The sequence below is a fragment of the Halalkalibacter alkalisediminis genome, assembly GCF_028610705.1.
GTDB classification, from domain to species: Bacteria; Bacillota; Bacilli; order Bacillales; family Bacillaceae_D; genus Halalkalibacter; species Halalkalibacter alkalisediminis.
The window spans coordinates 1-43070 of record NZ_JAQQWT010000028.1; the positions used below are offsets into that span (position 1 = coordinate 1).

Genomic DNA, 43070 nt, shown 5'->3' on the forward strand with positions numbered 1-43070 from the left:
CTCTTTCGTCTAATTCAGGTCCATATTGATGAACCCAACGCATAATGGTTGTATGAGCGATAGATAAACCTCGTTCCACCATTATTTCCACCAAATCACGAAAACTTAGGTTGTACCGTAGGTACCATCTTACTGTTAACAAAATAACATCAGGTTGATAATGCTTCCATTTGAATAAACTTTGATTCTCCATACTGAACACCATCCCTTTTTTAGATTGATAGTATCAGTATGTCCAAGTTTGCTAGATTTCTTGCACCAGAACCTTATTTTTTGCATCTTGTGATACAAAGTCATTCTAGAGATACCAGCTTTCTCTGCAGGATCCGTACGACTCATCCCTTGATTCATAAGATATAAGGCAACGAGTTTCTTCAGCGAAATGGAATATAACTAAGTATCTATCCCCCCCTTATTGATTCTTAGAAACTTCCAAAAACAGGAATAGTTAAGGCCTTTGCTATGTTGCACTAGGAAATTCACCCTCAAAATAACTATTTTATTAATTTATATGTTTAAAAGAGTGATAGATTGGTAATCATGTAGATAAGGAATTTAACTAAAGGGGGTAAAATTGTGTCTAGAGAAAGCAAATTAAATTTGTCTGATTTTGTTAATAGGGATCGATTTGAGCTAAATTCATACCTGACTTATTTATTATATCAATTTTATGATAATTTTCCGGAACAATCGGAAGATAGAATGGTAAAACAATAGAACCGTTTGAGATCTTATTCAATACATTGATTAATGATTGGTAACACCCGTTTTATAAGAGAGGTTATGGAAATTGGAAATCATGTGGCGCATTTTCATGTGATCGAATTATTGAAAAGTGTCTCAATATTAAATTATCAAATATATTTCTTAATAAGGGCTACAATTGTAGCAACCGTGGCCCTAGGTGAGTGCCACCCTCCTCAATATTTCTTGCTGCTCCAAAAAAGCGCTTTGGTCCATAAAAGGACACAGGATCTAATCCTCCTGAAAGGGTTCGACCGCTTGGTGGAACACTCAAATTATAAGCTCTTGCCAACCGTGTAATACTATCTACGAGAATAATGACATCTTTTTTGTTTTCTACTAGGCGCATAGCGCTTTCTAATACGAGTTCCGTAATTTTAATATGATTTTTGGGAAGTTCATCAAATGTAGAACTATGTACAGTGGCTTTGACAGAGCGTTTAATATCCGTTACTTCTTCAGGACGTTCATCGATGAGAAGGATCAATAATTCTGCATCAGGATGATTATGAGCAATCCCATTAGCCATGTCTTTTAATAGCGTTGTTTTCCCTACTTTTGGTGGAGCTGCGATAAGTCCACGCTGGCCAAATCCAATGGGCGCAAACATGTCTATGAGGCGGTTTGTTATGCTATGGTTCTTTCCTTCAAGGATTATTTTTTTGTTTGGGTGGATAGGAGTTAACGATTTAAAATGAGGCCTGAGCATCTGAGATTCAGGAGGAGATCCATTAATTTCAGTAATTTTCATTAATCCATAATATTGTTCATTTTGTTTTGATGATCGTGCTTGTCCAGTCACGAGGTCCCCCGTTCTTAAAGCAAACTTTCCAATCTGCGAGATCGAAACATAAGTGTCTTTCCCATCTATCGAAGGATCCCCCGATCTTACAATGCCAAACTCCTTATTATTTGCTATCTCAAGGATTCCACGTACAGGAAATAAAGCTGGAGATATCACGCTCATTTACATCGCACCTTTCTTAAAAGTATCTTATGGAGATTTAAAGTAGGAATAGAAATAAGGTAAAAAGTGATGAGAAATGTCAGAAGGTTTTAATGGGTAACTCATGGAGAATAGTAGATAACTAATTTTTGGATATACTTTAATGTTTTTAGTCAATTGGGAGTAGATTAAGTGGAATAAAGTGAAGGGACAAAATAGAAGTTAATTAAATATTATGACATTTATTGACTAATATCAAGTGGATTTTTTTGTTTAAGAGGTGAGACCATGAAGATGTACAGTGTAGACGAAGCATTTGAACGGTTAAAACATTATAAAATTACGACAAACAGTAAGATTAGACTTAGTTAGTTATGAATTTATAGACGCATTAGATATTGAGAAAAAAGAAGATATTAGATCTATAGGTCGGTTTGGAAGTACCTTTCAGGAAATGACCCATATGCACCAGAAGATAAGGAAGTTCACGAAGATTACGAACGTACAATGATTATAAAAAATCTAAGATAGAAGAGTATGTTGATTATGAAATTATTGAAGATAACGAGAATGAGACTCACTTTTGGGACGGGAAAAGTTATTATGATGAGCAAACATTTGTTTATGAATTAGAAATGATCAATGCACATGGGCAAAAAATAATCTAGCAAGCAAATGTATTGGTAAACATGTGGTCCGATTCAAAAGGTAATGCAGATAAAAAAGCTATGTTTATATCTAAAGTACAGCTAAGGTAACATATAGTTATTATTAGGAAATCAACTTCATAAACTAGAAGGCTCAAGATATGGATGTATCTTGTTTTTTTTTGTGATTTTGAGGATGAACGAGCAATGTAAAATTTTAATTTTTTAGAGGATGGTTAATTAACATGAATTATATGGTAAATTTATTTTAATAAATAAGGAATTGGGGGATACGTTTTGAATAAAGTTTTCTTACACGTTGAGGGGTTTGCGGTTTTAGTATTAAGTCTTTATTTTTACGGTTACAGTCAACTTAGTTGGTTATTGTTTTCTATCTTGTTATTAGTGCCTGACATTTCAATGCTTGGCTACTTACTTAATAAAAAGGTTGGAGCTATACTTTATAATTCATTCCATACATACAGTTTATCTATAGGAATTGTTATCTTTGGAATAATTATATCTAATTCAAATATCTTAGCAATAGGTTTAATATGGTCAGCACATATTGGGATGGATAGAATGCTTGGATATGGTTTAAAGTATCCAAGAGCATTTAAAGATACTCATTTAAACCGTGTTTAATCTAATAATTAATATGAATATGCAGTGCACCAGCCTAGGTTAAATTGTCCATTTATTGCATAGCTTAAGGGACAACAAGCAAAAAGAAAGGGGTAAATCTAAGGTTGTTAAAGAAGTTAACTATGCTATAATATAACCGTTGGTTAGTAACCGATGGTTATATATTTTTTTTTAGGGGGGATGGTAAATGCCATTAGAAGCGCAGGCAAGAGAGAGAATTTTAGTTGCAGCAAAAAAATTATTTGCCCAAAAAGGCTACGAACAAGTGACTGTGAGAGAAATAGCAAGAGAAGCACAGTGCTCTCACACCAGTATTTATGTCTATTTTGAAGATAAAAAACAACTATTAGAAGCCTTGGCTAAAGAACCGCTTGATCGATTACAAAAAAGCATTCAAGGAACACTAACATCTAATAAGTACACATCACAAGAAAAGCTCATTAGACTGTCTAAAATGTATGTTCATTTTGGCTTGAGTTATCGTAATCTATATCAAGCATTTCTTACGCTTGAGGCGATCCGAGTCGATGTAGAAGAAACCATTTGGGAGTTGAATGAAAGACGCATAGATTTGTTTATGCATTTAAAAAAAGCAGTAAACGGAGTATTCCCCAGTGCTGATGACAAAAGGTTATTAGATTTAAGTCGGATGATTTATTTTGTGCTACATGGAATTATTATGACTTATAAAGATGTAGACGAGCGTGTAAATGGAATTATTAAACGTATATTCCCTATCGTCGATAGGTCAGTCACTTATCTTATTCAAGGAGGGGAAGTTGATGAAAGTAATAAAAGTATCACCACACGTGTACAAAATTGAAGCATGGTTTTTATTGAAAATGAGCGCTTGGATTGTGAAAACTAATGATGGAGTGTATATAGTGGATACGGGGATGCCATTTATGGCTAATCGAATTCTAAAAGAGGCGGAGAAATTAGGTGAGCTGAAAGCTGTTTTATTAACTCATGGTCATTCTGATCACGTAGGGGGCTTAAAAAAAATACTAGATAAACATAAATTGCCAGTCTACAGCCATGTTCTAGATATTAAGCATATGGAAGGAAAGGAACCGTTTCCAGGGCGAAAGAAAAAAGAAAATCTCGTTGCTCCCGGAATTGTAACACCCTTACAACAGAGAGATGATGGGACTTTGAAAGCGGTTGGGAATCTAGTACCCTATCATACACCAGGGCATTCTCCGGGACACGTAAGTTATTATCATACAACAGATCGCGTACTCATAGGTGGGGATTTATTTACTTCAAAGAGGGGGAAGCTGAAACAACCTATTAAGATGTTTACAGCTGATATGAGTCAAGCTGTAGAGAGTGCGAACATTGTAAAAGATCTAAAGCCTGCGGTTGTTAGTATTTGTCATGGAGAGGATATTCAACAGCCTCACACTCAAATCAACTCGTATTTAACAATAAAATAAAAAAAAATTAATACCATTTTTACAAATGGTATTTTTTTGAATTTTTATCATTTATTGAAAAAAATATGTTGTAATTCTTTTGTGAGTGTATTAATATAACCATAGGTTACTAACCAAAGGTTATAAGTGAAAAGGGGGTTCTAAATGCAGCTATTTTGCTTTCACTGTGCTGGTGGATCATCAAGTATGTTTAGAAAGTGGCAATTCTCAGGTACAGATGTCATCGGTCTAGATTTACCTGGCAGAGGAAATAGGGTTAATGAGCCACTTTTCGATCAATTTGACTTAGCAGTGGAGGATTTGGTTAATAAGGTAATGAGACTTCGAAAATCTGGACAGGGTTGGGGAGTATTTGGCCACAGTTTGGGTGGACTCCTCGCCTATGAAGTGTCAAGAAGGTTACAAGATCATGAGTTTCAGTGCCGGATTGTAAGTGGGATCAATCCAATACATCAATATCGAGGAGAAGTTAAGTTGTTAAGACAAGATGATCATACGATGATAGGTATGCTTGCCGATCTAGGGGGGCTTCCTGAGAAGTACAAAAATCATCCTATGTTTATCAAATGGTTTGCCCCAATACTTCGAGCAGATCTTACTCTCATAAAGACGTTTCGTTATGCTGCTGACACATCGACGGTACGTACATATGTTGTTAACGGTTTAGAGGATAACCTTACTCGAAAAATGGGAGTGGAACATTGGAAGAATGTTGGTCTTCAAGACTTGACATATCAATGGGTAGAAGGAGGACATTTCAGTATCCTTCAGAAATCCGAAGTTGTTGAAAGATTGTTTAAGTCTTCCACAAAAGCAGGTGTAACCTCATGATGACATTAGAAGAATTAAAGCAATATGCACTATTACATGTAAAAACTCATTCATTTACAGCTATTGATCCGCTCGATGTCTTAAATAGTATAGATGCTCCCTCTTGTGAAGAGTCAACAAAAGGAGCGTGGGATCAGCAGTGGGTTTCAGCAGCAGAAAAGTGTCTGAGAGAAAAGGCAGTAGACGATGCCATTCAATGTTTAAATTTTGCTCGGTTCCCATTTCCTCATACAAAACAACAAGAAAAAGCTAGTAAGCAACTCACCGATGTTTTTGAAGAAACGTACGGTAGGCAAGATGTTCGTAAGTATACGCTTGAAAGAAATGGAAGAACATTCTCTGTTTATACGTCAAATCTTCGATCAAATCTGCCGTGTTTACTAGTGCTAGGTGGGATTGTTTCAGTAAAAGAACAATGGAAAGTTTTTCTAGAAGTTGGAAAGCGCCTAGGCTTTTCTGTGATAATTACGGAATGTCCGGGAGTAGGAGAAAACAGTGGGATCTATGATGCGGCCTCCTACAAAATGCTCGGGCAAATATTAGACTCATTTTCATTAAAAGTGAATGTGAATCATACCTTTATTGTTGGGATGAGCTTTGGCGGACATTTAGCCATCAAGCAAGCGTTAGAGGATGACCGAATAAAAGGAATTACCACCGTTGGCGCACCACTTCATTCTTTCTTTAAAGAGTATTCAGATATTGATGTGCCATTCCTCACGCAAACTACACTTGCTCATGTGATGGGAAAGAATTTAGGGGATGTTGCAGATACCCTTTCTTCGTTTGCTCTATCACAAGCAGAGCTCAGAGCTCTTCATATCCCTTTAACTTATGTATTTAGTAGAAAAGATGAAATTATTCCAGTAAGGGAGAAAGAATTCTTACTAGAAAACGGACAAAATATTAGGTTATATGAATTTGATGACGTACATGGTTCTCCTAATCATTTAGATATGATTCAAAAAATTGTTCCTTTAAGTGTATTGAAGCAAAGTGAAAGTAAAAAATTTATCATTCGATTGGGATTAGCTCTCATGTTAACGTTAAACAAGTGGAAGAAGAGAGGTGGAAAAAGGTGACTTCCTTACAAATTGCAGTTACAGGAATTGGGATTTTGTCAAGTATTGGTAGAAATAAACAAGAAGTCTATGAAAGTATGGAACAGAACAAATCAGGTATTGATCGCATAAAGTCATTTGATCCAGAGCCTTTCATTAGTAAAATCGGAGCAGAACTGAAAATGTTTGATTCAAACGATTATTTTACCTTAGAGAAAGAAAAGAGCTTTGATCGTTGTTCACAATACGCCATCGTCTCTATACAAGAGGCATTAGAGGAAGCACATGTCGATCTAGTTTCCAGTACCATTGGACTGGCATTTGGTACTTGTAATGGTGGATTAAACTCTCTAGAACAGCAAAGATCTTTAGAAGAGCTTGATCCGGATAAAACAAGAAATTATCCTTTCTATCAGCAAGGAGATACGGTTGCAAGTCACTTCCAATTATCTGGACCTGTAATGACATTGAACACAGCGTGCGCAGCAAGTGGTAATGCTATTGGCTATGCGTGTGACATGCTTCGTCATGGTCATGCGGATATAATGATTGCTGGTGGATCGGATTCTATGTCTACATCTGTTTATGCTGGATTTAATTCCTTAAAGGCTTTAAATGATGCACCATGTTCTCCTTATAATGAACAATACGGATTAAGCCTTGGAGAAGGTGCAGCTTTTGTTGTACTAGAGCCATTAGAAAAAGCTTTAGCTCGAGAGGCAAAGATTTACACCATTATTGAAGGTTACGGTCTTAGTAGTGATGCTTATCATGAAACGGCTCCTCAGCCAGATGGACACGGAATTCGAAAAGCTGTAGAAATGGCCGTTTCGCAAGGCAATGTGTCAAAAGAAGACATTCAATACATTAATACACACGGAACCGGAACAAAAGCGAATGACCCTGCAGAGCTTCGTGGACTCCGTTCCTACTTTGAAGATCAATTTGACAACATCTATGTAAGTTCTAGTAAAGCTTATTTCGGTCATAATCTTGGCGCAGCCGCTTCAATTGAATATGTCACTACTCTTTTAGCAGTTGAACAAGGGAAATTGCCTGCTACACTTCATTTTTCAGAGGCAAGAGAAGGATGCGACCATCCCAAATTAGTGACGAATACAATGCACAGGTATTCTCCCAAATATTTTTTATGTAACAATTCAGCATTTGGGGGCCACAATTCTTCTATTCTATCAAAAAATGTCTTTCACCCATTATATTCCTCACCTAAGAATAATACAAACCGTCAAACAAAAGATCGATCAATTGCCATTTGTGGCTACGGTACCATTCATGCCCTTGCCAGTGAAGAGGGTTCACTTCTAACTAATCTACAACAAAATGAAACTTCAACTTTACAACTGGATTTTTCACTCAAAAATTACAATAAAACATTATACGAACGTCGTATGAATCCTCTAACTCAATACAGTATAGGAGCTTGCGATTTAGCGTTAAAAAAAGCGGCGATAGACGAATCTGAATACGAAACTCTTGGACTCGTTTATGGAACGTCACGTGGAAGTTTAAAAAGCGCAGAAAAGTACCTTGGCTCCATCCTTGATCGTGGGGTGGCGAATGCAAGCAGTGTCTATTTTCCAGATATGGTATTGAACTCAACGGCTGGAAAATTAGCAAAAAAATTTAGTATCAAAGGATTTAGCTCTTCTCACAGTTCAGGTGGTGTAGATGGCTTACAAGCAATTCATTACGGCACCACAAGCATTTTGGATGGTAAGCAAACGACGGTTCTTGTAGGTGCAGGGGATGAGCAATCAACCCTATCAACAGAGATAGATAAAGCCATGAATTTAACATCCAGCTCGTACAATATTACTGAAGGAAGCACGTTCCTTATGTTAGCAGACTATGAAACTGTAAAGGAAAAAGGTTTACAACAACTAGCTTCAATTAAAGGATTTGGACAAGCTTTTCATAGTAATACTGACCTTTATGTAACGGTGGAAAAAGCTGTGGTACAGTGTTTGGAAAATGCAAACCTCTCAGAAGATAATATCGATTTTATCTTTTACCATAACAATGATGTAACTGACACCGAAGCTTTTCTCAAGTTAAAAGAAAAGTATGGTCACCTTCCAGTAAATACACTTAATCACCTTTGTGGCTACATGGAGTCTAATGGCTCGTTGTTTCATACCCAGGTAGCTATTGAGCTCCTTTCTCTATCAAAGGAAGATCAACAGTCAATCACTCAATCTCTTGGCTGGACAAAAGAGCAACTGGAAACTGGACTCATTGTGTCAACATCTATAAATGGAAATTCTATGGCAATGGTAATCGAAAAATAAAATATAATTGGAGGAATTTTAACATGAAAACCATTAACGAGATCAAAGAAATTATTAAGGTGAATATTTTGATTGAACGATTAGAATTAGAAGACATTGAAGCGGATGAAATTGAAGATGATGAACCGTTGTTTGGAGAGGGATTAGGTCTTGATTCTGTAGAAGCTCTTGATGTGGTGTCGGGAGTAGAGGCTGAATTTGGTGTGAAAGTACAAGGGTTAGAAGAAGAAGATATTCGTAAAAATTTCTATTCGGTTGCCACTTTATCTGCCTTTGTTGAGGTGAAACTAAAAGAGAAAGTAAGTAGCTAAATTCTGGAGGTATGGAGTGTAACTTGGGTTACACTCCACTCTATCGAAAGTAGGGATTGACTTATGCTATTACATGAAAAGGTGGCCATTGTTACAGGTGCTACTCGTGGAATTGGAAAAGAAATTGTGGAAACGTTTGTCGCCCAAGGAGCCTTTGTTTATGGAATCTACGCATCAAATGATGAGGCTGCTCGATTGATTGAGGAAGAATTAAATCGAGAGCATTTATGCGTAGCTTACGTCAAAGGATCCGTGGAAGATCAAGCTTTTATACATACGCTTTTTAAAGAAATCGTAAAGAAGCACGGGCGAATTGATGTACTTATAAATAACGCAGGAGTTACACGAGATCAATTCCTTTTCCAGATGGATGAGCAGGATTGGCAAGATGTTCTTCAGATTAACTTTGGTGGAACATATACGTGCTGTCTAGCAGCTCTACCTTACATGGAAGCACAACAAACAGGCAAGATCGTTAATATAGTATCTGTTACAGGAGTGGCAGGACGTGAAGCTCAAACGAATTATGGCACGTCTAAAGGGGCAATTATAGGTCTTACTCGACTGTTAGCACGCAAGTATCACGAGAAAGGAATTTGTATTAATTCCATTGCTCCAGGGATGATTCAAACAGAAATGATCGACCAAGTACCCAAGGCAAAATTAGATAACTTTTTACGTTTCACTAATGCCAAAAAGCTTGGATCGACAAAAGAAGTTGCTCAGAGCGTGCTCTTCTTGTCATGCGAGTTAAGTGACTACGTAACTGATACGGTCTTAAAAGTCGATGGAGGCTTTTTACGATAGGAGGAAAAAATGAATATTTTAATTTCACAAGGTGAGCAAAAAGTCAATCAAGCGATTGCCACCCACTTTCATCAAAGGGGAGAAACGCCGGTCCTTTTGTTTACTGATCGTGATAAACACCTTGAGTTTATGCTTGATCAACCAGGTCAAGAAACCGTTTTTTGTGAAAAATATGAAGAAGAGGTGTTAGATGCGGTCATTGTAGAAGTGTTTGGCGATCAAGGTGTTGAAGTACTTATACATGGAAATGAAATGGTAGACGAAGAGAAAAAATTAGAAGAAGATCCCTTCTTGTTAGATGAACTTATAAGAGGTTATCTATATCGTATCTTTCTCTTAAATAAGGTGGTTGTTCGTCAAATGATTAAACCCAAAAAGGGGAAAATTATATTCCCCTTATTCTATGACCCTCTTTACTATGCAGGGTATGCTAGCTCTCCAATTTTAAATCAAGCAAAACTTTCATTAATGAAATGTATGTCTAGGGAGCTTGGTCCGTTTAAATTAAACGTCAATGCGATAACGTTTGGGTATTACAATGATGGATTCGATCGACAGCAGAAGAAGTTTAAAAAAGAAAAAGTCGAAATATTCAGTCTTAAACCGAAACTTCCAGATATTGAGGAGTATGTTCGTACCATCGAATTACTAATCAATCCGTCTGCAAGTTTAATAGGAGGGGAAAATCTTCATGTTGGTGCAGGAATTGAAACAGGAATCTAGAGTCAAGGTTGCTCCTCGAATCATTGGATTCGGAGAATGTTTGCCAGGAAAGCCTGTTACAAACGAACAAATGGAAGACGTTTTATCCATCCGCAAAGAATGGATTGATACGATGATTGGTAATCACTCTAGACATTTTGCCGTAGATTTCTCGAAACGAACTGTAGAGTATAGCCTGACAGATCTGTGTACCGTGGCTGCAGAAGAAGCGATCGAGCAAGCTGGTATTCAACGCAAAGAAATAGATGTGATAGTTCTATCAACCGCAACGCCTGATCATCTAATGCCTGCAACAGTGAACTTAGTGGCTGACCGTTTAGGATTACAAAATATACAAACGTATCAGATTCAAGCGGGGTGTTCAGGAGCTCTTCAAGCATTAGATGTAGCGCGCCACCTTCTAGTGGGAGAACGTCGATATGCACTTGTTATCGGTGGAGATGTGTGCAACAAGTACATGGATTTAACACGTGATTTCACAAAACTAAGATCCTCTGAATTAATTAACTATGCCCTATTTGGAGATGGGGCAGGAGCTATTCTATTAACAAACGAAAATTGTGACGGTTTAGAAATTACTTCGATTGAAAATCGATTTGTAGGAGTTGGAGAAGAACCAGGACAGGTTATGAACTGGTTTGGTACCGTTCCTGAAAACGTTCAAGAGTTGAGTAAACGTGAGCTTCGTAAACAGTTTCAATCGGCAAAAGAAGATTACAAAGCAATTGAAAAACAAGTCCCTCTCATGACGGCTCAAGTACTCAAGACATTACTTGAGGATAGAAATTGGAAAAAAGAAGATGTGACGTATTTTCTTCCACCTCAGCTTGGTTGGAATATGACGAAAAAGATCATCGAGTCGTTAGACCTTTCTCTCGATGTAACGATCAATTGTGTTCAGGAAACAGGAAACAATGGAAATGCCCTTCCATTCCTGCAATTGAAAAAGCTTCATGGGAGGCTCAAACCAAGCAATAAAGTAGTCGGTGTAGCCATTGAATCTTCCAAATGGATAAAAACCGGCATCATACTTGAATACAAGAACGGTGAGACCAATGAATGAGCGTGAACTCTTTAAACAGATTAAATCATGTATTGATCAACAAGCACCTGGAATGTCCCATAAACTAAAACAACTTCTTTTTGACTTAGAGAGTCCAATTCAAAAAAACAAAGTTGGAAAGTTATTGCGTAAATGGAAGCAAGGAAGGGTTCATGCAAAGATAGCAATTGTAGGAAACCATACAACCGATGGCTTAGAGCATGCTCTTACGTTTGATGCTGCTAAAAGAGAAATCAATGTAGAGGTGTTGACTACAGGTTATGGTCAATGGGCAGTTCAAATGCTTCAGTCAGGTAGTGAGCTTGATGAATTTAATGGAGATTTGACAGTCTGTACGCTTGATGAGTCGGTTATTTATCAACACTTACAAACTAATGATTGGTCGGTTGAAACGATTGATAAGGCTTTAAGGACGGCAATTGTTGAAATCAATCATATCATTAAAACTTTCGCTTACCGAAATAAGGGAGCGATTGTTCTTCATACGATTCCATTACCACTAGCTGACTTAAAATCCATTATTGGCTATCGAGAAAAACAAATTGTAGCCTCTTTATGGAAAAAATTTAACTGCCACCTGCTTGAGTTGCACACGACTTTGCCGAATGTCATCACACTTGATTTTGATGTTTTGACACAAGGAGCTGCTCAGACACGAGATGAACGGATGAGGCATTTTGGCTCAATGAGTTACAGCGTGGGGGCTTGGCATTGTCTTTCTACAGAAATAGTCTCCATTGTGGCCGCTCAAAAGGGATTGACAAAAAAAGTGTTAGCCCTTGATCTAGACCAAACCCTTTGGGGGGGAGTTATTGGAGATGATGGAGAAAAAGGTATCGCTCTATCTGATACATTCCCTGGTAACCAATATAAAACATTTCAAAAATACATCTACCGCTTACATGTGCAAGGTGTCCTTCTTACTATTGCTAGTAAAAATGACTGGAATAATGTGAAGAATGTTTTTATCGAAAATGAACACATGATCTTAAAGGAAGAAGATTTTATACAAATTTTTTGTCATTGGAATCCAAAAACAGACAGTCTCCGAAAGATGGCGAATCAGCTCAATTTAGGATTGGATTCCTTTGTGTTTGCAGATGACAACCCATTTGAGAGACAGCTTATGAAGGAGGAGCTTCCGGATGTGACAGTACTTCCAATCGGAAAAGATCCGAGTCATTACGTCATGGAGCTTTTGGATATTGGTTGGTTTCATACAATTGCCTTAACAAATGAGGATCGTAAGCGATCACAGAAATACAAACAGTTAGTGAAACATGAGGAGCTTAAAGAAGCGTCTACATCAATTGAAGAATATCTTGAGCAATTACAAATGGTGCTTCGGTGGAGCCGGTTAGAGGAACATCATATCTCACGAGTTACCCAGCTTTCTCAACGTACAAATCAGTTTAATTTAACGACTGAACGGTTAACAGAAGCAGAAGTTACGAGAACGATGGATATGAGTGTAGCAGAATCCATTTATACGTTTGGTTTGGAAGATCGTTTTGGTGACAACGGATTGGTCGGTTACTTTCACATTTCTGAGGAAGGAAAGCACTGGCGCATTCGAAACGTTGTAATGAGTTGTCGAGTATTCAAACGGCAAGTGGAAGCCCAAGCCCTTCATTTACTTATTGAGCAGGCACGAGCTAAAGGAGTGCAAACTATTTCAGGCACATACCGACAGACCTCGAAAAATGGACTAGTGGCTTCCTTTTATGAAGAGCATGCCTTTTACCGACAAGGGGATGAGTGGATGTATTCATGTAAAGACCCCCTTCCAAAAGTTCCATGGATTAAGCAGCAACTGAGTGACGAAAGGGTGAATGTGTAATGCCAATTACAGTTGAAAAAATAATCTTTGCTATTTTTGCAGACGTGTTAGAAGTTGAGGAAGGTGACGTAACATTAGATTTTTCCAAAGAAGAAGATTCTGAATGGGACTCAGTCAATTCCTTGAGACTCTTTACAAATATTGAAGACGAGTTCAGTATACGGCTTGACATGAATGAATTTATGAACACTTCAACAGTTCGTGGAATTGTCGAATTAGTGGAGGCGGCGAGAATATGACCATTAAGGTTGAATCCTTGCCGCCAGTAAGGCGACATACTTTTCATTTTCTTGAGAAAGCAAAAGAAAGCCATGCGATCTACTTGAGTACGGAAATTGATGCAACAGCCATAATGGCTAGAAAGGCTACATTTAAACAAGCGTCAATGAACATAAGCTATGTGAGCTTTTTTCTTTATACGATTTCTCGAGCCATTGAAGCTTATCCAGAAGTCAATTGTTCAGTTCAAGGACGTCAATACCCGAAACGTTGGCAGTTTTCTTCAATTGATGGAAAAATCACCTTTGATACTCGAGCAAAAGGAGAACGAATAGTCACCTCAAGCGTGCTACAAGCATTAAATCAGAAATCTCTTACAGCTATACAGGATGAAATTAATCAAATAAAGAGTGCTTCATTTGAAAAAGGTGAGCAATTCAAATCAATTCGAAGACTTCAGCAGCTCCCGACTTGGTTAGGGAGGATGATTTACAACAAAATCATGAAAAATCCAGAAACATGGCAGCAAACTCAAGGGAGTTTTACCGTTACTTCCCTTGGGCACGTACCAATAAATTCATTTTTTCCGATGACTTCAAATACAACTTGTTTTGGAATTGGTGCTATTCGTCGCTGCCCTGTTGTTATGGAGGATGATATCGTTATTCGACCAATGCTTACTCTTAGTATGTCTTTTGATCATCGAGCAATTGATGGAGCATTGGCAGCCGATTTTTTACACCATATTAAACATATGATAGAGGATTTGGGGGAAGAGACATGGCCAGAAGACCAAAAAATTCAAGCTACGACGTAATTGTCATTGGAGCAGGGATGGGAGGACTAAGTGCAGCAACATATCTAGCACAAGAAGGCTACTCGGTACTTGTACTTGAGCGCCATTATCGTGCAGGGGGATACGCTCACTCATTCCGTAGAAGAAAGTTTACTTTTGATTCAGCTGTCCGTATTGTAGCTGGAGCGAGGGATGGCGGATTGTTAGAAGAGCTCTTACAAGCAGCAGGGGTTGTTGATGAGGTGGAATTTCTTCGATTGGATGATATCTACACTGCTTATTATCCTGATCGAAAAATTGTTGTCAGTAGAAGCGTAGATGGACTTATTGAGGCCTATTGTCGTGAGTTTCCTCGTGAAAGTAAAAACATACAAGCCCTAGTTAAGGAGATGGAGAAGCTGTATGAAGTGACGTTAATGCTTCTTCATTCTGGCGATCCATTAAAGGTGTTATCTAATCCGCTCATGTTGAAATATCGTGATAAGAGCTTTCATGAATTGACATCCTCATTTTTACAAGACCCACAAGCTATTTATTCATTCTCTGCTTTGTGGGCGTATTACGGTACACCTCCGACTCAAGGTAGCGCAATGTTTTTTGCCTATGCAATCATGAGCTATTTTAAAGAAGACATTTATTATGCGAAAGGGAGCTTCCAAACACTTGCTGATGCGTTAGTAAAACGGATTGAAGCATTGGGAGGAGAAGTTTGTTTGCGAAATGAAGTGGAGCGTGTAGAAGTAGAAGACAAACAGGTGAAAGGAGTTCATCTTCAGACAGGAGAATACGTGGAAGCACCGAAAATCGTTTGTAATGGGGACTTTTTAAAGCTTATGCGTGACCTTGTAGGAGAAGAACATTTTCCGGCACGTTATAAGAGACGAATTGGTAAGCTGAAGCCTTCAATTTCTGCTTTTGAAGTCTTCTTAGGGGTAGACCTCCCGCTTGAGGAGCATGGATTATCACATGAGACGTTTATTTACAACGATTACAATTATGATACGTTTATGGAAAAACATCAGGCTTTAAAAGATTTAGGCCCAAATGGTCTTAGTGGCTTGGCGATTTCCACACCATCCCTTGTGGATCGCGATTTAGCACCTGAAGGGAAGCATACCGCTGTTCTGACAACTTTGGTGCCATATGATATTGGTTCTAATTGGAAGGATGAAAAGGAAGCCTATCAAGAGCAATTGATTACAATGGCCGAGCGAGCAATCCCGAACCTTCGTGATCACATAGTTCATGTTGAGTCAGGTACTCCATTAACTATGGAGCGATATACGAATAATAGTTTTGGTTCAATTTATGGGTGGGAACAAAACAAACAGCAAATGACTGGTCGGCCACAGCATGAAACGCCGATTAAAGGTCTGTATATTTCAGGTCAATGGACCGACCCAGGAGGCGGCGTAGTCTCAGTCATTCTCTCAGGCTATAAATTGTGGAAAAAAATTACGAAAGAAAGCGTGTTGGTATGACCGATGAGCTATGTGCAAACAGAGACTAAAAACAATGTACTCTATGTGACACTTGATTATCCTGAAAAGAAAAATGGAATCGACGCATCTCTTGGAACTGTATTACTTGAAGCTATTCGGAAGGGGAACGAGGATCAGGGTATTCATTCTATTGTATTTGGAAGCAAGCATAGAGCTTATTTTAGCAGTGGACCACGTCCAGAGGATTTAATAACATGTGTAGGTGAAAATGGGAAGGCTAGACTGAGGGAAGTGCTTCATATCTTAAACAAGTGCGTACTTGAAATTTTCACTTCTCCGAAGGCAACCGTTGCTTTATTTAACGGTTATGCTTACGGAGGAGGATTTAATATTATGCTAGCTTGTGACAGGCGTATGGCCTTAAAACGTGCAAAATTTCTTGAAAACTTTCATCAAATGGGTATTTCTCCTGATTTAGGAGCTAGTTACTTACTTCCGAGTATTATTGGCTATGAAAATACCTTTGAGATGCTTATCCAAGGAAAGCTTTATACAGCTGAGGAGGGGCTTGAGCTAGGGTTGCTTCAAGAAGTATGTGAAAATAAGAAAGAGTTGCAAGAGCGTTTAGATGCATATCTGACCAAAGTAAGTGAAGGGTATCTACCTGCGATAGCGGCAACCAAAAAACTATTAAAACGACACGCCGCATCAGAACTTAAAACTCAGCTCGCTCTAGAAGCAGAGGAGCTTGTCCTCTTATTTCAGCAAACAGAAATTAAACGCCGGTTATCGGAGTTAGTCTAAAGGAGAGAGTACTATGGTACCTGTTATAGAAAAAATTGATGTGACTAAGCTTCGTCCAAGAAATATGCTACTTCAGCAGCCCCCCTTTTTATTTGTAGATCGTATTTTGGACTTTGATGAGGAAACGCTAACGTGTAGTAAATATTTATCTCATAATGAACCGTTTTTTGCAGGTCATTTTCCTAAACAACCTGTCATGCCTGGAGTACTAATTATTGAATTTGCGGCTCAAGCGAGTCTTCTTTTAACGATGCTCCAACAACATGCTACACAACCTCTTATGGGGTATCTTGTGAAAACAAAGGATTTTACGTTTTATTCCGTCGCTGAACCAGGAATTGAACTGGAAGCAAAAGTGAAAATGGTAGAAAAAATGGGGTCTTATTACACCACACAAGCGACGATTAAAAGAGTAGACAGCCGAAAAAAAGTAGCAAAAGGGGAATTGGTCTTTTATCTCACAGAAGAAGGGAAGGAATCATCATGAACAAAGAGGTTGTAATTGTCGGAGGTGGACCAGCGGGAATGTTAATGGGTTTACTTCTTGCAAAAGAGAATGTAAATGTTACGGTTCTTGAAAAAAACAAAAGCCTCAGTCGTGATTTCCGGGGGGAGACAATTGCTCCAGGATCGGTGTACCTTTTAAAGAAATTAGGTGTCTTTCCAGCGTTGGAAGAGCATGGCTTTATAAAGGTAAGAAAGATTAAAATGTATGATCGAGAAGATAAACTGTTCAGTGTAAATTTTGATGAATTAGATCACCCCCAAAAATATGGAATTGATATGCCACAACCTGTGGTGTTAGAAGCATTAAAAGAAAAAGCACTTGACTACCCAAATTTTCAATATATCGAAGGGGCAACCTTCACAGATTTAATTAAAGAAGATAGGAAGGTTGTAGGGGTTCGGTACAAGGAAAGCGGGCATGAGCTAGAAGTAAGGACTAAGCTCGTAATTGGTGCTGAAGGGAGGTATAGCCGATTACAGACGCTGGGGAATTTCCAAGTGAAAAAGAAAGAATTTAGTCGAGATTTAATTTGGTTCAAAGTTCCGAAACCGGCGGATTGGGAGGAAGGGAACCTTATTAAAGTGCATAAGCATGATCATGTTATTATCCTACCCACTTATCCAGACTTTTTGCGAGTTGGGACGTACATCTCCTTAGGAGGAAATCGAGAAACCAAGAAAAAAGGTATCTCCACCTTTATTGATAAAGTATGTGCAATTGAGCCTAAACTTCGTATACCTATGGAGGAGCATATTACATCATGGGATGATACAACTTTGTTAAAAATCTTTACTGCGCATGTAGATGATTGGGCTAACGATGGCTTAATCCTAATTGGAGATTCGGCACATACGTTGTCCCCTATTTTGGGACAAGGGGTGAACATTGCCATGCAGGATGCCTTTGAACTTCTCCCTTATGTGACTAACGGATTAAAAACACACTCAGAAGCTCTTCCTGCCAATCTCTTTCACCGTTTTATTGAAGAACGTAAAAAGCAAGTATCCTTTGTTTCTAATTTTCAAGCTCGCCAAGAGCAAAATCTATCCGCTTCTTCACCCCTTCAATGTACCATCCGAAAGGTAAAGATGAAGCTGCTTGATAAGGCACCCTTTAAAAACAAAGTCATGAAAAAGCTACAATATGGGGTTGTAGCAAATGAAACAATGGAGGTATGACAAATGAAAAGAAAAGCTCTTCTTTCTGCTAGTTTTCTACTCATGACCCTGTCTTTATTTTCAAAGAAGAAGAAATATGTATCAATCAAGCCTCGTTAAACAACTTCAACAGCCAATGGTGGTTACAGGAACGATTACCTCATTGGAGAAACGAAAGTCAGAACTTTTCTCTTATGTAACGACTGTTGAACACGAACGGGCAATAAAATTAAAGAGGAAGCAGCAAAGAGAGGTGTTCTTGCTCATACGTGGTTATCTCCGCTTTCTTCTTTCGAACGTTTTGCACAGAGAACCACAAAGCATATGTATTGCCTATGGATCCTATGGTAAGCCTTACCTAGATGAAGAAGATTCCTATCATTTTAATGTCTCACACTCTATGGATCGTTATTTAATTGGGATACGAGCTTCCGGCCTGATTGGAGTAGATGTAGAGTGTTCGCGATCGCTTCCTAGCATTCACCCGATGTTTTTCCATCCCGAGGAAATTGCGTACCTTTCCAGGGGGACAAAACATAAAAGAGTAGAGCGCTGGCTGTGGGTTTGGACACGTAAAGAGGCTTTCGGCAAAGCAATTGGTGAAGGTTTAAGCGAAAGGACCGTAAGTTTTTCAGTACTCGGAGATTTAGTAGAGTTTAAAGGAAAGAATTATGCTCTTACGACGGACCAGCATCCAAACTTTACACAATCAATTTGTGTAGAAATAGAATAAAGATAACACTCATGGGAAAAGGCAGCTTTATTTAATCTAGCGCATTTAGGTGAGTTTCAATCACGGCGCTTTTAGACTAATTCAAACCCAAACTCGTTATAAATGAGTTTTGGGTTTTTAGTTAGGGGCAGGGAAAGGTCATACTTACACAGCTGAATTGTTAATCTTTTGATGAGAAATGTTCATTCTTTATTAAAGAAGAACTTTCACTACGACTAGCTAAAAAAGGAGGTAACAAGCCTTTTTGTTCAAAATGTTGGAACGCTAATTTTAAATTATAGGATTTCACATGGTGAATAAAATTTCTTCGAAAATAAAAAAATTAATAATCAAGCGCGTGAATGCTTGTGAAGGATTACACTTTAAAGTAACTGGTGCTTTTCTTCAATAAGACAGGATTAATGATCTTCAACAATCGGGCGCGATTCTTCAATAAAGAAGGTCGCTTTTTTTCTGTGAAAATAAAATCTAGGGTATCCTCTAAAATAAGAGGTAGAAGGATTTTTTTAAAATGTTTTTAGGGTTTTTTCCAAAAAAGACAATAAGAAATAGAGGGTGTGCTACCTATTTTTTAAAAACACAACCTTTGAGAGTATTGAGTACAAAAACTTAACCTGCTAAACGGGTTTCAACGAAATGGTGCTTATTAATTAATAGTGTATAAATAATTCTTAAAACTTTATGTGCTATAGCCTGTAAAGCTTTTTTCTTTCCTCTTCTTGCAGAAAGAGACCAAAAAGTGTTGGACATTGAAGTATTCTTCGACCTTGATATAGCCCAAGCTACTTCACAAAGAGCTGCTTTTATATGTGGGTTTCCCTGAACGCTCTTGGAACTTTTTTTTTACCAGCACTTTCGTTATTTCCAGGAGACACTCCAGCCCACGATGCTAAATGTCTGGAAGAAGGGAATTGACTCATATCTGTACCTATTTCTGCAATGATACAAGCCGTTGTATGTTCCTTTATTCCTGGGATAGATAAAAGTATTTCCTTTTCTTCTTGATAGGAATGAAGCAGAGTATCGATCCTTTCTTCAAGTTCTTGAATGGAATTTTCCAAGAACTCTATATGGTTCCAAGAGCTTTTAATCATAAACATTTGATGCTCATCCAATGTTCCGAAAAGAGATTCAGAAATAGTATGAGCCTTCTTGCGAAGAGAATGATGGATATTGGCATCGACATCATTTTTATCAAGAAAACCTTTCTCAACTAATTGATTTAAAAGTTTGCGTCCTGAAACACCAAAAATATCGGAAATAACTGATCCAAGCTTTATATTAGAACACTCAAGAACCTTTGAGATTCTGTTTTTTTCAGCAGTTAAGTTGCCAATCCATTTCTTTCGTAATCGTGTTAAATCGCGTAGTTCGCGAAGATCCTGAGAGGGGACAAAGCTTTTTTTAATCAATCCATGACGGAGAAGCTTGGCAATCCATTCCGCATCGGAAACATCAGTTTTGCGCCCAGGAACGTTTTTAATACGCTGGGCATTGGCCACAGTAATATCGAAGTATCCTTCTAAGATATTGTATACCGGCTTCCAATAGATTCCGGTACTTTCCATTGCAATGTGGGTAACTTTCTTTTCCTCTAACCATTTCAATAACTCAAATAGGCTTTTGGTAAGCGTGGAAAAAGTTTTGATTTCTTTTTGAACGATTTCATCATTCGTACCCGTTAAGGCACAAACTACAATTTCTTTTTGATGAACATCCATACCGGCACAATGGGTTAACAAAATGTCCAAGTAAAATAACCTCCAAAGTAGTGTCTATGGAAAGTGGAATAAGCTTGGTCAAACAGCATTTTTCTGTACGTGATCATCTTCAAAAAGGTGAAGAGTCGACATAGGGGTGTACACAAGGCAAATTCCAAACAGTTTCTTATACAGGGTATAACCACCACAAAAGAGCTCGTAAAGATTACTCTCCATAGCATTAATCATTATAGGTAAATGGACAAAATGAAAAACCCGGGGGAAAATAAATTTTCATGCCGGGGTGTGAGTGTTAAATCATGTGTGTTTCTTATTCATGTAACAAAGTAGGTTAGAAGAAGGAATTCGTATCAATATTATCGGTAATGGACACAAAGTGGACATCCATATCACTAAACACTTCGCTTAGTTCTATCAAGTGTTTAGTGGAACGGGAAATACGATCCAATTTATATACGACCACTTTATCTCCACTCCGCAATACTTTCAGTAATTCCTCGAGCTGCGGCCGATCTCTTCATTAGTCTAGGAATCTACAAAAGCGAAGACAAACATTTATTTGAACTAACCCTCACAGATATTGAACAAATTTACGCATCCCAAAAAAAGAGCAAATCATCATACAACTAAGCATAAAAAGGATTCTATATCAACAACAACGAAGCTATATTCAAATAGGTACAAATGATAGAGGTGTAATTCATGATCGTAGTAAGCTCCTGCTTAGCTGGTTTAAAAGTAAGGTATAACGGTACGCATTATTTAGATGAAAAGATCAGTCAATTGGTTGATGAGAAAAAAGCAGTAACGGTCTGTCCTGAATTGCTTGGTGGGTTTTCAACCCCGAGAGAAACTGCTGAAATAGCAGGCGGAGATGGCTATGATGTGTTGGATGGGAAGGCGAAAGTGGTCGATCAATCAGGAAATGACGTAACAGAGTTTTATCTAAAAGGGGCGTATACTGCATTCAAAACAGCAAAAGACCTGAACGCAACTCTTGTTGTTCTAAAAGAAAATAGTCCCTCTTGTGGAAGCTCGATGATTTATGATGGCCAATTTAGCGGGACGAAGGTTTCTGGGGATGGAGTCACTTCTGCTCTTCTGAGAAGAAACGGGATACAAGTCATTTCAGAAGTGCAATTTGTTGAAAAAACTGATAAGTTCTTGTAATAAAGCTAATAGAATAGACCCAATAGCCGAAAAAAAGACCTAAACATGAACCTTCCTAATACAGTTATGAATGGTTTTCGCTATGGAAACAACGTTAATAAAGAATAATATCGATAAGATACTTTCCTCCAACATCGTTCATTTCCTTAGCGAGTATCCTTCTAAAAATAACATCTTAAAATAGTAAACATGTATGTTGATACCAGTTTTTCTTCTGATACAAGACCCCCATTTACATTTTGTCCCGTATAGGTGGATAGACTCAGCAAAAGCATAATCATTCCCTTTACGAAATAAGTGGTACCATAAAAATTTTTAAAAGTGGTACTAATACAAATGATAATAGCATGCTACAGTGTTACCAGATATCCAAATTAAACCAATTATGGTAGATCTAAAGCTGTTTGATCCATTTCTATGATTCTAGAAAAAATCGTGTAAGTCCTTTCAATCCGTATGGTAAAGGAGTGGATGAATTGATAAAAGAGGCGATTAAAAAAGTCGTTCACAACCAGTCGCTTACGCTCGAGGAAGCAGCCGAGTGTATGAGAAGTCTGCTTGCCCAAAACGTACCGCCAGCTCAGATTGGCGCCTTCCTCAGCAGTTTGGCTGCAAAGGGTGAGTCGAAGGAAGAGGTACTCGGATTTCTTCAGGCTTTACGTGAGCAGATGGTACATATGGATCGTGTAGAGGGTGCCGTTGATACGTGCGGGACTGGTGGTGACATGATAGGATCGTTCAACACATCGACCGCAGCGGCTCTTTTGGCAAGTGCAGCCGGAGCTAAAGTAGCGAAGTGTGGAAATCGTTCATCAAGCAGTTTGTGCGGAAGCGCAGATTTGCTGGAGGAAGCAGGAATACATATAGAGCTGTCGCCTGGTGAGGCAACAAATTGGGTGAAAGAGAGCGGGTTTGCGTTTTTGTTTACCCCTAATTATCATCGATCTTTGCGGGCGTTAGCACCGCTTAGAAAAGAGCTGGGCATTCCAACAGCCCTTAATTTGCTTGGTCCGCTTGGCAATCCTATGTGCCCAAGACACCAAGTGCTAGGGGTAGCTAAAAGTCAACTTGCCCGATTTTATGCAGAGATTTTGCTCGAGCTTGGGGCTAAGCACTCATTTGTTGTCCGTGGTCTAGATGGAATGGACGAGATATCACTAAGTGCTCCAACAGAAGTTTATGAAATTCGTAACGGTAAGATTGAATTCTTCTTACTAGAACCAGCTTCTCTCGGGCTTGATTATGTTACTCATGACGAGATTCGCGGGGGAGATGCCAAAAAGAACCGTAAGATTTTATTAGATTTGTTTGATGGCAAAAAAAATGCTGTCCGAGAAATGACTTGTGTAAATGCAGGGGCAGCTTTAGTCCTTGCTGGACTTGCTGAAAATATACGCGAAGGGTTTTTGTTAGCGGAACAGGCGATTGATTCAGGTGCAGCGAAAGACAAGCTTACTGAATTAGTTCGCCGTTCCGAACAAATAAAAGGAGTGAACGATAAACATGTTCATGCTCGATGACATTTTAAAAAACAAAGCACAGGAAGTAGAGGCGAAAAAAAGTCGCTGCGGACTGGAGGAAGTCCAAGCGAAACTAAGAGCTGCTCGAAAACCACGTAATTTTTACCGTGCATTGAAGCAACCGGGTATTTCCTTAATTGCTGAAATTAAGCGTAAATCTCCTTCCAAAGGAGAATTCAGAGCCGACTTTGATCCACATATGTTAGCGAAGGTGTATTCAGAGAACGGGGCCCGCGCCATTTCTGTATTAGCCGATGAATCCTTCTTCGGCGGAGGTACTCATGTAGTGGAGGCTGTTGCGAACGATCCAGACGTGCACTTGCCGGTGATGTATAAAGAATTCATCATCGACCCTTATCAGATTTATGAAGCTCGTTCGGTTGGAGCGGATGCGGTGTTGTTCATTGTCCGTGCCATTGATCCGTATCGATTGCCGGAGATGATTGCCTTGGTTCATGAACTAGGGATAGAAGCTCTTGTCGAGTGCTTTAGTGCAGAAGAAGCGTCTTTGGCAGTTGAAGCAGGAGCGAAAATTATCGGTGTAAACAATCGTGACTTACAAACGTTTCAAGTCGATTTGCAGCGTTCAGAAGAAATCCGGTCGGTGCTGCCGGGTTCAGTCGTTACCGTTAGCGAAAGCGGCCTCCATTCTCGCACAGATGCTGAAAAAGCGGAAGCGATCGGGTTTGATGCGATGCTCGTCGGTGAAGCACTGCTTAAGTCAAAAGATGTTGGGAGCCGAGTACGTGAGTTTGTTGGTCTTACTTTACGGGCAGAGGATAAACGATAGAGAGGAGGCGGCTAAGGTGGATGGTTTTTTTGGACAATTTGGCGGAGCTTTCGTCGCAGAAACGCTGATTGCTAATTTAGAAGAGTTAGAATGTGAGTATAACAAGGTAAAGCATGATGTACAGTTCAAAGGGGAATTATCCAAACTTTTACATGAGTTTGTCGGACGTCCTACTCCACTGACCCCCCTAAAGCGGATCAGTAGAGAGACAGGTGGAGCTAAGATTTATTTAAAACGAGAGGATTTGACGCATACGGGAGCTCATAAGATCAACAATGCACTCGGGCAGGCGCTGCTTGCAAAACGGATGGGCAAAAAACGAATTGTTGCGGAAACGGGCGCCGGTCAGCATGGGGTGGCGGTCGCTACGGCTGCCAGTTTGTTAGGGCTTGAGTGCGTCGTTTATATGGGTGCCGTTGATGCGAAGCGTCAAGCACCAAATGTTCAGCGTATGAAGCTGTTAGGGGCGGATTTACGTCTTGTAAATATTGGTCAAAAGACGTTGAAGGACGCTATTAGCGAAGCGATCCGTGACTGGATTACCAATGTTGGTGATACGCATTATTTGCTTGGGTCGGCTGTAGGTCCTCATCCTTTTCCGACGATTGTACGTGATTTTCAAGCGGTGATCGGCGAGGAGACGAGAAAGCAAATTGTTGAAGCGGAAGGACGTCTTCCAGACTACGTCATCGCTTGTGTAGGCGGCGGTAGTAATGCAATCGGGATGTTTCAAGCTTTTTTGGATGACAAAGAGGTGAAGCTGATCGGTGTGCAAGCAGCAGGGAAAGGAATTGACACAGATGCACATGCAGCACCGCTTATTAAAGGTACGCTCGGGATTGTGCAAGGCGTACATACGTATATGTTACAAGATGAAGACGGTCAGATTATAGAGACCTATTCGATTGCTCCAGGCCTTGACTATCCAGGAGCTGGCCCCGAGCACAGTTACTTAAAAGACAGCGGGCGTGTTGAATACACACATATTAACGATGGCGAGGCGTTGAACGCATTTGAATATCTTTGCCAAGCAGAAGGTATTCTGCCGGCACTTGAGTCGTCTCATGCCGTGGCACATGCTTTAAAAGTAGCCAAGACAATGAGGGAAGATGAAATTATGGTCGTGAATTTGTCAGGCCGTGGTGACAAAGACTTGTCTCAGGCAATCAGCGCGTTGGAGCACTTGAAAGAAACGGAGGGATCTATGGTATGAGCCGCATTCAAGAAACGTTTGCTCGTCTAAGAAAGAAAAAAGAAGGTGCTCTTATTCCATATATACCGGTTGGGTACCCTACAGCTGAATCATCGGAGCGCCTCATTCGGACGATCTGCGAATCTGGTGCCGATCTTTTGGAACTTGGTGTCCCTTATGCGGATCCGCTTGCTGACGGACCGACAATTCAAGAAGCAGGGGCACAGGCACTAGCAAATGGAACGAATCTCGGAAGCTGCATTGAAATGGTCGCTCGTTTACGGGCTTCAGGTTTAGAAACGCCCATTGTTCTAATGGGTTATTGCAATTCGTTTCTTGCCTACGGACTAGAGAGTCTGGCTCAGGATACGGCAAAAGCAGGTGTTGATGGGCTGATCATTCCTGACCTTCCATCAACGATGGCTGATCCATGGGCCGAGGTGTTTCGTCCATTCGGCCTTGATTTGATCTTCTTTCTCGCTCCAACTACGAGTGAAACACGTCTTGCTTCTGTTGTACAAAAAAGTACAGGCTTTCTTTATTGCATATCAGTGACAGGGGTAACGGGTGAAAGGGATAGCCTTCCAGAACAGCTTCCGGCCTTTTTAAAACAAGTACGTACGGTAACAGATCTGCCGCTTTGTGTCGGCTTTGGTATTTCTCGTTTTCAACATGTTAGTGATATCATTCCATATGTAGATGGTGTCATCGTAGGTAGCGCATTGATTAACGTCATAAAGGAAGCAGACCCAGACGAGGTTGAAGAAAAGGTCAGAGCTTATATCAACACGATGAAAGAAGCGACTCGTACGGTCGTAAGCCAGTCGTAATGGAGGATTTAACATGGTACGAATTAAGTTTTGCGGATTAACAGACAAGTATTCGGCAATGGCAGCAGTGGAAGCCGGAGCTGATTCCATTGGATGTGTGTTTGCAGCTAGCAAACGCAAGGTTACACCAGAACAAGCGAAGGAGATCATCGAGTCGCTGCCACCGTATGTATCGACAGTGGGAGTGTTTGTTGACGAAACACTTGATCGGATCAATGAAATCGCCGAGTACTGCCAATTGGACTTGCTTCAGTTACATGGGTCTGAAACTCCTGAATATTGCCGTCAGATCAAAAGGCCGGTCGTGAAAACAATTAAGGTTCGAAAAGCAAGTGATTTAGATCAGGCGGCTGCTTACAAGCAAGTGGTTAGAGGCTTCCTCCTTGATGCTTATGTAGAGGGGGCATCTGGTGGAACGGGTCATACGTTTCCATGGGAACACGTTGCTAAAGCCCAAGGAATGAGTCCGATTATTCTTGCTGGCGGACTACGTGCAGATAATGTAAAGGAAGCAATTTTCAAAACTCGCCCGTATGCCGTTGATGTGAGCAGTGGAATTGAAACTGACGGCTTTAAAGATCCAAGAAAAATGATCGAATTTGTACAACGTGTTCGAAACGTAAGCTTTTTTGCTCAGTCTTAAATATCAAAGAAAGAGGTAGTCATGATGCAGCAATCCTTAATTGTCGGATTTGGCAGAGCAGGACGTGATCTTCATTTACGTTGTCTCGAAAAAGCATATGCTGATAACATCGATGCTAATCTTTTCGATCAGCGCGTAGGAGTCGTGGACCCGTATCTTTCTCCGTCTGACATAAAAAATGAGAATTTATTCTTTTTTTCAACTCTTAGTGAAGTAACTGGATTTGATCCAGCGTCAACCGTTGTCCATATTTGTACGCCGCCCGATTTACATACTGAAACGCTAAAACAAGTGGCAGAACTCGGTTTTACGAAATGTTTAATCGAAAAGCCGTTGGCTACAACGAGAGCGGAATTGAAAACGATTCACGAAATTCAACATCAATTTGGCATCGATCTGATCGTTGTCGCCAATTGGTTAGCGAGTTCACTGACAACGAAGTTAATTGAAATTATCAAAAAGAAGGAATATGGTCCACTTCTTCACATTACAGCAGAGCAAAATAAGGCAAGATTATCGAGGACACTCGCCAATCCTAATCATGGAAATGCCTTCGATGTGGAAATTCCCCATCTAGTTGCCCTTGCTCTTTGTTTAGGGGGATCAGATGTTAACGTTCTGACAGGCGAGACGGCTCATATGCTGATCGGCAATCGGATTTTTCCTCACATGGGGAAGGCGCGTATTACGTTATTACATAAAAGTGGTGTCACGTCGGACTTGATTTCAAATTTGGAGACCCCTGTTCGACAACGCTGCATCAAGCTTTATTTTAAAGAACACCAGGTGTTTGGTTATTATCCTTGCAGCCAAGATGACAGCTACTCGTGGCTAAATATTTATACCACTTGCGGCCGCTTTCTCAGCCAGCAAGTCATGTATGATGATCCGTTATCGAACGCTTTTACTGAATATTATAAATATTTTGATGGTTTAATAAAAAAGCCGGTCAGCGATTTAGAATTTAACGCTCGAGTGGTAACCGCTATCTGTGAGGCTAAGTCAAAGAGCGGATTGATACTGGATGAAGAAGATATTGAACATGAGGTGATCGTATGAGTGTTCCATTTTTCAGTAATGCAGAGTCTTTTAAGAGGCAAAGTCCCCTCCTTTTGGGAAAATTGGACGAGATAATCGACCAAGGACTGTTTACAAACGGCCCTGTTGTCAGGGAGTTAGAGAAGGAACTCGAAGTTTTCACTGGTGCGAAGCATGCGATCGCCATTGGGAATGCGACCGAAGCGTTAATGATCATGCTAAAGGCAGTAGGCATTGGGCCGGGCGATGAAGTCATTGTGCCAAGCTTTACGTTTTTTGCTTCGGCATCGAGTGTTGCTCATGTCGGTGCTGTTCCGGTGTTTTGTGATATTGATCCGATTACGTATGGTTTGAAGACAGATGAGCTCGAAAGCAAAATTAGTGATCGGACTAAAGCGATAATGCCGGTTCACCTTTTTACACAGATGGCTGACATGCAAGCGATTCGAAAAATAGTAGAAAAGCACAAGCTTCTTCTGCTAGAGGACAGTGCTGAAGCGATTTCGATGTTTTGTGATGGAGTTCATGCCGGCTTAGTAGGACATGCTGGGGTGCTCTCCTTTTTCCCGACGAAGACGCTTGGAGCAATCGGTGATGCAGGCATGATTCTAACAAACGACGATGAAATCGCCAGACATGCCCGGCGCTTACGCATACATGGCCAAGACGAGGGAGTGTCTTATATTCATCATGACGTCGGTTATAACAGCCGGATGGATGATATTCAAGCGGCCATGCTTCTTGTCCGTTTGAAATACTTACAGAACGAGATTGCCAAACGCGCCTATTTAGCACGTCTCTATGACACGCTTCTTGCTGACCTGCCCGAAGTACAGACACCGGTTATTCAAAAGCGGGAAGATACAGCAAACCCCGTCTACTATGTGTATTTAATTGAAGCAGAGCAGCGTGACAAATTAGAAGCTTACTTAAAAGAACAAGGAATCGGTACAGAAACCTACTATCCGATTCCGCTTCACGCACAGCCATGCTTTTTGCACCTTGGGTATAAAGAAGGCAGCATGCCAAACGCCGAATCTGCCTGCTCGCGTTCCATCGCCTTGCCGTTGTATCCGGACTTAACTGAAGCCGATGTACAGAAGGTCAGTGATGCGATCCATACTTTTTATAATAGGAGGGGATAGAATGATCGTGCCATTTTTCAATTACAAGGCTCGTTACGCAGAAGACAAAGAAAAGATTAAAGAGCTCGTTTACCAAGTCGGTACATCTGATCAGTTTATTTTGAAGGAGTATGTTGCGGAATTAGAAGAGAAAATATGTGCCTTCACCGGTGCGAAGCATGCGATCGCCACCTCTAATGGCACTAGTGCTTTGACGATTATTTTAAAAGCGATGGGAGTTGGTCCTGGAGTCGATGTGCTCACCCCTGCCTTTTCATTTATTTCCACGGCAAGTGCAATTGCGTTGCTCGGCGGGCGTCCAGTCTTTGTCGATGTTGACCCGATAACAGGCATGATGGACCCGGTTGATCTCGAAAGTAAGATTACCCCGTTAAGCCGAGTCGTCATTCCGACTCACCTGTTCTCGGTCATGGCTGATATGACCGCCATCAATGAAGTGGCAAAACGTCATGATTTGCTCGTACTTGAGGACAGTGCGGTGGCACTCGGTGCTCGCATGAATGACACGATGGCAGGAATCCTGGGTGATGCCGGGCTTTACTCGTTTTTCCCGGCAAAACCACTTGGAGGAATTGGCGATGGTGCGATGATCGTGACAAATGACCCCGAGTTAGCCAGACTTTGCCGGATGCTCAGGAACCATGGACAAGATGGAATCACTCGCTTCCTCCATCATCATATCGGGTACAACCATCGTATGGATGAAACAGTCGCTGCCTATTTGATTTACAAGCTGGGGCGTTTCAGTCAATTGCTTGAGCGCCGCGCTCAAATTGGAAACTCCTACAATGAGGCGTTTAAAGGTCTTCTTCCGCATCTGCAAATTGTCGATGATACATCGTACGATCGAGTTTATTACACCTATGTCCTTCAGGCAGAACGCCGTGATGACCTCCGCGTTTTCCTAAGCGAGAAAGGGATTGAGACACAGATTTATTATCCGCGCGCCTTGCCATTGCAGCCTGCATTTGCTTACCTAGGCCATAAGGAAGGTGATTTTCCGAATGCAGAGAGAATCACCAAGCGGGCGCTTGCTCTGCCGCTTTATGCTGAGATGCCAGATGAACATGTTGAGTATGTGAAACATGCGGTTATCACCGCAATGGCGGTGAGTACGTATGTCTAAACACTTTCCTTTTACGCTGTCTGGTCTAAGCGATGAGGCCGGGCCGTCGCTTGATCAACAAATTCGTGCCCATGTCGAGCTTGGCTGGGAAGAAATAGAGCTTCGATCGGTAAATGGTGTGCCGTTTTACCGATGGGATGATGCAACGTTTGATGACGTCCGAAAGAGACTCGCTTCAGCTGGACTTCGTGTGTCAGCCGTCGCCTCTTGCATTGCCAATTGGCACCGCCCCATCACCGCCCCTTTTTATTACGATGTAGAAGAACTGAAAGTCCTTTCAGAACGAATGCAGGCACTTAGTGCAAGGTATGTAAGAGTGATGTCCTATCCGAATGACGGGCTTTCAGAGGACGAGTGGCGTGATCGTGTCATGGAGAGGATGCACCTTTTGACAGAAGAGGCACGTACGTCAGGCATTGTCTTATTACACGAGAACTGTTCAGGCTGGGGAGGTGCATCAGCGGAAAATACATTGTATTTACTAAAGGAAATAAACAACCCGGCTTTACGCCTGCTTTTTGATAGTGGAAATGGCATTAGCTATCGCTATGATGCGTATCAATTTTTGCAAAGGGTATGGCCGTATGTTGAGCATGTTCATATTAAGGATGGGGTGTTACAACATCATAAGGCAATGTACACATCTCCTGGGAAAGGGGAATCGAAAGTAAAAGAGTGCGTGGAATGGTTGATGGATCATCAATATCAAGGCATTTTGGCGATCGAACCCCATTTGCACTTAATTCCACATTTGAACAAGCAGGGCGATGAAAATGACTTGATCGATTCCTATATCACGTATGGCCGCCAACTTGAGAAACTTGTAACGCAAATCCTGTCTAACAGAGAGGGAGAGAGGGCTTTTCAATGAGCAACCAGCTGTTTACCTCTGAACATAGCAAACTATTATTGGACCTGTTAGAAATGAATACAGTCTCTCCGATGGAAACAGGAAGGCTTTCTGAGATTCCTAGGGCACAGAAGATGTATGCCAACTATGCGGTGGAGAAAAGCGGCGGTAATTGTGAAATAGTGTACCACCAGTCACCCGACCCGAGCATCCTTACGTTGGAAGATGTTCCGATTTCCATCCGCGAATGTGCACATCAGCTTGGACATCTATTTTGGGAAAACCAATCGAATCTCGTTTTACGTTTTGGTCAGAAGCGACCTGTCGAGAAGACGATTATGTTTAATTTCCATATAGACACGGTCGATGGCATGTTTCCAGTAACGTTTGACGGCGAGACGTACAGGGGCAGAGGGGCGGTCGATATGAAAGGGCCGGGTGTCGCCTTGCTGGCGGGCATTCAAGCGGCAGTCAGCCAAAAAGCTGACCTGCTTGATGATACTTCAATTCTTATTCAATGTGTGTCTGGTGAAGAAGGCGGGGCAATGGGCTTTTATGGCACGAAACAATTGGCTGACAAAGGATATATCGGCCGCTTTAACTTGTTTGCCGAACCATCTGGAGGAGTCTACTTTGATCGCTCCAGCACATCGATGACGGCACGCATCGATGTGTTCGGTCAAGATTCAACGGACGATGCACCAGATCAAGGCCATAATGCCACTTTACTGCTTGGTTATGTGGCGCAAAGGCTTATGAAAGAACTGCCAGAGCAGATTGAAAAAGAAGGGGGAAAAATGTGTCTTGCCGGTCTGCATACGGGTAATATGCATAATAAAGTGTATGGCAGTGGGCAGTTATTGCTCAATTTTGCCTATGTCACAACCGAAAGTGGCAGACAGATAAAGGCTTGGGTGGAAGAGGCATTTCTAGCGGCTGTAAACAGATTTCGCATCGAATTTTCAAGCGTTCCGACAGCTGCTGCAACCGTTAAAGAAGCAAAAGACATTAGCCAGCTTACCTGGATCAAACAAGGGCTACCTGTCCTGATGAACCGACATGCAGAGCTCGAACACTTTTTAGGTTCACTCGGGTTAAAAAGGAATCCGGATGATCAGGTTGAGAAGGCCTTTACATGTGATGCGATGTGGGTTCAGGCCAACGACGTCTATACGGTCGTCTACGGCCCCGGCAGCTTAGAAGGCAACCTTGCTCATGCAAAAGGTGAATACATAAATAAGCGTGACCTTGAACGATATGCGTCTTTTATTTACAATCTTCTTCTCAAATACAGTGCCATTGCGCAAACCAAATCGACAAAGGAGCTGAATATATGAGTACCAACGAGTCTGTCTATGTCAAAAAAGAGCTATTACGTCATTTTGTAAAAGACGTGTTTCAATCATGCGGAGTGTCAAATGAACATAGTCGTACAGCTTCAGATGTGCTCTGTTATGCTGATGAACATGGCTTTGACACGCATGGGGTAACCAATCTTGGGCGGATTTATATCGAGCGCTTGCAGGACGGCCGCATCAATCCGCAAGCGGAATTTGCGATCGTTCAAGAGACGCCTGCTGCATCGGTCATCGATGCCAACAACGGGTTGGGGCTGGTCGCAGGAGAGCATGCGATGAAGCTCGCCATTGAAAAAGCGAAAAATCTTGGAGTCGGTTGTGTCGTCGTACGCCGTAGCTCGCATTTTGGAAGTGCAGGCTATTATACAAGTCAAGCACTTGATGCCGGGATGATCGGCATGGCGATGACCAATCTTGGTTCGCAAACGATTGCCCGCCCTTTAGGAGGCTCTGTGAACATGATTGGTACTAATCCGATTGCAGTTAGTGCACCAGCAGAGAACGTTCCTCCGTTCGTCCTTGATATGAGCACGACAGTCGTTGCCACAGGTAAAATTCGAGCGGCCCAGCGTCGAGGAGAATCGATTCCAGAAGGATGGCTTATAGACGATTTGTGCCAGCCGCTCACTGATCCACATACATACGATGCGGGAACGGGTCACCTTCAGATGCTTGGAGGAGGGCTTACGACTGGAGGGGCAAAAGGGTATGGCTTAGGGCTTTTAGTCGATATTCTTTGCGGGGTCCTTTCAGGTGCCAATGTCGGTCCAGATCCAAAGCTACTCGAGCCGGGAGGAGAAGAGCGTGCCAATGAAGATCAAAATATCGGTCACTTCTTTCTTGCATTAAACATCGAGGCATTTCGCCCTCGAGAGGAATTTACGTCTCATATGGACAGTATGTTGGAAACGCTGCTAAACTGCCCGCCGGCATCGTACGCGAAACAAGTCGTCTATCCTGGCTATAACGAATCGATGCAAAAGCAAGCATCGGAGCTGGTCCCGATAGATTCTGTCGTATTTCAAGAGTTAACAGCACTTGCAAAGCGACAAGGTGTGCAGATACTTGAAATGGAAAGGGAGGCATCTCACTCATGAGAATTGGCATGATCGGCATGGGAGTCATCTCTAAATTCTACGTTCACGCTCTAGAGTACAAATTGAACGATCCTGTATTAGTAGCTGTATGCGATTTGAACGAGGAGAGAATGAATCGGTTTTTAGATGAAGGAGTATCTTGTTTCCGTAATTATCATGATCTGCTTGCTCAAAAAGACATCGATGCAGTCATCATCAATGTTCCAAACGACAAGCATTTTCAAATTTGCCGCGATGCTCTGCGAGCAGGCAAACATGTCTGTTGTGAGAAACCTTTGACGCTCACAGTGGAAGAAGCCAAGGAGCTCGTTTCGATCTCGAAAAAGACGAACGGCACCTTGTTCACCGCTTTTCACCGCCGTTACAATGTTTATTTTGTCAGTGCATTAAAGGAGTTTCACTCAGCTGATGAGGTTGCCTCTATTCATGCTCGTTATTTGGAGAAAATTGAAGAGCATGCAGGAGAAGACAAATGGTATCTCGAGCCGGAACGCTGCGGCGGAGGATGTGTGGCTGATAACGGTCCGAATGTATTTGACACTCTCGCCTTTTTCCTTGGGAACATGACGGTTGAATCCGCTGACATTACTCGGAATCAACAAAACGTGGATGTCAAAGCTTCTATTCAGTTGAAGACCGATTCAGGGACGCCTGTTCATGTCGAACTAGATTGGGCTTATGAAAATGGCGAGAAGAAAGATGTCCACATCATGTTAAAGGACGGCAGACAGATTTATGTGGATATGCTCGAAGGATTTTCGGAGTTTAAGTCGTCCTTATATCACGAATATAATGAAATTCTGCTTGATTTCAAAAAGAAGATCGAATCTGGCGGCTGCCACGGTGAAGATGGACTTGATGCGGTGCGCTTAGTCAATGAAACCTACAAGCTAGAGGCCTTGAAAGCATGAGTCGTCAAGCAAAGCGAATTGTCGAAGGAGCATTTGTAAAATTATTATTTCACAAACAAGAACAACGCGGCATGAGACTGATTGAATTTGAGACGCGCTGCGTCCGAAAAGGGGAAATCCATGAGATTGTGACAACAACTCACAAAGAGGCAAAAAGCGGGGATGTCATCAACCGCGTTGGATTTCTAGGATTTGCAGAAATGAACTGTGGCGGTGTCATTGAGCGCGGCGACCAAGTGAAAGTGAATGGAAGAGTGATCGGTAGCGTATTAGGTTTTGATGAGTGCCACTTTCCGAATCATTATAATATTCTCATCGCCGTTGATGAAACAGCGACCGCAACAGAAGTAGATCTTACCGTCGAATCTGCGATTACGTTTGGATAGCTAGGAAGGAGGATCCATGTACCCAGTAATCTCGATGTCACATGAAGTTGAGCAAAAGCTAGAGGGGGTGCAAGTATACGCTATAAACCTAGACCTTGATCCTCTTGATGAAGACAATAGCCAAGTAAGCTATGAAAAAGATTGGCATGCTTTGCATGAGGTTTGGCAGGGGAAAACCAAAGCAGAAGTCGTTCAAACCGAACGCATCACAGCGTATCGCAACTTTTATAAGCTTCTTGGCTTCAATACGAAAAAAACACTGCCATCTGTACAAAATCTTATCCAGCGCTTTCTCATGAAAGAGAAATTAGACCGCATTCCTGTTATTCACCCGATCGTCGATGCCGTAAATATAGCCGCGGTGAAAACGCTAATTCCACTTGGGGTGTTCGATGCTAATTGTGTTGAGGGGGAGATTTCTTTGACGTTATCGCGTGGAGGTGAGACCTTTCAGCCACTTGGCTATAAAGAACCGGAAGAATTGGCAGCTGATGTTCTCGTATTAGCGGATGATCAGAAGGTTTTGTCGCAGTTCTGTTACCGGGACAGCGAGGCGCAAAAAATAAGAGAGCGAACGCGTTCAATCTGGCTGCTAGGGTGTCAAGTTCCTTGTGTATCAAATGAAGCAGTCTATCAGGCATTGGACGAAGCACAAGAGCAATTAAAACGAGTTTATAAACTTACAAAAAGGTAAATAAAGAGGTGGACACGGGTGAATCTTGTTGAGAAAATCCAATCCAAGCAAGCACATGTAGGCATTATTGGCTTAGGGTATGTAGGGCTGCCTCTAGGGGCTGCCTTTGCCGAAAGCGGCCTTCAAGTAACAGGCATTGACTTAAACAAGGACAAAGTCGAGACGTTAAATCGCGGTCTTTCTTATATCACGGATATTGAAAATGAGACGATTCAAACCATCGTTGAAAAAGGAAAGTTTCAAGCAACGACCGACTTCTCGGCGATTACCAAGCTCGATGCAATTTGCATTTGCGTACCAACCCCATTAAACAAGAACCAGGAGCCGGACCTTTCTTATGTTGAAGCGGTTATGACAGAACTTCAAGCCTATTTGCAGCCTGAAACACTCGTCATCTTGGAAAGCACAACGTATCCGGGTACGACCGAGGAGCGAATTGAAAAGGTATTAGCCCGCTCAGGACTTATCGCTGGCATTAACTATTATTTATGCTATTCCCCTGAGCGCGTCGATCCCGGAAACAAAACCTATACAATCTATAACACGCCAAAAGTGATTGGCGGTGTGACGAAAAAATGCCAGCAGCTCGCCGAAACGCTTTATGGAACGATTGTAAACGAAACGATACTCGTATCGAATCCAAAGGTTGCCGAGATGTCAAAGCTTCTCGAAAATACATTTCGAAGCGTCAATATCGCCTTTATTAATGAAATGGCCTTAATGTGTGATAGAATCGGTGTCAATATATGGGAAGTGATTCATGCAGCTTCTACCAAACCTTTTGGATTCATGTCGTTTTATCCGGGACCAGGGATTGGCGGTCACTGTATCCCGCTTGATCCCATGTATTTATCCTGGAGAGCGAAAGAAGTCAATTTCTTCAGCCGCTTCATTGAGCTGTCACAAGACATCAACAGCAATATGCCAAGATTTGTTGTCCGTAAAGTAGCAGAATTACTGAATACACAGAAGAAATGTATTAATGGATCACGCATTCTCTTGCTTGGGATGGCCTATAAACCGGATGTAAATGACCTCAGGGAATCTCCCAGTCTAGATATCTATGAACTGCTGAAGGAAAAAGGTGCTCTCATGACGGTCAATGACCCTTGCTGCGATATGATGTTTGACGTAAGCAATGAGGAAGTTGAATTGCAACATACGATTAACTATGCAGAGCTAGGCAGCTATGACTTGGTCGTCATGCTTACCGCCCACTCAGCGTATAACTTTAATAAGATCGCGGAATCCGGCGTGTTGATTTTAGATACTCGTAATGCCTTCAAAGGGGTACAAGCACCGAATATTGTCCGGATTGGCGACGCATTAGGAGAGGTTCATCCTGAAACCCCTAAAGAAAAAGTTCTTGTGAGCGGATAACGTTTGTATAGAATCCTAAGAAACTACAGATTCGTTTTGATGATTTGTAGTTTCTTTTTTTGGTGTTTATACTGCTTAGCTTCCCCTCACCCCAAACACTCAGCTAATCTCCGAATCCCTTCCTCAATCTCTTCCTCGCACAAATGACCATATCCTAAAATCATCTGGTTTTGATGCTTTCCTTTTTCAATCGCATGATCCTCCACTGGGTAGACGCGAATGCCGTTATCGCGCATTTTCTTTACGAAATCCTCTGTAAAAACCGTATGTTGATACTCTGCTACAAGGTGCAATCCAGTCGAATGGCCCAAAATCTTCACTTGATGTGAAAAACGTTTCTCTATTACTTCAACCAGATGATCGCGTCTCTTTTTATAGATTTTTTTCATATTATGGATATGTCGTTCTAAATATCCTTCTTCCATAAAACGTCCTAAGGTGATCTGCTCCAATGACGGAGTGTGCAGATCTGTGAACCATTTTAACTTACGGCACTCTTTAATTAAGCGTGGAGGAAGGATGAGATATCCTAGACGCAGAGCAGGCGATAGTATTTTGCTAAAGGAACCGATGTAAATAACGTGATCGGTATCTAACCCTTGCAAAGAGCTGATCGGCGCCCCTTCATAACGAAACTCGCTGTCATAATCATCTTCGACAATGTAACAGCCTGTTGCTCTTGCATATTGAATCAGCTGGATTCGGCGCTGAATTGGCAAAGTGCTCCCTAATGGATACTGATGGGAAGGGGTAACAAAGATACATTTTGGGTTAAAATCTGGGGTGATTAATTCTGTCCTCATTCCATTTTCATCAACAGGGATTGGATGAAGGATGGAACCAGGTGTTGAAAAAATCGTTTGAATATCTCTTGTAACGGGATCCTCCATCAGAATTTGATCGCCTTTTTTTAGCAGTAGTTTTGCTACAAGCGTTAACGCTTGCGTCGCACCGGATGTGATGACAAGCTGATGAGGCTGGCACTGGACCCCGCGTGATTTCACTAAATAACGGGCTAGGGCCTGTCTTAGTTCAGGGCGTCCTTCCGGATAGCCGTAGCTCAAAACTGTATGAGAGCTGTTCATACAAACATCATAAGACAATTTCGCCCATGTCTTTCGCGGAAAGAACTGTAAGTCAGGCAGACCGGAGCGAAAGTCGATTAAATCTTTTTCGTCAGAGAGCTCATCACGTTCAAAGAAAGGATCGCTTTTCGTGTGATGCAGCTGTTCCAAATAAGCTCCTTCAGCAACAAAGGTCCCGGAACCGTGACGCGCTTCGATATAGCCCTCAGCGATCAATTGCTCATAGGCTTCTAACACAACATTGCGGGAAACGTCTAATTCGTTTGCGAGCTGGCGTGTCGATGGCAGTCGTTCTCCTGCAAGAAGATTCCCTTGCAAGATTCGCGTGCGTATTTGTGTATAGACTTGGCGGATGAACGGAATGTCTCGTTTTTGATCAATTGGAACCCAAATCATGTTTTCCCCTCTCATAATAAGAAAAATTGGTACTACCAAACTTTGCGATAAGTGGTACTACTGTCAACCAGTTTACCATGGTAGGTTAGAATAAGGAAGTTTATTCCAGGTTATAGGAGGGAATATAGATATGAATGAAAGGATCTCGGCTCATCTAAAAATTATTTTCGCGATGGCGATCGTCGGAAGCTCTGTCGTTGCAGGAAAATTGCTCGTCGAAAGCTTTCCTGTGTTTCTCGCTTCCGAATTACGGTTTCTCATCGCTGCCCTCATTCTCGTTCCATTGCTGCTGAAAATAGAAGGAATTCCGGCTTTCAGCAAAAAAGATATCGGGATTCTCTTTTTACAAGCGCTATCCGGTGTCTTTTTATTCAGTATCTTTATGCTGTATGGGTTAAAATACACAACCGCCATGGAAGGAGGTATCATCACGAGCACGCTGCCGGCTGTTGTCGCTGTTATTGCATTTATCATGCTAAAAGAAAAGCTGACAAGATTTACGATCATCGGCATTTTGTTAGCAGTAGGTGGAACGCTCGCCATTAATATATCCGGTGCGTTCTCAGACATTGAGCGCGGCGCAGCCCCCATACTAGGAAATCTATTAATCATTGGTGCTGTCATTGGCGAAGCCTTGTTTATTATTTTTGGAAAATCGATTTCAAAAAGAGTCTCGCCCCTGGCTATCTCAACGATGGTTAGCGTATTTGGCGTCATTCTTTTCTTGCCGCTTGCGGTCTATGAAGCGACAAGTTTTCCCCTTACGGAAGTATCACTAAAAGATTGGGGACTCATCTTCTATTTTGGAGTGGTAGTCACCGTTCTTGCTTTTGTTTTAATGTATCAAGGAATTGAAAAAGTTCCAGCAAGCACAGCTGGCGTCTTAACCGGTGTCTTGCCGATTAGTGCAGTGCTGCTCTCATCCTTGATTCTAAAAGAAAGCCTCTCATCGTTTCATGTCATTGGCATGGTGCTTGTCTTAGCCGCGATTTACTTGATTTCGGTTGATTCGAAAGCGGCGAAAAAGGAAGCGTCTCTAAAAGAGAAGAAAGTCATTTCCTAAAGGAGTCCCAAACCCTCAGGTGCTGTAGTGTACTGGCACGTCGACGATGTAACAGCAACTTTCAAGAAGTTGCTGTCTAGGGGAGCGAAAAATACGAGGTACCCACAGAAAAAGGCGGGGGGGATTATCACTGCTTGCGTGGTCGATCCCTTTAGGAATATCCTAGGCATTTTGTGCAATCAGCACTATTTGGAGGTTTTGAGTTCGATCAAAAAAGTATAACCCTCGCCGTCGGCATTCACAACAAAGGAAAAAGGTTCTACGAAAGGCAATTAGGTGATAGATATTTTGTTCAATATAGTGTTTAGTTAAACACAATCTTAACCTTCTACGAAGGGCGCTTTTCTAGAATAATAGAATTGCGCTCTTTCTTAATAAATAGGGCCAGATTATGGAGGACCATGTCTTATGGCCCTAAAGAAGAAGACTTGGTAATGTATATGTTCTACCCTGAAATTTTAAAGCCATAAAACAGCAATTTGAGTTAGACGAAGATAGTTCAATTGGATGCGGTGTGGAAAGCTATAAAATTTCAGAGTATGAAGAGTCTGATTTCGTTGGTTATTATGTGTTATTTGATGTAAAAGGGTTTCATCAAGATAATAATGAAAACGGGTTAAGAACTGAGATAAAGGATACATTAAAATTCTCTGTAACTGTTGATGAAGAGGCAAAAATAGAACTTATTGAATATTTATCGAATGGGTGGAAATAAGTAATTATTTGTTATAAAGGCATTGACAATGATCTTCAACAATCGGGCGCGTTCGTATTATAAGGTTAACCAGTAGTGATTACTGGTTGGCCTATTTTATAGTGTGCCCGGCATGTCTAACAGCTAGGTGGTGAAAGTCCACTATAGGCTTGGCAGTGGGAACTGTTAGCGAATGGCAAGGGTGTCTAGGGTGACCTAGAATCTGAAGGAAGCCGGACGCAAAATCTCGAGATAATGGACAGAAACTGGATATAAGGCTGACTGGAGGCGGACGAGTTTCCTAGACAAAACGAAGTCCTACACTGTCCAAATCTCCTACAGTAAATCCAGTAACTACGAGAGGAAAGGGGTTAGACTTACCCGGGAAGGTCTTGCCGGGGTTTTCGAGATGAAGAAACTTCATAAGAAAACAACGAACTCAGTGATGAGCTTGTGAACGGTAAGAAGTCAGCAGAGGTCATAGTAGTCCAATGGATGAAGGACCGAACAATAAGAATCTTGGAACTAACGGAGGTGAGAAGTATGCATCGACCACAGAAAACATCCAAAGATGACTACCCGCTAGAAGATAAGGCGGAACCTGAACATACAGCGGAAGCGTGCAGTATACTTCACGCTGAACCTAGAAGAAGAGATGGTGAATGTTCAGAATTGATCAGCGAGATCATTGATCGAGATAATCTCAATAGGGCTTATAAAAGAGTCAAGAAGAACAAAGGAAAACCTGGGATAGATGGAATGACGGTGGACAAATTGCCATTATTCTTAGCCAAAGAGAGCAGGTCTCTTGTGCTTTCCATCAAAGATGGAACATACGAACCACAACCCGTTAAGCGGGTCGAAATCCCGAAGCCGGATGGTTCAAAAAGAAAACTAGGAATTCCTACGGTCAAAGACCGACTTGTTCAACAAGCGATTCTTCAAGTAATTGAAAGATGGATCAACCCCCACTTTTCTGAGCACAGTTTTGGCTTCCGTCCAAACCTAAGCCGCTCACGACGCAATCGGAAAAGCAAAACAGTACTACGAAGAGGGGTACCGATACGTGGTAGACATCGATATGAAAGGTTCGATACAGTCAACCATGACAAACTCATGTACCATGTAGAGGAGTTTATTCAGGACCCAGTAGTGCTTAAACTAATTCGTAAATTCTTGCGAAGTGGCATTATGATTGGTGAAAAGTATGAGCCAAGCGAGATCGGAACTCCTCAAGGTGGTTTATGCAAAGTAGGTGGTGTCATCAGTCCGGTGCTAGCAAATTTATTTCTACATTATGCGTTTGATAAATGGATAGCTATTAATCACCCAAGCAATCCATTCGCTAGATATGCAGATGACGCAGTCATCCACTGCAAGACAGAGGAAGAAGCAAAGAGAGTGCTCAAATCCTTAAGCGAGAGAATGAATGAATGTAAACTCGAACTCCATCCTTCCAAAACAAAAATTGTATATTGTAAGGATGCCGACAGGACAGAAGAAAAACATAGCGTTTGATTTTCTGGGATATACGTTCAGACCAAGGCTGTCGAAGAACAGGTGGGGAAAACATTTTGTAAATTTCACACCAGCTATCAGTAACAAAGCTAAGAAATCAATTCAGCAAAAAGTGCGAGATTGGAAACTACAATTGAAGGCTGATAAAGAGCTCATAGACCTATCAAATATGTTTAACTCAGTAATTCAAGGGTGGATTAACTACTATGGGAAATTCTACAAATCTGAAATGTACTCCTCACTAAGGCACATAAACAAAGCCTTAATTATGTGGGCGAGAAGGAAATATAAAAAGTTATCTCGACACAAGAAAAGGGCAGAACACTTTCTAGGCAGAATCTCTAAACAAAATCCTAAACTTTTCAAACACTGGGATATAGGTATCAAACCTACGGCTGAATAATGGGAGCCGGATGAGCTGAGAGGTTCACGTCCGGTTCTGAGAGAGATTACTGGGGAGGTTCCAGTGGTCTACTTGCCGTAATATCTACGTGAAAAGCCAAAGGGCTGGAGAGAGAGTACTAAAAAGCATTACGAAATTTCTTGAAGAAGAACTAAAGCTAACGGTGAATAAGGAAAAGAGCGAAGTCGGTAGACCTCCGAAACGGAAGTTTCTAGGTTTCTGTATACAATCAACGAGAAATGGAACACAATGCCGTCCTCATATTAAGGCGAAAAAGAGACTCGAAGAAAAAGTGAGAAACTTGACTTCCCGCAAACGACCAGGAGAGATTCGTGAGATTATCAAAGAGATCAATCAAGTAACTAGGGGATGGATTAATTACTATGGAATTGGTCTTATGAAAACCTATGTTCAAGAAATTGATCGATGGATACGTCGACGGATTAGGGGTCACGTTATCAAAAGTGAAAAATTGCACGTTTAGACACAATTTAGACACATTTTAGCCGGTTACCTGTACGGTAAGAAACCGGCTGTTGTTTTCTCTTATTTCTTAACCCGTAGTGGTCGTAATTGATCTATTGTCCCATCCTGTTTCAGGTTCCACACATAATCCCCTGTTAATGCAATACGCTCCCAGCCCAAAGGGGATATATGCTGAAGATATTCTTCTGGAATTTCTACTCCTCTTGCATGTAATGATGTAATAGCCTGCTCAATATAGACTGTATTCCAAGAGACGATCGCTGACACGATGAGTTGAAGGGCACTCGCTCGGTGTAACTGATCTTCATACGAACGGTCGCGTACTTCACCTAACTGATTAAAAAATATGGCACGAGCTAATCCGTGCTTTGCTTCTCCTTTGTTCAGTCCAATCTGTACACGTCTGCGGTGTTCAGGGCTTTGTAGCCATTTTAATGTGTACAAGCTTCTCTCAATGCGTCCCATTTCACGTATTTTTTGTTGCGAGGAATGATTTCATCACTCGTCTTCTTCTTGCGACAATCGCGAATAGCACAACGGACTGCCATA

At 41.3% G+C, this 43070-nt stretch carries 41 protein-coding genes and 7 pseudogenes; 41 read left to right on the top strand and 7 right to left on the bottom strand.

The features are described from left to right. The 3 pseudogenes from PQ474_RS21085 to rho form a co-directional block, all read right to left on the bottom strand. A pseudogene (locus PQ474_RS21085) lies at positions 1-193 on the bottom strand (IS6 family transposase); the annotation flags it as partial. A gap of 77 nt (positions 194-270) precedes the next feature. Beyond that, positions 271-363: pseudogene (locus tag PQ474_RS21090) on the bottom strand (helix-turn-helix domain-containing protein); the annotation flags it as partial. A gap of 544 nt (positions 364-907) precedes the next feature. Continuing rightward, positions 908-1687 (bottom strand): annotated as a pseudogene (rho, locus tag PQ474_RS21095) (transcription termination factor Rho); the annotation flags it as partial. Between the two features lie 947 nt (positions 1688-2634). Here rho and PQ474_RS21100 point away from each other — a divergent pair. The 18 genes from PQ474_RS21100 (at position 2635) to PQ474_RS21185 (ending at position 19025) form a co-directional block, all read left to right on the top strand. Beyond that, positions 2635-2982, top strand: coding sequence for a DUF4260 domain-containing protein (locus PQ474_RS21100; RefSeq protein ID WP_273847543.1), 348 nt, complete (start codon positions 2635-2637; stop codon positions 2980-2982). A gap of 187 nt (positions 2983-3169) precedes the next feature. Then, positions 3170-3805 carry a TetR/AcrR family transcriptional regulator gene (locus tag PQ474_RS21105; RefSeq protein WP_273847545.1) on the top strand — a complete coding sequence of 212 codons (636 nt, stop codon included), beginning with the start codon at positions 3170-3172 and terminating at the stop codon, positions 3803-3805. Then, positions 3765-4421, top strand: coding sequence for an MBL fold metallo-hydrolase (locus PQ474_RS21110; RefSeq protein WP_273847547.1), 657 nt, complete (start codon positions 3765-3767; stop codon positions 4419-4421). Before PQ474_RS21105 ends, PQ474_RS21110 begins: the two co-directional genes overlap by 41 nt. Positions 4422-4565: 144 nt before the next feature. Continuing rightward, positions 4566-5252: a thioesterase II family protein gene (locus PQ474_RS21115; protein ID WP_273847550.1), complete on the top strand. Its 687-nt coding sequence runs from the start codon at positions 4566-4568 to the stop codon at positions 5250-5252. After that, positions 5249-6334 (top strand): alpha/beta fold hydrolase, encoded by a 1086-nt coding sequence (locus PQ474_RS21120; protein ID WP_273847552.1) that lies wholly within the window; start codon positions 5249-5251, stop codon positions 6332-6334. Before PQ474_RS21115 ends, PQ474_RS21120 begins: the two co-directional genes overlap by 4 nt. Beyond that, on the top strand, positions 6331-8622 hold the full coding sequence (locus PQ474_RS21125) for a beta-ketoacyl-[acyl-carrier-protein] synthase family protein (RefSeq protein WP_273847555.1): 2292 nt from the start codon (positions 6331-6333) through the stop codon (positions 8620-8622). Before PQ474_RS21120 ends, PQ474_RS21125 begins: the two co-directional genes overlap by 4 nt. A 23-nt stretch (positions 8623-8645) precedes the next feature. After that, positions 8646-8933 (top strand): phosphopantetheine-binding protein, encoded by a 288-nt coding sequence (locus PQ474_RS21130; protein WP_273847556.1) that lies wholly within the window; start codon positions 8646-8648, stop codon positions 8931-8933. A gap of 63 nt (positions 8934-8996) precedes the next feature. Then, positions 8997-9740, top strand: a complete 744-nt coding sequence (locus PQ474_RS21135) for a 3-oxoacyl-ACP reductase family protein (protein WP_273847558.1) — start codon at positions 8997-8999, stop codon at positions 9738-9740. A gap of 9 nt (positions 9741-9749) precedes the next feature. After that, the gene (locus tag PQ474_RS21140) at positions 9750-10463 is read left to right on the top strand and encodes an SDR family oxidoreductase (RefSeq protein ID WP_273847560.1); all 714 of its coding nucleotides are present in this window, start codon (positions 9750-9752) and stop codon (positions 10461-10463) included. Next, positions 10432-11526 carry a ketoacyl-ACP synthase III gene (locus PQ474_RS21145; protein WP_273847562.1) on the top strand — a complete coding sequence of 365 codons (1095 nt, stop codon included), beginning with the start codon at positions 10432-10434 and terminating at the stop codon, positions 11524-11526. Before PQ474_RS21140 ends, PQ474_RS21145 begins: the two co-directional genes overlap by 32 nt. Next, positions 11519-13366, top strand: a complete 1848-nt coding sequence (locus PQ474_RS21150; RefSeq protein WP_273847563.1) for an HAD-IIIC family phosphatase — start codon at positions 11519-11521, stop codon at positions 13364-13366. The genes PQ474_RS21145 and PQ474_RS21150 overlap by 8 nt, the downstream gene beginning before the upstream one ends. Beyond that, positions 13366-13605, top strand: coding sequence for an acyl carrier protein (locus PQ474_RS21155; RefSeq protein WP_273847564.1), 240 nt, complete (start codon positions 13366-13368; stop codon positions 13603-13605). The genes PQ474_RS21150 and PQ474_RS21155 overlap by 1 nt, the downstream gene beginning before the upstream one ends. Then, positions 13602-14402 carry a 2-oxo acid dehydrogenase subunit E2 gene (locus PQ474_RS21160; RefSeq protein WP_273847566.1) on the top strand — a complete coding sequence of 267 codons (801 nt, stop codon included), beginning with the start codon at positions 13602-13604 and terminating at the stop codon, positions 14400-14402. Before PQ474_RS21155 ends, PQ474_RS21160 begins: the two co-directional genes overlap by 4 nt. Continuing rightward, entirely contained in the window at positions 14366-15862 is a 1497-nt protein-coding gene (locus PQ474_RS21165) for a phytoene desaturase family protein (RefSeq protein WP_273847568.1), read from the top strand. The genes PQ474_RS21160 and PQ474_RS21165 overlap by 37 nt, the downstream gene beginning before the upstream one ends. Positions 15863-15865: 3 nt before the next feature. After that, complete coding sequence (locus PQ474_RS21170) at positions 15866-16627, top strand: enoyl-CoA hydratase/isomerase family protein (protein ID WP_273847570.1); 762 nt, start codon at positions 15866-15868, stop codon at positions 16625-16627. 13 nt (positions 16628-16640) lie between these two features. Beyond that, entirely contained in the window at positions 16641-17114 is a 474-nt protein-coding gene (locus tag PQ474_RS21175) for a 3-hydroxyacyl-ACP dehydratase FabZ family protein (RefSeq protein ID WP_273847572.1), read from the top strand. Then, positions 17111-18313: an FAD-dependent oxidoreductase gene (locus PQ474_RS21180; protein WP_273847575.1), complete on the top strand. Its 1203-nt coding sequence runs from the start codon at positions 17111-17113 to the stop codon at positions 18311-18313. The genes PQ474_RS21175 and PQ474_RS21180 overlap by 4 nt, the downstream gene beginning before the upstream one ends. Before the next feature lie 76 nt (positions 18314-18389). Beyond that, positions 18390-19025, top strand: coding sequence for a 4'-phosphopantetheinyl transferase family protein (locus PQ474_RS21185; protein WP_273847577.1), 636 nt, complete (start codon positions 18390-18392; stop codon positions 19023-19025). Between the two features lie 609 nt (positions 19026-19634). On the opposite strand, the pseudogene PQ474_RS21190 reads toward PQ474_RS21185, so the two are convergent. After that, positions 19635-20776: pseudogene (locus PQ474_RS21190) on the bottom strand (IS110 family RNA-guided transposase). 310 nt (positions 20777-21086) lie between these two features. Further along, positions 21087-21263 (bottom strand): annotated as a pseudogene (locus PQ474_RS21195) (recombinase family protein); the annotation flags it as partial. A 2-nt stretch (positions 21264-21265) separates the two neighbouring features. On the opposite strand from PQ474_RS21195, the gene PQ474_RS21200 reads away from it, so the two are divergent. The 17 genes from PQ474_RS21200 (at position 21266) to PQ474_RS21280 (ending at position 36876) form a co-directional block, all read left to right on the top strand. After that, on the top strand, positions 21266-21376 hold the full coding sequence (locus PQ474_RS21200) for a Fur-regulated basic protein FbpA (RefSeq protein ID WP_390187867.1): 111 nt from the start codon (positions 21266-21268) through the stop codon (positions 21374-21376). A 72-nt stretch (positions 21377-21448) separates the two neighbouring features. Then, positions 21449-21916 (top strand): 2-thiouracil desulfurase family protein, encoded by a 468-nt coding sequence (locus tag PQ474_RS21205; protein ID WP_273847579.1) that lies wholly within the window; start codon positions 21449-21451, stop codon positions 21914-21916. 476 nt (positions 21917-22392) lie between these two features. Beyond that, complete coding sequence (gene trpD / locus PQ474_RS21210) at positions 22393-23436, top strand: anthranilate phosphoribosyltransferase (RefSeq protein WP_273847582.1); 1044 nt, start codon at positions 22393-22395, stop codon at positions 23434-23436. After that, the gene (gene trpC / locus PQ474_RS21215) at positions 23420-24226 is read left to right on the top strand and encodes an indole-3-glycerol phosphate synthase TrpC (protein WP_273847584.1); all 807 of its coding nucleotides are present in this window, start codon (positions 23420-23422) and stop codon (positions 24224-24226) included. Before trpD ends, trpC begins: the two co-directional genes overlap by 17 nt. Then, positions 24189-25439, top strand: coding sequence for a tryptophan synthase subunit beta (gene trpB, locus PQ474_RS21220; RefSeq protein ID WP_273847621.1), 1251 nt, complete (start codon positions 24189-24191; stop codon positions 25437-25439). The genes trpC and trpB overlap by 38 nt, the downstream gene beginning before the upstream one ends. Further along, on the top strand, positions 25436-26248 hold the full coding sequence (gene trpA, locus PQ474_RS21225; protein ID WP_273847586.1) for a tryptophan synthase subunit alpha: 813 nt from the start codon (positions 25436-25438) through the stop codon (positions 26246-26248). Before trpB ends, trpA begins: the two co-directional genes overlap by 4 nt. Before the next feature lie 13 nt (positions 26249-26261). Next, positions 26262-26891, top strand: a complete 630-nt coding sequence (locus PQ474_RS21230; protein ID WP_273847588.1) for a phosphoribosylanthranilate isomerase — start codon at positions 26262-26264, stop codon at positions 26889-26891. A 21-nt stretch (positions 26892-26912) separates the two neighbouring features. Beyond that, positions 26913-27950, top strand: coding sequence for a Gfo/Idh/MocA family protein (locus tag PQ474_RS21235; RefSeq protein ID WP_273847590.1), 1038 nt, complete (start codon positions 26913-26915; stop codon positions 27948-27950). Further along, on the top strand, positions 27947-29074 hold the full coding sequence (locus tag PQ474_RS21240) for a DegT/DnrJ/EryC1/StrS family aminotransferase (protein ID WP_273847592.1): 1128 nt from the start codon (positions 27947-27949) through the stop codon (positions 29072-29074). The genes PQ474_RS21235 and PQ474_RS21240 overlap by 4 nt, the downstream gene beginning before the upstream one ends. A gap of 1 nt (position 29075) precedes the next feature. Beyond that, complete coding sequence (locus tag PQ474_RS21245; protein WP_273847594.1) at positions 29076-30200, top strand: DegT/DnrJ/EryC1/StrS family aminotransferase; 1125 nt, start codon at positions 29076-29078, stop codon at positions 30198-30200. Continuing rightward, positions 30193-31071, top strand: coding sequence for a sugar phosphate isomerase/epimerase family protein (locus PQ474_RS21250; RefSeq protein WP_273847596.1), 879 nt, complete (start codon positions 30193-30195; stop codon positions 31069-31071). Before PQ474_RS21245 ends, PQ474_RS21250 begins: the two co-directional genes overlap by 8 nt. Beyond that, positions 31068-32387, top strand: a complete 1320-nt coding sequence (locus PQ474_RS21255) for a M20/M25/M40 family metallo-hydrolase (protein ID WP_273847597.1) — start codon at positions 31068-31070, stop codon at positions 32385-32387. Before PQ474_RS21250 ends, PQ474_RS21255 begins: the two co-directional genes overlap by 4 nt. Further along, positions 32384-33505 carry an Ldh family oxidoreductase gene (locus PQ474_RS21260; protein WP_273847598.1) on the top strand — a complete coding sequence of 374 codons (1122 nt, stop codon included), beginning with the start codon at positions 32384-32386 and terminating at the stop codon, positions 33503-33505. Before PQ474_RS21255 ends, PQ474_RS21260 begins: the two co-directional genes overlap by 4 nt. Beyond that, the gene (locus tag PQ474_RS21265) at positions 33502-34416 is read left to right on the top strand and encodes a Gfo/Idh/MocA family protein (RefSeq protein WP_273847600.1); all 915 of its coding nucleotides are present in this window, start codon (positions 33502-33504) and stop codon (positions 34414-34416) included. Before PQ474_RS21260 ends, PQ474_RS21265 begins: the two co-directional genes overlap by 4 nt. Then, positions 34413-34802 carry a DUF6917 domain-containing protein gene (locus PQ474_RS21270; protein WP_273847602.1) on the top strand — a complete coding sequence of 130 codons (390 nt, stop codon included), beginning with the start codon at positions 34413-34415 and terminating at the stop codon, positions 34800-34802. Before PQ474_RS21265 ends, PQ474_RS21270 begins: the two co-directional genes overlap by 4 nt. Before the next feature lie 16 nt (positions 34803-34818). After that, complete coding sequence (locus tag PQ474_RS21275; RefSeq protein ID WP_273847606.1) at positions 34819-35496, top strand: B3/B4 domain-containing protein; 678 nt, start codon at positions 34819-34821, stop codon at positions 35494-35496. An 18-nt stretch (positions 35497-35514) separates the two neighbouring features. Then, positions 35515-36876, top strand: coding sequence for a nucleotide sugar dehydrogenase (locus PQ474_RS21280; protein ID WP_273847608.1), 1362 nt, complete (start codon positions 35515-35517; stop codon positions 36874-36876). A gap of 86 nt (positions 36877-36962) precedes the next feature. Here PQ474_RS21280 and pdxR read toward each other — a convergent pair whose 3' ends face one another. Beyond that, the gene (gene pdxR, locus PQ474_RS21285; RefSeq protein WP_273847623.1) at positions 36963-38357 is read right to left on the bottom strand and encodes a MocR-like pyridoxine biosynthesis transcription factor PdxR; all 1395 of its coding nucleotides are present in this window, start codon (positions 38355-38357) and stop codon (positions 36963-36965) included. A 130-nt stretch (positions 38358-38487) separates the two neighbouring features. Between pdxR and PQ474_RS21290 the strand changes: the two genes are divergently transcribed. The 6 genes and pseudogenes from PQ474_RS21290 to PQ474_RS21315 all read left to right on the top strand — a co-directional run bounded on the left by PQ474_RS21290 (position 38488) and on the right by PQ474_RS21315 (position 42519). Next, entirely contained in the window at positions 38488-39420 is a 933-nt protein-coding gene (locus PQ474_RS21290; protein ID WP_273847610.1) for a DMT family transporter, read from the top strand. A 12-nt stretch (positions 39421-39432) separates the two neighbouring features. After that, positions 39433-39642: pseudogene (locus tag PQ474_RS21295) on the top strand (VOC family protein); the annotation flags it as partial. 292 nt (positions 39643-39934) lie between these two features. Further along, on the top strand, positions 39935-40135 hold the full coding sequence (locus tag PQ474_RS21300) for a hypothetical protein (protein WP_273847612.1): 201 nt from the start codon (positions 39935-39937) through the stop codon (positions 40133-40135). 522 nt (positions 40136-40657) lie between these two features. Next, positions 40658-41632, top strand: a complete 975-nt coding sequence (locus tag PQ474_RS21305) for a reverse transcriptase domain-containing protein (protein ID WP_273847613.1) — start codon at positions 40658-40660, stop codon at positions 41630-41632. Further along, positions 41598-42035 (top strand): group II intron maturase-specific domain-containing protein, encoded by a 438-nt coding sequence (locus PQ474_RS21310; RefSeq protein WP_273847615.1) that lies wholly within the window; start codon positions 41598-41600, stop codon positions 42033-42035. The genes PQ474_RS21305 and PQ474_RS21310 overlap by 35 nt, the downstream gene beginning before the upstream one ends. An 88-nt stretch (positions 42036-42123) precedes the next feature. Beyond that, positions 42124-42519, top strand: a complete 396-nt coding sequence (locus PQ474_RS21315) for a group II intron maturase-specific domain-containing protein (protein ID WP_273847617.1) — start codon at positions 42124-42126, stop codon at positions 42517-42519. A gap of 62 nt (positions 42520-42581) precedes the next feature. Here PQ474_RS21315 and PQ474_RS21320 read toward each other — a convergent pair. Beyond that, positions 42582-42995 (bottom strand): annotated as a pseudogene (locus tag PQ474_RS21320) (Tn3 family transposase); the annotation flags it as partial. Positions 42996-43070 lie beyond the last annotated feature (75 nt).

Coding starts and splice junctions, on each gene's coding strand:
- PQ474_RS21105 (WP_273847545.1), top strand. CDS start 3,170: ATGCCATTAGAAGCGCAGGCAAGAGAGAGAATTTTAGTTGCAGCAAAA.
- PQ474_RS21110 (WP_273847547.1), top strand. CDS start 3,765: ATGAAAGTAATAAAAGTATCACCACACGTGTACAAAATTGAAGCATGG.
- PQ474_RS21115 (WP_273847550.1), top strand. CDS start 4,566: ATGCAGCTATTTTGCTTTCACTGTGCTGGTGGATCATCAAGTATGTTT.
- PQ474_RS21120 (WP_273847552.1), top strand. CDS start 5,249: ATGATGACATTAGAAGAATTAAAGCAATATGCACTATTACATGTAAAA.
- PQ474_RS21130 (WP_273847556.1), top strand. CDS start 8,646: ATGAAAACCATTAACGAGATCAAAGAAATTATTAAGGTGAATATTTTG.
- PQ474_RS21135 (WP_273847558.1), top strand. CDS start 8,997: ATGCTATTACATGAAAAGGTGGCCATTGTTACAGGTGCTACTCGTGGA.
- PQ474_RS21140 (WP_273847560.1), top strand. CDS start 9,750: ATGAATATTTTAATTTCACAAGGTGAGCAAAAAGTCAATCAAGCGATT.
- PQ474_RS21145 (WP_273847562.1), top strand. CDS start 10,432: ATGTTGGTGCAGGAATTGAAACAGGAATCTAGAGTCAAGGTTGCTCCT.
- PQ474_RS21150 (WP_273847563.1), top strand. CDS start 11,519: ATGAATGAGCGTGAACTCTTTAAACAGATTAAATCATGTATTGATCAA.
- PQ474_RS21155 (WP_273847564.1), top strand. CDS start 13,366: ATGCCAATTACAGTTGAAAAAATAATCTTTGCTATTTTTGCAGACGTG.
- PQ474_RS21160 (WP_273847566.1), top strand. CDS start 13,602: ATGACCATTAAGGTTGAATCCTTGCCGCCAGTAAGGCGACATACTTTT.
- PQ474_RS21165 (WP_273847568.1), top strand. CDS start 14,366: ATGGCCAGAAGACCAAAAAATTCAAGCTACGACGTAATTGTCATTGGA.
- PQ474_RS21170 (WP_273847570.1), top strand. CDS start 15,866: ATGAGCTATGTGCAAACAGAGACTAAAAACAATGTACTCTATGTGACA.
- PQ474_RS21175 (WP_273847572.1), top strand. CDS start 16,641: ATGGTACCTGTTATAGAAAAAATTGATGTGACTAAGCTTCGTCCAAGA.
- PQ474_RS21180 (WP_273847575.1), top strand. CDS start 17,111: ATGAACAAAGAGGTTGTAATTGTCGGAGGTGGACCAGCGGGAATGTTA.
- PQ474_RS21185 (WP_273847577.1), top strand. CDS start 18,390: ATGTATCAATCAAGCCTCGTTAAACAACTTCAACAGCCAATGGTGGTT.
- PQ474_RS21205 (WP_273847579.1), top strand. CDS start 21,449: ATGATCGTAGTAAGCTCCTGCTTAGCTGGTTTAAAAGTAAGGTATAAC.
- trpC (WP_273847584.1), top strand. CDS start 23,420: ATGTTCATGCTCGATGACATTTTAAAAAACAAAGCACAGGAAGTAGAG.
- trpA (WP_273847586.1), top strand. CDS start 25,436: ATGAGCCGCATTCAAGAAACGTTTGCTCGTCTAAGAAAGAAAAAAGAA.
- PQ474_RS21230 (WP_273847588.1), top strand. CDS start 26,262: ATGGTACGAATTAAGTTTTGCGGATTAACAGACAAGTATTCGGCAATG.
- PQ474_RS21235 (WP_273847590.1), top strand. CDS start 26,913: ATGATGCAGCAATCCTTAATTGTCGGATTTGGCAGAGCAGGACGTGAT.
- PQ474_RS21240 (WP_273847592.1), top strand. CDS start 27,947: ATGAGTGTTCCATTTTTCAGTAATGCAGAGTCTTTTAAGAGGCAAAGT.
- PQ474_RS21245 (WP_273847594.1), top strand. CDS start 29,076: ATGATCGTGCCATTTTTCAATTACAAGGCTCGTTACGCAGAAGACAAA.
- PQ474_RS21250 (WP_273847596.1), top strand. CDS start 30,193: ATGTCTAAACACTTTCCTTTTACGCTGTCTGGTCTAAGCGATGAGGCC.
- PQ474_RS21255 (WP_273847597.1), top strand. CDS start 31,068: ATGAGCAACCAGCTGTTTACCTCTGAACATAGCAAACTATTATTGGAC.
- PQ474_RS21260 (WP_273847598.1), top strand. CDS start 32,384: ATGAGTACCAACGAGTCTGTCTATGTCAAAAAAGAGCTATTACGTCAT.
- PQ474_RS21265 (WP_273847600.1), top strand. CDS start 33,502: ATGAGAATTGGCATGATCGGCATGGGAGTCATCTCTAAATTCTACGTT.
- PQ474_RS21270 (WP_273847602.1), top strand. CDS start 34,413: ATGAGTCGTCAAGCAAAGCGAATTGTCGAAGGAGCATTTGTAAAATTA.
- PQ474_RS21275 (WP_273847606.1), top strand. CDS start 34,819: ATGTACCCAGTAATCTCGATGTCACATGAAGTTGAGCAAAAGCTAGAG.
- pdxR (WP_273847623.1), bottom strand. CDS start 38,357: ATGATTTGGGTTCCAATTGATCAAAAACGAGACATTCCGTTCATCCGC.
- PQ474_RS21290 (WP_273847610.1), top strand. CDS start 38,488: ATGAATGAAAGGATCTCGGCTCATCTAAAAATTATTTTCGCGATGGCG.
- PQ474_RS21305 (WP_273847613.1), top strand. CDS start 40,658: ATGCATCGACCACAGAAAACATCCAAAGATGACTACCCGCTAGAAGAT.
- PQ474_RS21310 (WP_273847615.1), top strand. CDS start 41,598: ATGCCGACAGGACAGAAGAAAAACATAGCGTTTGATTTTCTGGGATAT.